Below are 57671 nucleotides of genomic sequence, written 5' to 3'. Positions count from 1 at the left end.
GGCACCCAGATTAAGCAATACAAAAATAAAGAAGTAAAATTGCTGGTTAAGCGCCATAATGATACGCTATCGTTAACCTCGGCAGTAAATAAAGAAGGTACCCTTGGCTTTGCTGATGGCAACTACGGCATAGCTCTTACACACGATGAGCCGACGATTAAAAACATTAAATTTGGCTTTATAGGAGCATTACCTATAGGTGCCTCAAAAGCATGGGGCACATTTGCTGATAATGCCCAGGGCTTAGGTAAAGTATTTAAAGGCGAAGTTAAGGCGGGCAAGGCATTTACAGGCCCTGTAGGCATTGCAACATTATTTGGCAGCCACATTGACTGGGGGCATTTTTGGAGCCTTGTAGGCTTGCTATCAATGGCACTGGCCTTAATGAACCTGTTGCCTATCCCTGCATTGGATGGTGGCCATGCCCTGTTCCTCATTATTGAAATGATTAAGGGTAAACCGCTGAGCGATAAATTTTTAGAGCGCGCTCAAATTGTAGGCTTCGTAATCTTAGTTACGTTAATGGTATTTGTTTTTGGTAACGATATCCTGAAACACGTAGGTAAAAAATAACTATCCCATAGAGACACAAAGCATTGTACCTCTACGATCTAAAACCTGTTTGATTTTCAAACAGGTTTTTTTGTTAAATTTACTTTCGGTAGGCAAACCTATGGCAAAATAAAACCACCGAAACAGCAGGCAGCGTTTCCGATTTCATTAATACGGTTACCGATGAAAGTAAACGTAAGGACAGCTCCAGATTGCCAAACTGACGCAACAGCAAACCTACCTTAAACCTAAAATGTAGGGGCCATTGTATAATTAGTTATTCTACCCTCCGGCTTGTGGCAGTTGCATTAGGAAATAACGCTTAGTGTCAATTGTGTGTCTTAGATCGTAATGTAATTGCAAGGTTTGCGAAAATGTATCTACACAAAAAAGCATCGACAGAATTAGAGCCATAAATTTCATACATTAGTTATTGATCGGCGTGATTTTTGAACCGATACAAATGTGCCCTGTGCATTTCGCGAATGCGGAACTTATACGGAGATCTGTAGCATTACACAGGAAACCTGAACACCGATAACAACAAACCAGCCATGAGGGATTTGAACGATGCAGCTTTCATCAGCTTATTTAAAGAGGCTTGCCAAAAGTGCTTCGGCCACCCGCTGGAGGCTCCCCTTTCTGAGACGGAGAGCAGGCATTTAGCCAGCCAGATTTTCGAGTTAACAGGCCTGGTTATTGATGCTGAAAGCCTTAAAAACTATTCCATCTATGTAGTAAATGATTTGGATGATAAGTCAGAGCATCCACCCATTGCTACATTGGATACTTTGGCCCGCTATATTTTAAACGCACCCTACAGCAACGATATTCAGCGAAAAGATAATGAAGGCCATTACCCCTGGTGGTTTCAGTATAAAAGCAGTTTGGCTGTCCCTGTAATACAACCACGTAAAGTTTCTGTTCCGGTGATAAAACTGCTGGCTTTTGTTGCTTTTATTGTTATCATTATTGTTGGTGCCATCCTGATGATCAGGGTTTATCAAAAATCATCTGATAATTATTTTAAGGAAGCTTTCCGGACGGTTAACGAAAACGTATTAACCCAAAACGGCTGGATTATTAAAGATAAGGACACAACCTGGTGGAACAAACGCTACCAGCGATCTGGCCAGCTTACGTTGTACATGCTCCCGGGCGATAACTGGGCAGATTCAACGCACAAGCCCGCTATTAGAAATTTGCTGATTAGAGAACTAACTTCAGATTGCTTTGTGGCAGAGTTACGTTTAGATGAGTTTTTTCCTTTACAAAACCGGCAGCAGGCAGGCATTTTGCTCTTAGAAGACAGCACTTTAACCAGTAAAAGTGTAAGACTATCAGTTGCTTATAACGATTATTTTAACGGGTATAAGAAGCCAAATGAGATTATCATCCAGGCCATTAGCTCCAACCCTGCCGATTTAAATAAGCCCGAAGAAATAGCACACTTCCCGGCATTAACATTTACTGACGAGCAGGCCAAACTAGTAAGCCGGAATATGCAGCGATCTGCCTTAAAAATCGAAAAGAACGGAAATCATTTTCGCTTTTTATATTCAATGGGCCAAAGAGAAAACTTCGCCTATAAAGAGGTGTTGAGTAAAGACCTGGATATTCAACCTAAATATATCGGCATATTTGCGGTGCAAGGCTTCATGGAAAAGCCACAACCAATCCCGGCACATATCAAGTATTTCAGTATTATGGATACGCGGTGTAAGGATTAAAATAATTTTATGTAGAGGCACAATTTTTTGTGTCTCCCTGCTGTAAACAAAAAAGAGACACAAAAAATTTTGTGCCTCCCAGTATTATATCCTCTTAATTAATAGCTATTTATACAGTCGGGTCTGCCTCTTGCTCCAGCGCTGCGATATCAAACAAGGGTGGATCTTTTTTAAAGATAGCCGCAAAAATAAGTGCCAGTACAAAAATAAAGATCAGCGAAACGGCAATACCTGTTAAAACTTTAACCGGCGAAGTATCTGTTTGCAATGCAAATTGCTTTTGCATTTTTTCAACCTGGTCATCAATTTTTCCCTGTTCAACACCTTGTTTTTCCATCATCTGGGTGGTGGCACCAATTATGGCTGTCTGGGTTTTTTCAATCATGTGCGGCTCTACTACTTTACCAAACAGAACGTTTGCGCCCAGATAGGTAATAGCGTACGAAACCAGCATCATCATAAATATAGCAGTGGTAGCTTGTTTAAAGGTCCAGTAACCACCCAACTTTTTACGCAGATCGCTGCAAAACACACCGGCAACTATTAACGGCAGTAATACCGAAAAAATGATGGGCCCGAAGGAGATCATCCAGAATGAGGTAGCAATAGTGGTGATAAAATAAAAGGAAAAAATATTAAGCATCATTAAAATTACACCAAGCAGTATACCACTTGTGGCGCCTTTTTTTCTGATCTCGTTGTCCGGAACTGTCATAATTTTTGCGGTTAGGTTATTGTTGTTTATTATTCAAACGTATCTAATATACTGTAAACTGCCGAATCAAAAGCAGGGTCAACAGCATTGGCAATAAAATCTGCAGACGAACTTTCGCCGTTTTGCACATCCTGAAAAAATACCATCATCGGGTAAAAAAGCTCTTTCAGTTCAGAATCTTCAGGCAGGCCAAGTGCTACCCTTTTAATCTCGCTTGCCGGGCTTTCTATCAGTATCTGGTTTGCAATTACCGGCTCGTAAATGCTGTATTCGTCCTGAAATTCATCTTCGTCTACCAATAAAAATTCTTTCAGGTAATCCTCTAATGATGGTTCTATTTCTTCGTCGCGGCACTCGTTAAGGTATAGCAGCAGGTTCAATAGCTCGGTACCACGGTCAAGGGTTTCTTCCTCAATGTCTTCCCATTCCTGTGTTTCGAGGTAATCTTCTTCCAGTTTCTTTACATCAGCGCTAAAGAAGTTAATCATCAGTAAATCGAAGAAAATTTCGCGCAGGGGCTCCAGTTGCGGCATATCGTCAAAAACGGCATCCACATCATCAACCTTGCTTAAAAAATCTTTGTCAGAAGCAAAAGCTTCATCAAACCGGGCTTCGGCAACAGCCTCAACCGGGTGATACTTGTTAAACGCCTGCAAAGCAGCACGAATAGCCGCGTGAATTTTTGGGTCTGTCATTTCTTTTATATTAGTAATTGATAATACTATTATGTTACAGTTTTGTTGTATTTATTATTTTCCCGGCAGGTTTTAATTTATAATAAGCCGGAAAAAACTACAATTTAAAGAGTTGATTATTGTTACCTGTTAATAATACCTGCCCCTTTAACGTTTCACCAATAAATGGCGAATTGTACGATTTTGAAAAATTATTCTGGCGTGTGTAGGTCCATTCTAAATCTGTATCAACCAGGGCAAAATTAGCATCGGCATCCACATCAATGCTGATGGTTGGCATACTCATTATTTTACGCGGATTTACCGATAGCTTTTCTACAATCACCTCTACCGGTAAGCCTGCTTTAAGAGCCAGTATAAAAGTGGTTTGTAAACCGATGATCCCAAATTCGGCCATCTCAAACTCTACATCTTTATATTCTATCTCGTGCGGGGTATGCTGCGACACAATAGCATCAATAGTACCGTCTTTTAAACCAGCTATCAGCGCATCAATATCTTGACGGATGCGTAGCGGTGGTTTTACTTTATATTGGCTGTCAAAGCCTGTAAGGGCATCATCAGTTAGTACCAGGTGGTGTGCAGCCACATCGCAGGTAACCTGCAAGCCGCGTAAGCGCGCCTGCCTGATAAGGTCGACCGAGCGCCAGGTAGATATGGTAGAGAAGTGGATCGGAGAATTGGTGTATTCGGCCAGATAAAGATCCCGGGCCACCATCAGTTCTTCTGCCAGCGAAGGGATGCCCTTCATACCTAACAGGGTACTTACTTCGCCTTCGTTAACCTTGGCTTTGCCTGCAATAGCGGTATCTTCGGGATACGAAAATATCAGCGCGTTAAACCCGTGGGCATAAAGCAGGGCGCGTTCCATCAGGCCGGCATCCTGTACGGGGTGGTTACCATCTGTAAATGCACGAGCGCCGCTTTGCAGCATGTCGTACATTTCGGCCATATCCTTGCCTTCGCGTTTGTAAGAGATGGCCCCCAGCGGAACCACATCAACCAGGCTGCCTTTCGATTTATTAACCAGGTATTCTACCTCTGCTTTAGAGTGTACTGGCTTTTGCGTGTTAGGCATCAGCGCTATCCCTGTAAAACCACCCGAGGCAGCCGCAGCTGTACCTGTATGCAGGTCTTCCTTGGTTTCATAACCGAGTTCGCCGATGTTACAGTTCAGATCAAAGAAACCGGGCAGCAGGTATTTGCCTGCGGCATCAAAAGTTTCTGCATCTGATGTAATATCATTACCAATTTGGGTAATTACACCGTTTTCAATTAAAATATCGGTAACCTGCTGATGAAAGGGAGAGTTTGGGTCAACAACGGTAGCAGATTTGATGAGCAAATTCATGAATGTTGATTTGTAGCCAATAATGTGATAATTTCTCCGGCTTTAAGAAACTACTGTTTTACCCGGTTTGTAAAACCTGATTAACACGATTTCGGCTGCCAGAAAAATCAATGCCAAAAGTATGCAAAGTTTCCATAATTGTAAGCCAAAATTTGATTCGGAAAGCATCGTTTTTATGGAAGCGTCTCCGGGAGCTAATACAATGCTCTTTTTAGGCAGCATATTTTGCAACCGGGCCCTGGTTAAGTAATGCAGATCAGACTCTGACCGGTTATTGTTAAACGCCAGCCACTGCACAGTGCTATCCTGCTTTATCAATTGGTAATGACCAGGTTTGTGCAACTGGTCTGACAGATAAAGCAGCGTGCTTCCCTCCTGCCTGCGAACATCAGGGATAATCTTCTGGTCGCCCTGCACTAGGGTTAAAATCTCATTAGGGCCTATTTGCACCGGCGCAGTTTCTATCGATTCGCTATTGCCAAGAGTATAATATAAGGGCTGATCGTGGCCGCTCAACAAGGCAATCCTTAACATGGTGGTTACAAAAAGCGCGTGTTTGGGCAGGTTACTAAAGGTTTCGTCTAGCGGCACAGTACTTACATAAACCTTGCCCTGCCTGTATTTAAACTGTTCCCAAAAGGGCTGATTACCCGATAGCATCAGTAATTTTTCGCCTCCTGCAGATAAATTATTATTGAGCTGATAATAACTCTTTACCTGCGGCAAATCGGGATTTTGAGGCATATTTTCAAATGTGTTTCGATACACTTGAGCTTTTAAATTAATAGCCGATACTTTGGTTGCCTCCTTAACCAGTTTCTCGGGATAGGCGGCGTTAAGCGGCTGCAACAATGATTGATAACTCCCCAGATCTGCATCCGCAGCCGGAAAAAAGGCTAACGTACCTCCTTTTTGCACATACACTTTAAGCTGTTGTGCCAAGCCACCCGAAACAGTTTTAACATTGCTAATGGCAATAAGCGGGTATTGCTGCAGGCTGCTATAATCTACATGCCCATCGGTGGTTTGTGTAACCTTGAAGAAAGTATCGCTGCCAAAAGCGGCGTTAAGGTATATATCGGGTTTATCGCCGCTTATCAACAGTATCGGCATTTGCGCCTGCACATAAAAGCTAAAATAAAATTGGTTGTCAAATGTTACGGGGTTATCCTGCAATTGCAACTCGGCGCGCTGCCAGCCGGCTTGGAGGCCAGAGAAAGACAGCGTATCAATTTGGGTTGAGTTGGGATTTATTGTATAACTGCCCAACGCTTTTTGCGCACCGTTAATCAATAATTTCAGTGGTACATTAACCGCTTTTTCATCTGCATAATTATGCAGGCGGATAACCAGCTTTTCGCTTTCGCCGGGGCGATGAACTGCACTAAGCAGCCAAACACTATCCGCAGCTATATTGGGGAGCGGGTTGGCTTTTAGCTGAATAAAATTAACATTGAGGGCGGTATCTAACGTTAGCTTGCCGCTCCCCATATTCTTTTGAAAATCAGACACCACGAATGCCGAGCTTTTTGCATTGCCCTGTGTTTGCAACAAACTTTGCTGCCTGTTAATTATGGCCTGCATACCGCGGCTTTGCGCACTTATCTTAATGGCATCTACAGCATCATTAAACTCGTCGCGGCTGAGCAAACGCTGATGCTTGCCATCAAAATCCTGCGTCAGGATCTGGAAACGGGTGTTGATATTATACGTTTGGGCAATTTCTTTGGCCCGGGCGCGGGCTTCATCAAGCAATGTACCCTCACGGCTAAGTGCCTGCATCGAGTAAGAATTATCTACAAAAATGCTTACTATTTGCTGCTGGCCGGGTTTGGTTGTAAGGGCACCGGGAATATATGGTCGGGCAAAAGCAAAAACTAAAAAAGTAAGTGCCAATAAACGGGAGGCCAGTATTAACCGCTCTTTTAAATTACGGCCCGATGCCTGCTGCTCCTGCACCTCTTTTAAAAACTGCACATTACTAAAATACACTTTATGGTACCGCCTGAAATTAAACAGGTGAATAATCACAGGTATAATTAAAGCAAAAAGAGCAAATAAAAAAGCCGGATAAACAAACTGCATCTTAAAAGTATAGCCTCATTTCAAATATGCAAAATTGTGGCAGCAATTAAGGCCGGCAAGTAATTAATATTGAATTTAACAAAAATGATTAAGTAATGAGTTGAGCATCCGGTTGGATATAAAAGGCTAAGCCGGCTGATCGTCAATATGGCTTAAGTGATAATAAGGGGCATTAACATGGGTAAGCGATACTGTAAATGTACTCCCCTCGCCAAGTTGGCTTTCTATGACCATTGCACCGTTTATTTTTTTAATCAGGTCGCGAATCAGCATCAGGCCCATCCCGCTGCCTTCTTCGCCTGCTGTACCGCGCGATGTATAGTGGCTCAGGCCTTGTACACGGCTCAAAGTATCAGGGTTCATACCTACACCGTTATCTCGTACCATAATTTTAATATCAGAGCCGTTTATTTCTGATAAAAACTGGATAGCGCCGTAATGGTTGGTAAATTTAATGGCATTGGTAAGCAGGTTACGGAAAATAATTTTCAGCAACTCCTTTTCGGCATAAATTTCGGGTTCGAGGCTTATGAGGTTAAATACTTCGATCTCTTTTTTCTGTAAAGACAGCTTTTGTTCCTCTACCAGTGCGTTAATCATCTGGTGCAGGTTTACTTCTACCTTTTCTACCCTACCATCGTGTACCTGGCTTTTAATCCAGTATAAAAGATTATCAAGTAAGGTAATAGCCCGGGTATACTGTGTTTCCAGATGCTGATAAAGGTGGGTTGCCTCCTGGTTGCTTACCAGGTTAAGGTTAATTAAATCGATAATGCTTTTTGTATTGGTAAGCGGGTGCCTTAAATCGTGCGAGATGATTGACAGCAGCCTGTTTTTAAGCCGGTTATCTTCTTCCAGTATCGTATTCTGACCCAGTATTTTTTTATTAAGCTGCGCAACCGAATTGGCATGCTGATTTATCTGCCTGTTTTTCTCATCCAGCTCTAAGGCGTATACCTTGGCTTTTTTATAATTATGGCTTATTGAGAATACAAGCAGTACCACAATAAGCATAATAATAAAGGTACAAAGCAGCACAATACTTTTAGTTTGCGACTCTTTCTGTATCTCAGAGATCTGTTTTTGAATAGCCAGTTGTTTTTCTTGCTGCTGCTTCAGCACTTCTATAAAAAGTACCGCATCATTTTTATTGGTTTCGCTGTTGGCACGTTCAACTCCTAACAGTTTTTGCTGCCATTGAGTAATGGCAAGCAGATCCTTTTTTTCGCCATAAGCTTTAAGCAACAACTCTATGGCCTGCACCAACAAGCGTTGGGCATGTATACTATCGGCATAGCCTTGTGCAACATCAGCATAGCCAATGGCTTTACTGTACTGCTTATTTTTTAAGTATAACCTACTTAGCCCAATGTAAGACAGCGTTTTGCCAAACTGGTCTTTAGTAAGGGTATCAATTCGCAGGGTTTTATTGTAATAATAAACGGCCGAATCTGCATTGTTTAGATCAGCATAAAGCTCGGCACGGTCAAAATAGCTTTTCTTTTCGCCATACAGGTAATTGATCTTCCGGGCAAGCCGCCAACTGCTATTATACAAGGCAAGTGCCTCATCATGCTTATTTTGTTTCTCCTTGAGCACCCCCATGCGCTGTTGCAGGTTAACCAGTTCAATGGGCTTATTTAATTTACTCAGGATGTTTAAGCTGCTGTTGAGCAGCCGTTCGGCTTCTTTCAAATTCCCCAGGTTTCGCTGCATCGAACTCAGGTGTTCTTCACCACGGGCAACATTGTAATCGTCTTTATCCTCACGGCTCAGATCAATGGCGTGATTGTATAAAACCAATGCTCTTTTGGCGTATCCGCGCTGATTAAATACCTCGGCCTGGTACAAATAATTTACAGCCAGCCCTTTTCTATAATTAGTTTTTATACACAGTTGCTCGGCATCTGTAAGTAACAGAAGTGTTTGAGCCAAATTGGTATGAATTTGCCTGTAAGCACGCTCGTTAAGTGAATCAATGTTGGCCGGGGTTACTGCAATATCTTTACTTACACATGCTACTGCGTTAAAATGCAGAAACAATGCAGCAACTATCCAGTAAACTAATATTCTTTTGACCATCGAAACAGACGCAGAGGTTAAAAACCTTTAAGTAGGCCTGTTTTACGAAGTAACTACAGCAATTGTTGCGAAAGGCTGCGCCAGCAAACAATTTATATGTTAAAACATTTATCAGCTTGATTCAATAGTATATCAGTTGGTTGGATTTTCCACAAAGAAAAGTTAAACAGTTAATTAATTGACGGGGTAATTTGTTATGATTTTATCAATAAAATTACCTAGTTAGAACTATGGTGCTTCTTATGTTTCTTTTTGGTTTCTGTTTTGTGCGATGACTTCTTTTCTGAACTATGTTTCTTTGTCGATGTTTTTTTACGCTCGCTATGTTTTTTCACTACAGGTGCCTGGGTTGTTGCAGGTGCTGGGGTTACAATTGTTTTTTTGCTATTGCTGCTTGTAGTATCCGAGCTAACTGTACGTACCGAAAAGCTGTTGCTATGCAGGCTATATTCCAGCAGGCGCTTTTCGCCGGTTGGTTTGGCTGCTGCGCCGCTGCCATCATATATAGGGAACTGGCGCATCAGTTTACTATCTTTAATGTACATATTATCTTCGCCACGATATCCTTTACGTTGCGAAGGGGTTAACCGCGGAAAATCCAGCTTTTGTGATTTACTACCGTTATATTCGTATACGAAAACATTAGCAAAACGCGTGGTATCGGCCGATTTAGCCTGGATTATAATTTCTGGGTTACCGTCAATATCCAGGTCGGCGTTAAATACATCTTGTATGGGCCCTTCCAGATCGCCTGTTGTAGTATCGTATTGCTGGTCTGTAGAGTCGGACCGTAAAATCATATAAGCACCGCCGCCATTGGCACCGCGACCCCAGCTTAGCACATCATAGTACCGGCCCGGCGATACTTCTATCATTTTATGATATTTAAAAGGCTCTTCAAGCACCGGCTTTTTGGCAACAGGGATTACTACGGCCGGCGCAGTTTTTTGATCCTGACTGCAGGCCGCTATCCCCGTAAAAGCCGCAACAAGCAGTAGTATAGTTTTAAAATTCATAATTTATATTAGTTAAATTAATTAGCTTAATTAAAAAGGTAATCTGGTGTAAGGTCCATCTTTATTTTGCCCGGCGCTGTCCAGTAAATCTGTAACGAGCCTGCTGCACCTACATCAAAATACTTTACCTTAAAACGGTGATAGCCTTTTTGCAATAACACTTCTCCCCCACGCTCAAAAATACTGTGCTTATTGTCGTTGCTCACAATCATCTGGTCATCAATCAGCAGCGCGGAGCCATCGTACGATTTTACCGAGAAAATGTACTTCCCATCATTATCTATACGAATATAACCGTCATATATTATACCGAAGCCGCCTTTGAAGGCCTTTTTAAAGTCGGCGGTGTAAAAGCCTTTGGCTATACCTGTATCAATCGCAGCCGCAGTGTTAATCTGGTCTGTATTGGCCAAAGATCCCGAAACCAACAGGTACTTTAAGCCCTGCTTAGTTGGCTGATAAGCAATAGCCGGGAATGCCGCACGGTTATAAATGGTACCCTTTGTTACCACACTGCGGCGGCCAGATGGCGCAATTACAATGGTTTGTAACTGGCGGTACTGGTCTTGCGGAACACCCAACGTAAACGGATGCTCATACACATTATCGGTTTCGCGCGGGGTGTAGCCATCAATAGTGTAATAGATCTTAGCACCTGCAACCGGGCTTTTTAATACCACATTTAAAGCCGAACCCACCATAATACTATCGGGCGCGCCGATGGCTGTTGGCACACGGTAATTGATATTGTTTTTATCCAGCATGGCCAACTGTTTAGGCAAACGGTTTTCCAAAAAATCGTTATAATCCTTGTTTGCCAGCGGCGACCAGGCCACTTCTGATAAGGCCATCAGCCGCGGCAAAAGCATGTATTGCAACTTAGCATCTGTAGGGATGTACTCCGTCCAAACGTTGGCTTGTACACCTATTATAAATTTTTGCTGTGCCGGCGTTAAAGCAGCCGGTGTTGGGTTATAACTGTAAGTTTTACTTAACGGGGCATAACCGCCAATGCCAAATGGTTCCAGATCAGATTTTCCCTGGGCGTTATCGAGGTATAAACCACCGCTGCCGGGTGTCATAATAACGTTATGGTTTTGCTTTGCTGCTTCAATGCCACCAGCTTCGCCACGCCAGCTCATTACAGTGGCATTGGGTGCCAGGCCGCCTTCCAGTATCTCGTCCCAACCGATAATACTGCGGCCTTTTGAGTTTACAAATTTCTCTATCCGCTGAATGAAATAACTTTGCAGGCCATGCTCATTTTTCAGCTTTAACCTTTTAATCATGCTCTGGCAAAAAGCCGAACGCTGCCAGGCATCTTTAGGAACCTCATCGCCACCGATATGGATGTATTTGGATGGGAAAAGTTCCATTACTTCGGTAAGCACATCTTCTAAAAAGGCGAAGGTTTTATCTGTAGGGCAATAAATATCATGGAAAACGCCCCAGGTTTGTGCTGCCTGGTACTGCTTATCGGGCTCGCAGCCAAACTCGGGATAGGCAGATAATGCAGCCTCTGAGTGGCCCGGCATTTCAATTTCGGGGATTACGTTGATGTATCTTTCTGAAGCATATTTAACTACATCACGAATCTGATCCTGCGTGTAAAAACCACCGTAAGGTATGTTATCGTACTGTTGCGGTGTACGGTCATGGTAGTTACCAATTACAGTTTGCGCGCGCTGACTGCCGATGGTGGTTAGTTTAGGATACTTCTTGATCTCGATGCGCCAGCCTTGGTCGTCTGTTAAATGCCAGTGAAAAGTGTTTAGCTTGTAAGCGGCCATCAGGTCAATGTATTGCTTCACCATTTCTACCGAGAAGAAATGACGCGATACATCCAGGTGGAGGCCCCGGTAACCAAAACGCGGATAATCTTCTATCGTTAAACAAGGTAATTCGGTACTGCCGGCACGATCCAGCGGCAAAAGCTGGATTAACGTTTGCACACCATAAAACAACCCGGCACCTTTACCTGCCAGTGTTATTTGCTGCGGCGTAATGGTTAAGCGGTAACCTTCGGCAGGCAAATTTTCTGTTCCTGCTGATGTAAGTACAATGGTATTGGCTGCCGAATTGCCCCCTGTATTAGCCACCAGTTGATTGCTCAGCATCCATTTATTTTTTAGATACCCGGCAAAAAACAGCACTGCTTTATTGGTTACAGAATCGGCCACCAGCTTGGTTTGCTGGCTTAATACAAAGCTGCCGGGGGATTTGGTCAAAGTTACCGGTGCCGGGATAATACCCGCATAGCGATCTGTACTTTGAGCAAATGTATTTTTAGTGGGGATTGATATAAATACTATGAACGAGAGGGCAAAAAATTTCAGCAAACTAGTTTTAATCATCAGAGAATTATGTGAGCGTTATTCTTGAGCCGTGAAATTAATAGATTTTTTGACTTACAGGTAAATAAGCATGTAAAAAATTGGTTGAGAAACACAGAATGTTTAAATTATTCTATGTCATTTTAAATGTAACGAAGAATTTTCTTCCCCGTATATTATGATCTTAATAGCGCAAAAGATTATTCCCTTCGTTCAGTATGACAAAATAAAAGGGTTATGATCAGCACAAAAAAACCCCATTCGTATTACGCGAATGGGGTTTTTAAGCTATTAATTTTTTGTTAAAAACTTTTAGCCGGGGCTTCTGCTTCAACGGCGTATTCTTTATCGGCCAAATATCTTTCGGCTTCCAAGGCTGCCATACAGCCTGTACCTGCTGCAGTTACAGCCTGGCGGTAAACGCTGTCTTGTGCATCGCCGCAGCAAAAAACGCCTTCTATGTTGGTTTGTGTAGTACCGGGTTTAGTTTTAATATAGCCGGTTTCGTCCATATCAATAATACCTTTAAATATATCAGTATTAGGGTGATGGCCAATGGCTACAAAGAAACCGGTTACATCAATTACCTTTTCTTCATTAGTTTTATTGTTTAATACGCGCACACCGGTAACAGACTGGCCATCGCCTACAATTTCTTTGGTTTCGGTATTGTATACTACTTCGATGTTTGGAGTGGCCAGTACACGGCTCACCATTGCTTTTGATGCACGGAACTCGTCGCGGCGAACCAGCATATATACCTTACGGCAAAGTTTAGCCAGGTAAGTAGCTTCTTCGGCAGCGGTATCACCGGCGCCTACCAGGGCAACATCATGCCCTTTAAAAAAGAACCCATCGCACACGGCGCAGGCAGAAACGCCAAAGCCATTATATTTTTGCTCAGACTCCAACCCTAACCATTTTGCTGATGCACCGGTAGATATAATTACGGTATCGGCCAGTATGGTAACGGTTTCGTCAACCACTACTTTGTGTGGTGTACTTGTAAAATCAACCGAGCTTACATAACCAAAACGAATTTCGGTTCCGAAACGTTCTGCTTGCTTACGGAAATCTTCCATCATCTCGGGGCCCATAATACCTTGCGGATAACCCGGAAAATTTTCCACATCAGTAGTTTGTGTAAGCTGGCCTCCGGCGATCATACCGGTGTATAAAACCGGTTTTAAATCTGCGCGTGCAGCATAAATAGCAGCCGTGTAGCCAGCAGGACCCGATCCAATGATCAGGCATTTTACGTGTTCAGTATCTTGAGACATTTTATTCCTTAAAATAGTATACAAATTTACACTTTATCGTGCAACAGGCCAAAATAAACCGGTCAGTATATTGTAGTAATTATGTTGTCGGTTATCTGTTGTCAGTTGTCAGCAAAAGTCCATTCATCCCGACAACAGATAACCGACTACAGACAACCTATTTCCCCACATTAGCCATTAATACCCGCACAAAATTCCCACCCAATATATTTTGAATATCTTTATTACTGTAGTGCAGCTTCATCAGCTCGGCAGTTATTTTGGGGTAGTCTGCCACGCTGTCCATACCCAAGGGATAAGATTCGGCTCCGTCAAAATCAGAGCCGATGCCTACGTACCCGGCACCAATTAGTTTAACTATGTAATCGATGTGTTTAATGAGCAAACTTAACGGTGGCCTAAACAAATCTGTCTCTGCTTTATGAATGGCGAATAATTTAAAAATGCCCAGGTCTTCATTCTGATATACCTTACTTAGCGAGTCGAGCTCAGTTTTGTGTGCTGTGAGGAAAAGGTCTTGTTTACTGTAGTAAGTACTGTCTAAAAACCCGCTGTAAAAGTTTACAAACACCACGCCGCCGTTTTTGGCAATAGCTTTCAGCTGATCGTCTTTGAGGTTGCGCTGGTGCGGGCAAAGTGCATACACACAACTGTGCGAAGCAATTACCGGCTTGGTTGTAGTAGCCAATACATCATAAAAAGTGCGTTCGCCTACATGCGACACATCAACCATTACGCCTAAACTATTTAAGCGGTGCACCACATCCTTACCAAAATCTGTTAAACCCAAATGCGGCAACGAATCGGCCTTAAAGCGTTCTTCTTTGGCCGATGTTGCCCATGGGGTGCTATTGTTCCAGGTGAGGGTTAAGTAACGCATGCCCCTTCTGGCCAGGCTATCAATATAATCTAACCTATCTTCTATCATGTGGCCGCCTTCAACTCCTATTAAAGCTGCCAGCTTTTTGCGGGATACGGCTTTTGCCAAATCATGCGCATTTTTAACCAGTTGTATCTGATCGGGGTTGCGGGCAATAAGGGCGTACAACGAATCAATTTCGCGGTTCGCAAAAGCGTAGGCAGTACCATGCCCATACTGCGGCCCGCACCAGATAGAAAACACCTGAACATCCAGCCCTCCCGCTTTGGCCCTTACCAGGTCAAAATTACCATTGGGTTGCTTTTGGGCAAGGTTGGCGCCGGTAATTACCTGGTTAGAAAATGCATCGTTGTGGGTATCGGCCAAAATCATGCGCTGATGTAATAATAAGGTATCCTGCGCCGATGCCGTAGTAATTGTGATTAGAAATAACAGGTAAAATATGTTTTTCATGCTTACAATATAAGCAATTTATAAGCATGGTATTATGAACGCCTTAAAGGAATAACATAATAATATTATAATAAACATTAAATATTTTTCGTTACTTACACATACCAATTATGCTAATACTAACCGTAATTTATTTGTGCAAAAAATATAACGCCATTGAGCGGGTTAAGGCGTTATTATGGTTCAGAAAAGTTAAAGTGGTGGTAGTACCTATACCGGTGTAGCTTGTTAAAGTTACTTTTTGCCCATTAGTTCAATAATCTTATTCTTATCGTTAATCTGGCTTTCCAGCAACTCTATCTGCTTTTTAAGGGCGTCACGCTCTGTCAGATACTCAGCCTGGTTTGGTAATTCATTCGGTTCTGATTTCCTGATATATCCATTAACGTTTTTAGTTAAGGTACATTCTTCAAAAAACAGTTGAATGGGAAGTTTTAAAACTTCAGCAATTTTACGAAGTGTTTTTACTTTTACACTTTCTGTAGAAAGCATTTTGTAAAAACCGGCCTCGGTCATATCAATACCCGACGAAAGTTCGGACAAGGTAATTTTTTGATGCTTTGCATGCTGACGGATATTCTGCTCTATCCGTGCAAAAAAAATATCATGTTGATTATCAGACATGTGCATCAAATAATATAAAAAAGTTCGGGTTTATTGGGCTATTACTTAACTTTACTTTTGCTTAGTTGTGCAAAACTTTGCCTAAACATAGAAAAATTTTACTTAAAAAACGATGACTAAAACAGTTTTTAAGTACCGTATTAATGACATGCTTAACAAATTAAATGTTAAGGATTACCGGAAAGCGATACTTATTGTGCCCCAGCTGCTAAATATCAGTCAGAAAACATTCAATAATTATCGAAAAATAAAATTTGACGATAAGCAGGATATCCCTCACGAAAAGGTTGTGATACTCGAAAAACTATTTGACATTAAGCCGGGCGAACTCCAGAATTTCACCTTTATAATAGACCCGATCTTTAATCTGAGCGATTACGAAGAACCTGAACTATTAAAAACTCAGCGTTGATACTAATTGTTATGAAACCTATTGAAACCACTATTGCAAAACTATTGACCGAGCAGCATTTAAAAAAAGCAGCACTCGATATGCATATTCAGTTTGATTTTCTGGGATTTGATAATACGCATTTAAAATCTACAGCCCGGTATGAGTGCATGAAGATTTTAGCTGCGCGAATTATTCAGATTGAAGGCATGCTGGATATCTGGGCAGCCCATGTTTATATACCTGATGTGATAGAGGTTTTATAGGGATAATTTTCACCCAACCGTTGTGCTAAACTTGTTTCGGGAAGACAGGTACTTTTTAAATTAAATTTCTGTCCTTAAACCACACCTCATCAGGTTCGGCTTTGAAATTATCCATCAGGTTTACCAATTCAATAGCATCTGTTGAGGTAATTACCAATTGGCGGTTAATGGGTTTCAGAAACTTTTGCGCTACCATTACATCCATCTGTTTTAACAGAAAATCGTAAAACCCGTTTACATTTAAAATGCCGATGGGCTTTTGGTGTAAACCAAGCTGCAGCCAGGTTAAAACTTCAAAAAATTCTTCGAGTGTACCAAAACCACCGGGAAGCATAATAATACCATCGCACAAATCATTCATCATTTGCTTGCGCTGATGCATATTCTCTACAATGTGCAGCTCGGTAAGGCCGGTATGCCCAACTTCTTTATTCATCAGAAACTCCGGGATCACACCAATGGCTTTCCCGCCACGGTCTATAACCGCATTGGCCAGCAACCCCATCACACCTACCCTGCCACCGCCAAAAATAAGGCAGGTGTTACGGCTCACCATTACTTCGGCAAGTTGGTCAATAGCAGCACTTAAAGCCGGGTCGCCGTTAAAATTGGCGCCACAGAATACGCAGATAGATTTCATATCAGTTGTGAGTTTTGTGTGATGAATGCGTTAGTGAAATTAGTTTCGGTTTGTAAAGTATAAGTTAGTAAATGAATAAACTAAACTCCAGGATGAAGCTTTAACTCACTCATTCACTAACTCAGTATTCAACAACCAATTATCTTGTATAATTCGGAGATTCTTTGGTAATGGTGATATCGTGCGGGTGCGATTCGCGCATACCGGCTGCGGTGATGCGTACAAATTTGGCATCCTGCAATTGAGCAATATTGGTAGAACCACAGTAATGCATACCTGCACGTAAACCACCTACATATTGGTAGATCACCTCGGCAAGGGTACCTTTATAAGGCACACGGCCTACAATACCTTCGGGCACTAATTTGGTTACCACATCGGTTTCATCCTGGAAGTAACGGTCTTTCGAACCTTCCTGCATGGCATCAACCGAGCCCATGCCGCGGTACGATTTAAATTTACGGCCTTCGTAAATAATGGTTTCGCCAGGTGATTCTTCTACACCGGCAAATAGCGAACCTGCCATAATAGAGCTTGCACCTGCTGCAATAGCTTTTACAATATCGCCGGTTTGTTTAATACCACCATCGGCAATAACAGGTATACCTGTACCTTTAAGGGCTTGTGCGCACTCATAAACTGCATATAATTGTGGTACACCTACACCAGCCACAATACGGGTAGTACAGATAGAACCTGGGCCAATACCTACTTTAACCGCATCGGCACCGGCATCAGCCAGGGCACGGGCAGCTTCGGCAGTGGCAATATTACCGGCAATAATCTGCAAATTGGGAAACAATTGCTTGGTTGCCTTTACCATATCGATCACACCTTTAGAGTGGCCATGGGCGGTATCAATAGTAATAACATCAACACCTGCTGCAACCAGGGCTTTTACACGGTCAATATTATCGCCCGATACACCAACAGCAGCGCCTACACGCAGGCGGCCATGTTCGTCTTTACAGGCTTTAGGGTAGTTTTTAAATTTCTGGATATCTTTAAAAGTGATGAGCCCTACCAGTTTGTAATCTTTATCTACAACCAGCAGTTTTTCTATTTTATGGTTTTGTAGAATTTCTTCGGCCTGTACCAGGTCTGTTCCCTGTGGGGCAACAATAAGGTTAGTTTTGGTCATCACGTCATTAACCGGGATGGTCATATCCTTTTGGAAACGAAGATCGCGGTTGGTAATGATACCTACCAATGTATTGTCTGCACTAACAATAGGGATACCACCTACCCTGTACTCGCGCATTATTTTAACAGCATCACCAATCAGTGCATCCTCCTGCAGGGTAACAGGGTCTTGGATCATTCCACTTTCAGAGCGTTTAACACGGCGCACTTCATCGGCCTGGGCCTGTATGCTCATGTTTTTGTGCAGTATACCTATACCACCAGCCTGCGCAATAGCAATAGCCAATTGCGAACCGGTAACAGTATCCATTGCTGCAGAAACAATAGGTACGTTAATTTTAATGGTACGGGTTAAATATGAGCTTGTATCAACATCGCGGGGTAAAACTTCTGAGTATGCAGGTATCAGCAATACATCATCATATGTTAAACCTTCGGCAATAAATTTAGAGGAATCGAGCATGGCAAATAATATTTTTGGGATTGATTACTTGCCGGGCAAAGGTAGCAATTATTTCGGATTTTGGATATCCGATTTATGAAATAGTAGCTAAGTACAATTATATAGCATTTAAATTACAATTTGGTAACGTACGTTTTAACCTAATTTGTCATGTTATAGCGAAGCGAAATATCTTCTTCGACATGCTTTCGTATCATGCAAATCGAAAAAGATTCTTCACTGCGTTTAGAATGAAAAAACAGCCCAAATGGGTTTAATATTTCCCAACAATCACCTTATACATCTTGTCAAAGTCGAGGTATTTATTGGCCAAATCCATCAAATCCTGGGCTGTTACAGCTTTAATGATGCTGGTATAGCGGTCATAGTAAGTGTAATCGAGTTCAGAAAAGTACACGTTCTTGAATTTATCTGCATGCGAAAAAACATTTTCAAGGCTGCCTAAAAGCGAGCCCAGCATGTAATTGCGCACCAGTTCCAATTCATCCTGCGGTACCAGTTCTGTTTTAAGGCGGTTAATTTCTTTTTCAATTTCGCTTACTGCATCCCGGCATACATCAGCCCCTACCTCGGTAGCGATAAATAGTGCTCCCCCATGTTTAAGTGAGCTAACACCCGAGCCAATACCATACGTATACCCTTTATCCTCGCGGATATTAGCCATGAGCCTCGAACCGAAGTAACCACCTAAAATAGTATTCAATACCTGCAAAGCCGGAAAATCGGGGTGCGAACGGTTAATAATGCGCGTGCCTATCCGGATAGCCGATTGTATAGCATCGGGTTTTTCAATGTAGTAAAAATGCTCGTCCGCCTGTTTTAATGCAGGTTGAGTGGTATCAGCAGTTTCGGGGCCATTCTGCCAGTTTTTACCAAAAGTATCTGTGATGAGTTTTAAAATTTCTTCATCAATTTTACCGGCTAAAAATATAGTACAGTTGGATGGCTGATACATTTGCTTAAAATGTGCCAGCATATCTGCCCGTTGCAATTGTTGAAAATCGGTAGCATCGGCCGCAAGTCCATACAGCGAATCGCCGTTCATGGCTTTATTAAATGCACGGCGCGCCAGTACATCGTTTTTTTGCAGGCTAACCTGCAACTTTTGCTGCTGGTTACGCACATAGGTTTGCAGCTCACTCTCCGGGAACACCGAATCTGTAATAATATCTTTAATAACAGGCAGGGTGTTTTCCAGGTGCTTGCTCAGGCTGTATAGGGTTACCACAGAATGGTCGAACCCGTACTCAGCCTGCAAAAAAGCACCATAAAAATCAACCTTATCGGCTATTTGCGATGCTGATAAACTGCCTGTACCTTCGGTAAGCATAGTTACCACTGCACTGTTAAGCAAAGGCTTATCGGGGTTAAAACGCAGGTTACCAAACACCCATTCTATCCGAACCAGGTCCTGCTCACCAGAGTTAAAGTAGTACAGGCTGCAGCCGTTTGGCAATTTAATATGCTCTGGCTCCACTAACTTAATATGTTCAATTGCGCCAAAATTTGGCGCTAAGGTTCTGTCTAACATTTAAATACTGATTTATTCAGTTTCTATTTCTTCTGCTGCGTTTTGCTCGGCCAGGTATATCAGTGTCGACGAATTATCCTTACGGAAAATGCGGTTGGCCTGCTCCCTGATTTGTGCTGCAGTGATTTTTAAATAATTATCTGCTTCGCTGTTTAGCAATTCGGCATCGCCCAATAGCTCATAATAAGCCAGGTTCATGGCCTTATCCAGTAGCGACATTTCTGAAAACATCAACGTCGACTCGGTTTTGTTTTTCACCTTGGTAAGCTCATCGGCAGGCACATCGGCTTGCTTCAGCAGTTCCAGTTGCTGCCATATGGCGGCCTCGGCCTGCTCAATGCTTACAGTTTCCAATGGCTTGCCTTCTACCACAAACATACCGGTGTCAAAACTACCGGTCATGTAGGCATGTATCTCGCTAAACAACTGCTGGTCTTTAACCAAACTACGGTACAAACGCGAAGAGTTACCGCGCGAAAGCACATCACCCATCAAATCAACAGCATAGTAACCGTCTTCCATCCTGCCCGGTGCCTGAAAGGCAATATAAACATCGTTCAAGGGCACTTTGGCGGTTACAGATTCATGGCGCTCTTCGTGTTGCTCCGGTTCCTGCGGCAGGTTACGTACATACTTTTCGCCTGCGGGTATCGGTCCAAACCATTTTTCGGCCAATACTTTTATGTCTTCGGCCTTAACATCCCCACCTACAACCATAATGGCATTTTGTGGGTTATAATGCTTTTTAAAAAATGCTTTTACATCATCAATGTGCGCATTTTCGATATGCGAAAGTTCTTTACCTATGGTTGCCCAGCGGTATGGATGCTGCTTGTAAACCATTGGGCGTAAACGCAGCCAAACATCGCCATAAGGCTGGTTAAGGTAGCGTTGCTTAAACTCTTCCATTACCACGTTGCGCTGTACCTCCAGGCTTTTTTCGCTAAAGGCCAGGCTCAGCATGCGGTCGCTCTCGAGCCAAAAGGCAGTTTCGAGGTTTACGGCAGGCAGGGTAACGTAGTAATTGGTAATATCGTTACTGGTAAAGGCATTGTTTTCGCCGCCTACACGCTGCAGGGGCTCATCGTAGGTTGGTATATTTACCGAACCGCCAAACATCAGGTGCTCAAATAAATGCGCAAAACCGGTTTGCGATTCATCTTCATCGCGGGCACCTACATCGTACAATATATTAACCACCGCCATGGGTGTTGTATTATCTTCGTGCACAAGCACGCGAAGGCCGTTATTTAGTGTAAAACGGTTAAATTTAACCATGTATTAAAGTATTATATATGGAGCAAATGTATAATTTTTACCTTAAAACAAGCCTATCGATTAAGGATAGCGGGCGGCTAAAGTCTATTTTTGTAACCTTAATTTAACAGGTACGTACAAATAACAACCTTTAAAACCCACTTCCTGTTTATCGCAATGCTTACTAAAAATCAACTCTTAGAGCAGATTAATGCAACTATGGATAAAACCAAAGTGCTTGAATTAACAGGTATGGTGCAACATAAGAATTTTAAATTGCGAGACCTGATAGAACTTACATTTTATGACAATAAAAAGATAGCTTTTAGAGCAGCATGGCTGCTTGAAAATGTTTTCTTAAAACACCCCGGCTTTTACCTTGCCGACCTCGAATACCTGGTTACATGTTTCCCTCAAATACACCATGGCAGCTGCAAACGCCATTATGCCAAAATAGCCATGCATATTACTGCACCAAATGCCTTACCTATTATAAAACAGCATTTGCTTGAAATTGACATGGAACCGGTAATAAACCAATGTTTTGAATGGGTGATTGACCCAAAAGTGTTGGTGGCCGTAAAATCATTTGCTACAGAAGCCCTGTTTAATATGCGCCATCGTTACCCTTGGGTTGCCGAAGAGTTGTCGGCCCAATTGGCATACCTAATGCGTAATGGCAGTGCAGCCATACAAAGCAAGGGACAAAAATTGCTGGGCTATTTACATCCCCTCGCCTAAACAAGGGGATGTAGTTGGATATCAATTTGATGCCGTAGGGCGATCTTCGCCATGCAGGTTACTACTTACCTGGTTATGGTGCAGCTTAGCCTCTATGGCCGATGAACTGGTATTGGCATAAGTACCATAGGCATCTACCAATACGCCTTTAAGATTGTATTTTGTTGATGATATGGCGTAAACGATAGACATATCTGACGGGTTACTTGCACCTTCGAAACGGTAGAACTCATCTACCTCAAAATCTTCGGCAGTAAGCTGTACATTTTGCGATTTGTCCTGGATGCTGTCTGTGCCATCCTCGAAACTTAAGTTTGCAGTATATCCTCTCTGTAACAGGTCATTAGTGGCATCCACTAAGGTTTCATAATTTTTCATGGTGGTGATGTTAAGTGGGCATACAGTTTAGTTGCATGCGCTTAATATATAAACCACTAAAAGGCTAATTTGTTGATTTGATTCTTTAACAAATTAAATTATTAAATTTGATTGTCACATTAATAAGCCATGAAGAGATCACTTATTACAGCAGCATTCCTAATTGCCCTGGGTAGTTTTGCCAAAGCGCAAAGTTTCAACAGCTACGGGTTAGCTTCTTTAGATACATCGATAAATTTATCGAACAAGTTGAAGCAGTTTAAGGCTGATACTTCGTTCAACTTCATGCAACCTAAAATTAATCCATATACACAGCTAACCCCGCTACAATTATTGCCAAACAACCAGTTGCAGTTTTTAACTACAGATACTTTTAAAAGCAATATGCCGGTGGTTAAATTCCAGAATACCGACCATATGCCTGTATTAAAACTTGGCGATACTGATAAAATGCATTACACCATGCGCATAAAACGTATAGGCAATGCTATGGCAACCAATGAAAAGCCAACGCCGTAATTGAAGTATGTTCATCTTATCCAAAGTACTCTTATTCCTGCTTTTTCCGATCACCTGGTTATTTGTCATTTTTATTTTTGCAATATTTTCTAAAAACCAACACAGAAAGCAGCGGCTACTGATATTTGGTTTGGTAGTATTCTACATTTTCTCGATGCCATTTTTGTTGGATAAATACGCCCAACTGTGGGATTACCCACCTGCCAAATTAAACAAGGAGGCAACCTATAGTTGTGTTATTGTTTTGGGCGGATTCTCATCAGAAAAAGCAGATAGTACAGGGATGTTTAACGGCGCATCAGACCGATTTATACAGGGTTTGAAGTTACATGCCACCGGGCAGGCATCGCACATATTAATAACCAGCGGTAATGGCGCATTAGACCCCGACGGCTTTTCTGAAGGCGATTGGGTGCAAACCCAACTAAAACAATTTAACCTGCCTGACAGCAGCGTACTGATAGAAAACAAATCGCGCAATACGATTGAGAATGCCGTATTTACTAAAAAGCTTTTACTGGCCCGGCATTTAGCACCTCCATATCTGCTGGTCACATCGGCTTTCCATATGCGGCGTTCGCAACTTATTTTCAAGAAAGCAGGCTTGGAAACTGTACCCTACACTTGTAACTATATAGCAGGTTTCGGCAAATTTACTGTTTACTCATTTTGGCCAAGTACCGAAACTTTTAATAACTGGGGCGCCTATAATAAGGAGTTGATTGGATATGTGGTGGCCTGGCTGAGGAAGTTTTAGTTATTATCCCTGAACGCCATGCTGAACTTGTTTCAGCACCCCACAGGACAGGTATATACTTTGCATAGTTCGCTTAGCAAGTGAGTTGTCGAAACAAGTTCGGCATGACGGATGATATAAATCTCAGCATTTACTGCAAAACAAAAAGCACCCACTTTTCAGCAGATGCTTTTTATTCATTAATTCACTTATTCCGTTAGCTATTAACCGGCTCCTTCATCACTAATCAATCAAATCACAAATCAACCACACATTACTGCCAGCCAATAAGCTAACGGAGAGTGAACTAATGAACCTATATTATTCGTTCAGGAACACAAACTGATTGTCGAACATATCCAGTTTTATTTTGCTATCCCTGTTTATCGTACCTGCCAGTATCTGTTTAGACAACTCATTCAGGATCTTTTTCTGAATCACACGTTTTAACGGGCGGGCACCATATTGCGGGTCGTAACCCAACTGGGCAAGCCAGTCCAGGGCTTCGTCGCTGGCTTCCATGGTAATGCCCATTTCTTGTAACGTATCCTGTAGTTGTTTAAACTGCAGTTTTACAATGGCACCAATCTCACCGCGGCCAAGCGGGGTAAACATAATGATCTCATCTATCCGGTTTAAAAACTCGGGGCGGATGGTACGTTTCAACAGATCAAATAACTGGGTTTTAGTGCGTGCTATGATCTCGTCCTTATCGTTCTCATTATAGGTTTCAAAGTTCTCCTGGATAATGTTCGACCCGATGTTAGACGTCATGATCACGATGGTATTTTTAAAGTTTACCACGCGGCCTTTATTATCGGTTAAACGGCCATCATCCAATACCTGCAACAGAATGTTAAATACGTCCGGGTGTGCTTTTTCTATCTCATCTAGCAAAATCACACTGTATGGTTTACGACGAACGGCTTCGGTTAATTGTCCGCCTTCATCATATCCAACATAGCCCGGAGGCGCTCCGATTAGTCGCGCCACGGCATGTCGTTCCTGGTATTCAGACATATCAATCCGAATCATCGACTGCTCGTCGTTAAACAGGTACTCGGCCAAAGCCTTAGCCAGCTCGGTTTTACCAACACCGGTAGTACCTAAGAAAATGAACGACCCGATTGGCTTGCGTTTGTCCTGCAAACCTGCACGGCTGCGGCGTATAGCATCGCTGATGGCTTCAATAGCTTCCTCCTGCCCTGCTACGCGTTTGTGCAGTTCGTCTTCCAGGCTCAATAACTTTTCGCGTTCGCTCTGCACCATTTTACTTACGGGGATGCCTGTCCAGCGGGCAACCACACCGGCAATATCATCGGCGGTAACTTCTTCTTTCAGCATCCGGCTGGTAGACTGGTTTTCCAGCAGTGCAGCTTTCAGCTTATCAACTTCCTCCTGCGCTTCACGGATACGGCCGTAGCGAATTTCTGCCACCTTGCCATAATCACCGGCACGTTCGGCTTGTTCTGCTTCGAGCTTATAGTTTTCTATTTGCTCTATTTTGGAGTTAATACCATCAACCAAATCTTTTTCACTTTGCCATTTGGCGCGTAATTGGTCGCGGTCGGCAGATAGATTGGCAATCTCTTCGCTCAACTCTTTAACCTTACGGTCACCGTTTTCGCGTTTTATGGCTTCGCGCTCAATTTCCAGCTGCATAATGCGACGCTCTAACTCATCAACAGCTTCTGGTACCGAGTCCATCTCTAAACGTAATTTAGAAGCAGCCTCGTCCATTAAATCGATGGCCTTATCCGGTAAAAACCGATCGGCAATATAACGCTGCGACATTTCTACCGAAGCAATAATAGCCTCGTCCAGAATCCTCACCTTGTGGTGGGTTTCGTAACGTTCCTTCAATCCACGAAGGATCGAAATGGCATCGGCTGCATCCGGCTCGTCAACCTGTACGCGTTGAAAACGACGTTCAAGCGCTTTATCTTTTTCTATATATTTTTGGTACTCGTTAAGCGTGGTTGCACCAATGGCCCTTAATTCGCCACGGGCCAGGGCTGGTTTCAGGATGTTTGCGGCATCCATGGCACCTTCGCCACCACCTGCACCTACCAGCGTATGGATCTCATCAATAAACAAAATGATCTCGCTATCGCTTTGGGTAACTTCTTTAATAACCGCTTTAAGGCGTTCTTCAAATTCACCTTTGTATTTGGCACCTGCAACCAGCGCCCCCATATCCAGCGAATAAACTGTTTTGGTTTTCAGGTTCTCGGGCACATCGCCTTTAATGATCCTGAAAGCGATACCTTCTGCAATGGCTGTTTTACCAACGCCTGGTTCGCCAACCAGCACCGGGTTATTTTTGGTACGGCGCGATAAGATCTGGATCACACGACGAATCTCTTCGTCACGGCCAATAACCGGGTCTAACTTACCCGATTCGGCATAGTCATTCAGATTACGGGCATATTTGTTCAAAGCGTTATAAGTGGCTTCGGCATTTTGATCGGTCACTTTATTATCGCCGCGCAGTGCTATAATTGCTTTTTTAAGGTCTTTTTCATTAACGCCAGCATCTTTAAGTGCATTACCGGCCGGGTCATTTACAGACAGGATACCAAGCAATAAGTGCTCTACAGATATAAACTCGTCCTTAAATTCTTTAAGGTAGCTCTGCGCTTTTTGCAGTGCGGAATTGGTATTTGACGACAAGTATATTTCGCTGCCACTCACCTTTGGATAGGATGCAATTTGCTTATCCAAAATATCGTTAAGGCGGGTAACGTTTACATTTAATTTCTTTAACAGGTATGATACAACGTTTTCATCAGCCAGTAACAAACCCTTAAGCAGGTGCGCATTTTCAATGGCCTGCTGCTGATTGGCAGTTGCAATTTCTGAAGCCTTTTGGATGGCTTCCTGTGCTTTTATAGTATAGTTGTTAAAATTCATATTACAAGTGGTTCAATTTACCTGCCAGTTATTCAAAAGTGATAAAATGGCAGCCAGAAATAGTTTAAAGCGACATTTTGTCTACCCCTATGCTTTTGTTACAAACAATAAAAGCAATTGAGGCGTATATTATATGTAATACATCAGCTATGAAAAAAATCGCATTGTCAATAATCGCTTTCCTCGTATTAATTGTTTGCATTATTGCATATTTCTTTGGGATTGGTGGAGAGAAATCAAAGACACTGATTGATTAATCCGCACGTTATCCTGAACTTGTTTCAGGAACCCACAGGACAGGTATAAACCAAGCTATTAAACTTAGCATGTGGGTTGCCGAAAAAAATTCGGCATGACGGGTGGAAAGATTACAACCATTCTCCCAATCAACTACTCACTACCCTGATTACCGAAATATTTTGATAATTTTGAGTAATCAGATCAATACCTTGGAAACTTATTTTTTCAGAAGCATACCCGCAAAATACCGTACCGGGTATCGTAAGTATTACATGATGCAAAATTTGAAAGCTGTGCATATTGCAGCAATTATATTTTTTGCGCTTAATGTAATTTTAAGGTTGTTTTACACTTTTTTGTCTGAAGGATTAACCCACGCACAAAATTTCCCGGAGTTTAATATTACCAACTGGATATTTATTGGCATTACTCCTTTCTTTATTCTCATTGCCAATCACCAGATTAATTTATTTAAGCGAACAAAAAAGCCAAGTAAAGGCGTTTCTTTATTAGTGCTTTTGTTTACGATATACTTAATTACCGGCGGCCTGGCATCGAGCATTATTTCCACACACGACCCACGAAACAGCCTTATACTTTACCTGGTAGCCATTTTTATGGTTAGCATGGTGTTTTTATTTGAGTATGAAGACACGCTGATGCTTACCATTATTACCGAAATTATTTTTACAGCCGCTTTATTTTACTGCAATATTGACGGTACTGAAATACTGTACAATCAACTGATCTCGGCATTTTTACTGGCCGGTTTTTTCTTTATGTCGAGGTATGCCTACTCATTCAGGGCCATGCATTATTTGCAGCTGAATGAGATCAAGGAAAAAAATGCAGAGATAGAAAAAGCCAGCGCGTTTAAAAACGAAGTACTGGGTATGGTAGCTCATGATTTACGTAACCCTATTGGCGCTATTGAATCCATCACACTAATTATGGAACTGGATGAGATGGATGAGGATACTGCCGACAATGTGTATATGATCAAAGCATCGTGTGTTAAGGCAATGTCTATCATTAATGACCTGCTGGAGGTTGCCCGCAATGATAACAGCAACATCATTGAAACCCAGCGACTGGAGTTGAACCAATTGCTGAAAAATGTGATTGAGATGTGGAAATTTAGGGAGAATGTAAAGAACGAAATCATTTTAACCAGCAACCAGCCTGAGATATTTGCCGCTATTAACGTAGAAAAGTTTCAGCGGGTTATTGATAACCTCATTAGCAATGCCATCAAGTTTTCGAAAGAAACAGACAAGGTTGAGGTTAATGTAACCCAAAATAAAGACGGTATTCATATAGAAGTAAAAGATTATGGCCTGGGTATCCCTAAAGAAATGCTGCCACATATTTTCGAGCGTTTCTCAAAAGCCGGCCGCCAGGGTATTCGCGGTGAACAATCAACCGGCCTGGGCCTAAGTATTGTACGCCAGATTGTAGAAAAGCATCATGGGCAGATTGAAGTGCAGAGTGAGGAGAAGCAGGGGTCGTCGTTTAAGATCAGGCTGCCGCAGGCGGTGTAGACCCGCGTCATCCAGAACTTGTTTCGGGATCCCACATGCTAAGTCTGAGATGTAGAAAGTTTAAGACCTGCCCTGTGGGGTGCTGAAACAAGTTCAGCATGACGGGTGGAGAGTTTTCAACTCAATCAACCACTCACTCAATCAACTACTCACTCTTTTCAGCATAAAACTTCTCACTAAAGTTCACCAAAAACAACTCCTGCCGGGCACGGGTACAAGCGGTGTACAGCCAGCGGAGAAAATCAGTGTTCACCATTTCATCGGTTAAATATCCCTGATCTACAAAAACGGCATCCCATTGGCCACCCTGCGCTTTGTGGCAGGTTACCGCGTACGAGAATTTAATTTGAAGAGCGTTATAATATGGATTCAGCTTCAATTCGTTTTGCTTGGCGCGGCGGTTCAGGATGTGTTCGTAGTCCTTCATCACCTCGGTATAAAACTGCTTCTGATCTGTTGACGAGAGCGCGGGCGACTCGGCAGTCAACGTATCCAACAAAACTTTGCATTCCATGGTGCGCTCTTCGGTATAATCTAAAAATTGCAGCTGTACATCGGCAAACCTGAAGCCATACATTTCTTCGGTGCGGCGCACGCGTTTAATTACGGCCATATCGCCATTGGCAATAAAACCGGTACTATCGTCTTCCTTATCCTGCAGCCAGAAATAATTATTGCGCACTACCATAATCTGATCGCCCCCGGTAAGTTCTTCTTCCCGATACAGTATCCGGTTACGGATTTGCTGATTATACAGGTTTGCATTTTTATTCGACCGGCAGATGATCAGCGTATTCTCTTTTCCATATTTGCGATAGGCGTACTCCAGGCCCTCTTCCAGGCGTTCACCCGTCATACGGTAAACGTCTTTAAAGCCCTTAGTAGTGATCTGCGGAAACATCTCCTGCCCCTGGCGAATAATATCGCGGATGCCAGTTACATTGTACAAGATCCCCGACTTTTTCTGCTGCCTCAGTACATCGGTTAACTCAAAGCTGGAAATCTCCAGTCCGTAGTTATCCTTCATCAGTTTAGCATCCAACGCGGGGCTATACTCAGAACCTACGGGGGGCAACTGGGCGGTATCACCCACCAACAGCAGTTTGCAGTTTTGGTTATTATAAACAAATTCAACCAGGTCATGTAATAGGGTACTATGGCTTACGCCCCCCATTTCGTCCGAGATCATCGAGGCCTCATCCACAATAAACAGGGTATCTTCGACCATATTGGGCGCGGGCGCAAAGCCCTCGTCAATATTCATGGCCGATTTTTTACGATAGATCTTTTTGTGAATAGTAAAAGCCTTCCGGTCGGAGTAACTGGTAATTACCTTGGCCGCCCTGCCCGTAGGTGCCATTAAAACCGATTTAAGGTTATAATATTTCAATGCCTTTACCAACGCGCTTACAATGGTGGTTTTACCCGTACCTGCATACCCTTTTAAAATAAAGCAATCGTAACCGGTATTACTTTGTAAAAAGCTGTCGAGCTTTAAAAATAGTTCGGCCTGCTGCTCTGTAGGCTGGTGTGGAAATGCTTTAACAATATAATCAACAGCAGACATTTACTTAATTTGATGATTGGTTGATTTGACGATTTGTTAATTGGATTAGCACAAAGATAATGAATAGTTAATAGGTGATAGTTCATGGATTATAGTAAAACATTTACAGTATAAATAATCTGGTACCACACTTTGAAAGAGCGGCTATGACCTATCATCTATGAACCATAAACTACTAACTACTTACTAAAGTAAATTTATACTACATTTGCCCACAGCATGACCAGCCATTCTAAACTGTATTTTAGTGATGATTTTAGCGCCGAAAAGGCTAAAGATTATACCCTGTTAATCCAGATCAGGGATACCGATTTCTCGTTTGCCGTGGTTTACCAAAACACATTGCTTGCCTGGGGAAACGGCTATCCGCACAGCGAACTTGTTGCTCCGGCCGATTTTGTAAATTTCCTTAGTCCTACAGATTACCAAAATGTGGTTATCGGTATTACGCCTACGGTTTTCAACATTGTACCTAAGCAACTATACAAAGAAGACCAGTTGCCTAACTTCGCACGTTTTTTAGATGCCGGGGTTGAGGATAAGATTTACAGCCAGGTACTTGATGCAGATAACCAGATTGTGTTTAAAGACGGTGATACTATTTTGCCCGTTTTAATAGCCAGATACCCTTATCATCAAATTTTATTTGCTTACAAAGGCTGGCTACAGGCTATTACAACTACAAAACCGACAGCTACTGATCTATATATTGATATACAGGCATATGAGGTTCATTTTGCTTACTATAAAGACAGTAAATTAAGGTTTTATAACAGCTTTAAATATACCACCCCTACCGAACTGGCTTACTTTACTGCACTAACCACTAACGAGCTGGAATTAAACCCGGCAAATATTCGCCTGGTAATAAGTGGCGATGCTGATATAGACCTGAGCAGCCTCAGCGAGTTTTTCACTAATATTGACATTAACCCTATTGAGCAATTACAGCAACTACCGGATGGTATTGCTCCGCAACAGTTGCTTTCGCTTACAGCCTTAACTTTATGCGCATAATTGGTGGTAAATTAAAAGGTTTACGACTTAATCCGCCGAATAACCTGCCGGTACGCCCCACTACCGACATGGCCAAAGAAGCGCTCTTTAACATCCTGCAAAACCAGGTAGAGCTGGAAGGCATTAAAGTGCTTGATCTGTTTACCGGTACCGGGAATGTGGGCTTCGAATTTGCATCGCGTTATGCCGAATTTGTTTTATGTGTAGACCGTAGCTTTCACTGCGTAAAATATGTTACCGATACAGCCAAACAACATAAGCTGGATAACATTAAAACCCTTAAGGCAGATGTTTTTAAATACCTGGAGCAGGAAACCGACCAGTACGATATTATTTTTGCCGATCCTCCTTACGATATCAGCCGCATCCCTGAGATAGCCACCATGGTGTTCGACCGTAACCTTTTAGTACCGGATGGCTTATTGATTGTAGAACATCAATCGATGCAAAACCTGAGCAATCATCCTGCTTTCACAGAGCAAAGAAGATATGGACATTCCTCGTTCTCATTCTTCACAAAAACATAACCGATAAAAATCAGCCGTCAACCTTACCCATTCATGAAAAAATTATTATCAACCCTTTTAAGTGTAGCTGCTCTCACGCTTGCATTACAAAGCTGCCACGTAGGTGCTTCAGGCAGTTGGAAAAATGACAATATTCCGCCTGACGTAAAAAAGGAAATCGCAGTTATAGACCAAAAGCTTTTTAAAGCCATCATGACTCAGGATATTGCTGGAGTAAGGCAATTAATGTCTCCGGTTTTAATAGAAAAAGCAGGTAAAACTGTTGATACTATTGTTCATAATATCGGCGGTGCTTTTAAGGCAACAGATTATGAATTGTTAGACGAGTACTACACTAAAAATTCCACAACAAAGATTACAAATACAATTCCTGCTGTTAAAGGGACCGATAATGATTATGTTATTAACTATTTGGCTCTTAATGAGGAAATGTATGTTTCATTAATTATATCAAAGAACATCCCTGTTAACTTTTTAGTAATGGCTATTTATGGCAAATACAGTGATGGTTGGAAGCTAAATATTTTGCAAATTGGCGAATATAATATATTGGGTAAAACCGCCCCCGATTATTATACCGAAGCTCTAAATGCCTATAAAAAAGGAAATCTGATTGACGCTACTAACCTTATATCCACCACCGCTGAGATCGCTATGCCTGGCGGAGCATATTTCAAGTATAGTAAAGATGCAGAGATGAAAGTTTTTTACACAAAGGTTCTTAAGGAAGCAAATACATTGTATCATTTGCCATTGGTATTAACTCAAGTAAAAACTATTCCGCAAATTTTTTCCATTAGCCCGCAAATGCTCGCTGATCCAAAATATAGAGGCATTTTTCCAATTGTTAAATATAAATCGGGTGTTAACCTTACCGATACCATTGCATTAAAAGCTGAGAATGATGCTATGCAAAAGGTAATTGGTAAAGTATTTAAAGGCATTGATGAAAACAAAGCTTTTATTTTATATCAGGCCTTTAATCAAGTACCGAATGGCAAGTCGTTAGTTAAGCATTATGGCTTTATACAAAAATTAAAGTAGGCCTGCAGAAGCATTTAAAATCTAAGAATATCTGTACTTTCGGTTATAATTTAATACCTGCTTAAAACATACTTTTATGAAAATCGCCCTGTTCCCCGGTTCGTTTGATCCCGTTACCAAAGCACATGTTGATATTGTTGAGCGCTCGCTACCCTTATTCGATAAAGTATATATTGGCATTGGGGCCAACAGCTCTAAACAAGGTTTTTTAAGTTTGGCTAAACGCGAAGAAATGCTGAGAGCCATATTCGATAACGAGCCAAAGATCCACATAGTGGCTTACGAAGGTTTAACCATTGAGTTTTGCCGCAGTATTAATGCCCAGTATATGATCCGCGGCATCCGCACCGTGTCGGATTTTGAATATGAAAAAGCCATCGCACAAATGAATCATGCGCTGGCCCCCGAAATTGAAAGTATTTTTATTGTAAGCAAACCGGGTTACTCCTCTATCAGTTCAACCATTGTACGCGAAATTTTGAAATACAACGGCGACGTCAGCAAGTTTATCCCAAAAGCGGCTCTTGACTGTTTGTAATCAGCTTAGTTACTATCATCACTTCCACAATTGAAGGGAAGGTATTTTTCAGTATCTCGGCAGTATCTTTTTTATCGAACCAGCGGGCTTCGGTAATTCCCTCTTCTAACTGGGGTACCAACTTGCCTTTACCCTTGTATCTCATTTTATACCAGTGCGATTTTTTAATCACCACCTGGCCTTTAATTACATAAGCATGGTAAGTTTTACAAATCTTTGCACCAGATTTATCAACAGCAATACCACACTCCTCCTCTACCTCGCGTACGGCACCCATCCTTACGGTTTCGCCTTTTTCGAGTTTACCTTTGGGTAAATCCCATTTGTCGTTACGATAAATAAAAAGGAATTCGCCTTTTTTATTCTTAACCAAGCCACCGGCAGCCTCAATTAAAGGCACACTTTTAATTACCTTTTTCAGAAAAGCCTTTGCATCATCTGTAACTATAAAGAATGTATGTTTGGCCGAATTAAGCACTTCGTAATAAGTTTTGGCAAAGTCAAATTGCTGTGTAACAATCTGATCGCTGTCTGCAGTATTTTCAGGTGCAGATTCTGTGATAATTATCGCCTTATCGTTGATATAAATTCTGTAGTTTTGAGCCATGTTTAATAAAACTGAGATTGAACAGCAGGTAGCTGAATTTCTGCTGCAAATTAAAGCAATAAAATTACAACCTAATAATCCTTTTACATGGGCATCTGGTTGGAAGTCTCCCATCTATTGCGATAACCGCATTACATTATCACACCCATCTATCCGTACCTACATTCGCCAGCAATTAACGGCGCTTGTACAGGAGGAGTTTGGCTCTGTTGATTGTATTGCAGGTGTAGCAACGGCAGGCATCCCACAGGGCGCCTTGGTAGCACAGGAGTTAGGCTTGCCATTTATTTATGTGCGCGCCAAACCAAAAGAGCACGGCACCGGCAAAATGATTGAAGGCGAAATAATACCCGGCCAGCGTGTTGCGGTAATTGAAGACCTGATATCGACCGGAAAAAGCAGCCTACAGGCTGTAGATGCCTTGCGTGAAGCCGGTTACAACGTGGCCGGGCTTGCAGCTATTTTCACCTATGGTTTTGATGCCGCTGTTGAGAACTTTAAAAATGCCAAATGCCGCTTCTCTACCCTATCAAACTACAGCGCGCTTTTAAAATATGCCGAGCAACATGGCGACATTAAAACCGCCGACCTGGAAATTTTAAAGAAATGGCGCGAGGCACCTGCCGAGTGGGGCAAATAAAGGTTCATACAATACGTTTCTCATACAAACAAAAAAAGTCCGTACGTTAACCGTACGGACTTATATATATTTTTCGCTAAATTGATAGTGACCCCATCAGATCAATTTAGCAGTATACTGGTTTAGTATACTTTTCTCTTGTCGATCTTGTAAGCGGCAACAACAACATTTACCACAACAAGTCCAATAATTAATGCTATCATGTTATATTTTTTAAATCGTTTTCAGAATAAGTTATGCAAACGTTATTCCAATATTTTATAACTGGTTAAGTATATAATACCTGTTACGGAGAGATTGTTTTTCATGTTTCCTTTAAAGCAACAATTTTCACAACCTGTAAGTGTATCCCCAAATAGCTAAGACCGCCTTTTTATTAATAAACTATTATAAAACGGCCCTATTAGCGGGTATTTTTATAAAATATTGTTAATTAACGTACCTTTGTACTAATTAAGTTTAAGGCGAAAAATGATCACGGTATCCAATTTATCTTTACGTTACGGTAAAAGAACTTTATTTGAAGAAGTTAATTTAAAATTTACTCAAGGCAACTGTTATGGCATAATTGGTGCAAATGGGGCAGGAAAATCCACATTCCTCAAAATACTATCGGGGGAAATTGACCCCACTTCGGGGTCTGTGAGTTTCTCACCCGGTGAGCGTATGGCTGTGTTAACACAAAATCACTATGCGTTTGATGAGTTCCCGGTTATTGAAACCGTACTTATTGGCCATAAGGAGCTGTACAGCATCATGAAAGAAAAGGATGCTATTTACCTGAAAGAAGATTTTACCGATGCCGACGGCGAACGTGCTGGCGAACTGGAAAACCTTTTTGCCGAAATGGATGGCTGGAACGCTGAAAGCAATGCCGCTACCCTGTTAAGTAACTTAGGCATCACCGAAGACCTGCACTATAAATTACTGAAAGAGCTTGACGGTAACCAGAAGGTACGTGTGCTATTAGCGCAGGCCTTATTTGGCAAACCGGATATCCTGTTACTGGATGAGCCTACCAACGATTTGGATATTAATACCATCAGTTGGTTAGAAGACTTTCTGGCGGGTTACGAAGCCATTGTACTGGTTGTATCGCACGACAGGCACTTCCTGGATACGGTTTGTACCCACGTTGTGGATATCGACTTTAGTAAAATGACCACATATACCGGTAACTACTCGTTCTGGTACCAATCTAGCCAGTTGGCTTTGAAACAACGATCAGATCAGAATAAGAAAACAGAAGATAAGGTTAAGGAGTTACAGGATTTCATCCGCCGCTTTAGCGCCAACGCTTCTAAATCTAAACAGGCAACCAGCCGTAAGAAAGCACTGGATAAGATTAACCTGGATGAGATCCAGCCATCCAACCGTAAATACCCGGCTATTATGTTTAACCAGATGACCCGCGAAGCAGGTGACCAGATTTTACAAATTGAAGGTTTAGGTAAAACTGCTAATGGCGAGGTATTGTTTGAGAATGTTAATTTAACCGTAAACAAGGGCGATAAAATTGCGGTACTGTCGCAAAACAGTTTAGCTACCACTGCCCTTTACAAAATATTATCAGGCGAGGATACCGATTTCCGCGGCAGCTTTAAATGGGGTGTTACTATTAATTTTGCAGAAATCCCAATCGATAACGCCGAGTTTTTTAAAGATAAAGATGTAAACCTGATCGACTGGCTGCGCGAATATTCACCAGGCGAAAAAGACGACCAGTTTATCCGCAGCTTTTTAGGCCGTATGCTATTTACCGGCGAAGAAGTGCTGAAGAAAAGCACCGTACTATCTGGTGGCGAAAAAATGCGTTGCATGTTTAGCCGCATGATGCTGCAACAAGGCAATATGCTGCTGTTTGACGAGCCAACCAACCACCTCGACCTGGAATCTATCACAGCCCTAAACAACGGCATGAAAGACTTTAAAGGCACCATGCTGTTTACCTCACGAGATCACGAGATCACCGAAACGGTAGCAACCCGCGTAATAGAACTAACCCCCGCCGGCAGCATCGACAAACTGATGACCTACGACGAATACATTAACAGCGACGTTGTTAGAAAACAACGCGAAGAGCTGTACGCGATGGCATAATAGCTATTTAGATATAAATGAGGAAGCCGCTCGGATGAGCGGCTTTTTTTGTGAATAACACACCTCCAAATATTACCACGTCATTGCGAGGAACGAAGCAATCTCAGACCGATTTGCAGAAACGTCAATACCGCAAAACCACTTACGCAGGCTTTTCATCAGAGGCACTCGAAGCACATGATGTAAGTCACTCCTGCATTTCATTAGGTAGCGAAGAATCCTCTGCAATTACAAACATCACCACCCGTCGTGCCGAACTTGTTTCGGCATCCCACAGGACGGTTATAATCATAGTTTATTGAGGAATATTTGCCTTTGTATTTATTAAATTATGGCTTCACCGTAATCGTCACAGTTTGCGTAGTATGCGCGCTAAAATAGCCCAACACTGTCGGTGTAATATTATTGGGTGGGTTAGATGGCGTAACACTGCCGCCGGGCCCGTTGAAGCCTTGCTGCATCAGAGTGAACCAGTAGGTGTAAACGGGTTTATCGATGCACTGCATTTCTACGGTAACCTTATCTCCGGGATAGATATCAATATCGTCCTGATTTAAGTCGTAGGATACATGGTTGCCGTCGGTAAATTCGTCGTCGTTGGCAAATACGCTTTTAACCTGTACGCCGTTCACATACATTACAAAGCGGTATTGATTGGCTATGCCTGCCTGGTCCTGGTAGTATACAGTGATTTTCTTTTTATTATTTTTGCTGTCAAAATCGTTCTTAGCCGATACTACAGAATCCAGGGCCACGAAGTTGGGCATTACAGAACTTGCTTTATAAGTTTTACTATTCGATACCACAGTCATGGTATAAGTATTCCCTGCCACACTTGTAAGCTGACTTGCGGTATAGGTACCTGCCGGTGCTTCTTTAAAGGTATAATTATTGCCATTTTGGTCGCTTACAGATACCTGCACACCTGTTACGGGCGGGTAGGTATTGGTACTACTAAAGGATACATTACTGCTCAGCTTAATTACCTGCGGGCCGGGCACATTGGTAATATTTCCCTCAATAACTAACTTGCCGTCTTCGTTGTCCAGCTTTAAATCTATTACCTTGTTGCAAGCTGTGATGCTTAGCAATACGATAAAAAATGCGATGTATGATATGATCGTTTTCATGTCGGCTTAAAATTTAAAGTTCCAGGTAACAGACGGAATTTGTACGGCAAAAATGCTGGTCTCCACAGCTTCGGTCGTATTCGGTACCGTTTTACTATCGCGGAAGGTAATGCTGTAAGGGTCGCGGTGGCCGTACACATTATAGATTCCGAATGTCCAGCTCGAATGATACCGTTTATGCTCCTTGCCTTCCAAGGTTGCGCCGATATCCAACCGGTTTGATGATGGCTGCCTGTAGCCATTACGTTCAGAATAAGAATACGTAGTTAAGCCGCCAATACTGTATTTCCCGGTAGGGTAGGTAACGGCATTCCCGGTGGCATAAATAAACGTACTCGAGAAAGTCCACCTTTTGTTAAACTTGTAGATTCCAACCACAGACACATCGTGCGTACGGTCTTGCCGGGCCGGGTAATAATTGCCGCTGTTAATGGCATCAAACTTACGTTCTGTCCGGGATAGCGTGTAGCCTACCCATCCGTTAAAGCGGCCGTATTTTTTCTTCAGAAACAACTCTATACCATAGGCTCTGCCACTGCCATAGGTAAGCTGCGACTCCACATCCTGGTTAACCAATAACTGTGCACCATCTTTGTAATCAATCTGGTTCTGCATCCATTTGTAGTACACCTCTGCCGAAAACTCATAAGTATTATCCTTAAAGTTTTTAAAAAAGCCAGTAGATACCTGATCGGCTATCTCGGGCCTGATGTTGTTGCTACTCATCACATACAGATCGGTAGGTGTGCTGCTGGTAGAGTTGCTGAGTAGGTGGATATTTTGTGTATTGCGGTTGTAAGAGGCTTTGATAGAATTTTCATCATTAATGGCATAACTGGCTGATAAACGGGGTTCGAGGTTAAAATACTTTTTAACAACCGAGCCCGACCCATAAGTGGTAGATGCGATGGTATTACCCGCTGCATCATAAGTACTAAATGTACCAGGGCCCAATAAAAACATGCCGCTTAACCTTACACCATACAGGATGGTTAATTTGTTATTGGCCCGCCATTCGTCGCTTATATAGGCGGCAGTTTCGTAGCCGTAACGCCGCTCCACATGTTTATCATTAAAGCTGGACACCCCGGTGGTTGATACATCGCCCGGGGCAATATTATGGTGTAATATGTTTATCCCAAATTTCAGCGTGTTATTACCCAGCGAATATTGCAGGTCTTCCTTGAGGTTCACATCTGTAATTTTAGAAGTGGCCTTAAAGCTGTCGTTGCTTTGAAAACTCTGGATCACATAGTTGTAGTTACTATACACCACAGAGGTATTGGAGAACAGCCTGTTGCTGAATAAATGGTTAAACCTTACCGTACCGGTGGAGTTACCCCAGTTGGTACCAAAAACATCTTTCAACCCCAAAACATCTTTACCAAAATAGCCGGATATATAAACGGCATTGTTATCATTAAAATGGTAATTGGCCTTGGCATTAATATCATAAAAATATAGCGAACTGCCTTTAATGCTCGAATCTGAAGAGGCATTCAGAAACAGATCCACATATGTCCGGCGTGCACTTATCATAAAAGAGCCTTTATCTTTTACAATCGGCCCTTCCACCTTAATGCGTGATGAGATGAGGCCAATACCACCCTGTACCGTATAGTCCTTGTTGTTTCCCTCGTTCATTTTAATATCCAGCACAGATGATAAGCGTCCGCCGTATTCGGCAGGCATGCCCCCTTTGTAAATGCTTACATCTTTAATGGCATCAGAGTTAAACGTAGAAAAGAAGCCCAGCAAGTGGGATGCGTTGTAAACGGTAGCCTCATCAAGCAGGATGAGGTTTTGATCCGAAGATCCGCCACGTACATAAAAACCGGTATTGCCCTCCCCTGCTGTTTTAACACCCGGCATTAAGGTGATGGTTTTCAGAATATCCCTTTCGCCCAATACCACCGGGATCTGGTTAATCTGCGACATGTTCAGTTTCTCCAACCCCATTTGCGGCGATGCCACATTATCATTATTGGGTTTATTAGCCCTGATAACCACTTCCTGCAAATCGCTTTTAGTAGCCAAACCTATATTAATAACCTGGCTTTTATGAAAAGATATTTTTTGAGATACTGTTTCATACCCAATATAGGTAAACAGCAAGGTGTACTCGCCCTCGGGGATGGTAAGTGAATAGTAACCGTAATTATTGGTAGCGGTACCTACAGCTGGTAGTTCTTTAATTTTAACCGTGGCACCGATCAGCGTTTCGCCGGTTGCAGCGTCTTTAAGCGTGCCATTAATGGTGAATTTCTTTTGTGCACTGCTGTTGAAGGCCGTAAATATTAGCAGGAATATGATAACAGGTAGGGATCTTATCATTCGCAAATTTTTAGCTAAAGTATTTCTATTATTTGTATGATAAGGTTATGATTATATTAAACCTGCCTCATAATCTACCAACGCTGTTTTGCAAAAACATAACTAGTTGTATATCAAAGCCATTGCCATTTAACTAATAGATGAAGTTCCTTAAAGCGGGGAAATAAGGTTAATCTTCATCAAACCTTTAGGCTATCTGCCTATCTTTGAAGCCATAATGGAAATTTTATTAATTGAAGACGAGCCCAAAGTATCTTCATTTATAGCAAAAGGGCTTCAGGAATATAACTATCAGGTTACTGTAGCAGGCGATAATGCTGCGGCCAAAACCCTGTTTAATGCGCAACGTTTTGATTTGATTATTATGGATGTAATGCTGCCCGATGGCAGCGGTATTGAACTGTGCAGGTATGTGAGGAAAACAAACCCGGATATCCCCATCCTGATGCTAACAGCCCTGGATAATATAGATAGCAAAGTAACCGGGCTGCAGGCCGGTGCCGATGATTACCTGGTAAAACCGTTCCATTTTAATGAGTTGCTTGCCCGCATCGAGGCGCTGTTAAGGCGTATTGTTAAAAAAGCTAACGAGCAAGTTTTAACCTTTGCCGATCTTAAATTAAACACCTGGGATAATACAGCCGAGCGAAGCAACATACAAATTATACTAACGGCCAAAGAGTATGCGTTGTTAAAACTGTTTATGCAAAACCCCAACAAAACCCTCTCCAGAGATTTTATAGCCGAACAGGTTTGGGGGATAGATTTTGACACCCACACCAATTTTATTGATGTATATGTTAACTACCTGCGCAATAAAATTGAAAAGGGTTTTAACAGCAAGCTCATCCATACCATTATTGGTATGGGCTATATTTTAAAAGAGAAATAAGCGGGTAATGAAAATAAAGAACAGGCTGGCGTTTAACTTCTCCCTTATAACAGCAGGCGTGCTGTCGTTCATCCTCATTATTATTTACCTGGCTTTTTATTCTTTATTTAAAAACGATTTCTATGGCCATTTAAACGACCGGGCTAAGGTTGCGGCACAACTTTACCTGGAAGCCGATGAGATCTCTACCGATTCGCTAAGCCATGTACGCGAGCACTACCTGGATAAATTACCTAATGAGTCTATTGGCATTTATGATGCCCGGAATCAATCATACATCGCACATAATCATCAAACCTGGCCTGCTAAAATTATTAATACGGTAAGGGCAAAAAAGCACCTCCAATTTACAGCGGGAAACAGGCAGGCAGTAGGGATTTATTATAACGACAACCAGGGTAACTTTGTGATCCTGGTTTCGGCATTTGATATTGAGAGCCATAACCGGCTGCGCGATATGGGCAAAATTATGCTGCTGGTGTTTTTCGTAATCAATGGCGGTATCTTTTTTATAGGCCGGTGGTTTGCCCAGCGGTCACTGGCCCCTATTGATAGTTTAATTTTACAAATGCAGCGCATTACCGTTAACAACCTGCACCTGCGTGTAATGGAAGGTAAGGGCAAGGACGAGATAACTGAGCTTGCCCGCAACTTTAACCGTTTACTGGAGCATCTGCAAAATGCGTTTGAGCTGCAACAGGCATTTGTAACCAATGCATCGCACGAATTACGCACCCCGGTAACCAGTATTGTAGGTGAGGTTGAAGTTGCCCTGAACCGCTTGCGTACACCCGATGAATACCAGCAAATACTTAACCTGGTGCTCAATGATTCTGAACGGCTGAACGATACGATCAGCAGTTTGATGGAACTGGCACAAACAGACATGGAATATACCAGGGCCAAACTTAGCCTGATAATGATTGATGAACTGATATGGGAACTCAGCGATTATTGGAACAAACAAAAAGGCAAGGGCAAACTAATAGTTGAGATACAGCAAATGCCCGACAATGCCGATGCACTGGCTGTAATGGCCAACAAATCATTACTTATTATTGCCTTCAACAACATTATTGGCAACGCCTTTAAGTTTTCTAATGACCTGCCGATAACCTGTAGTTTACATGCCGACGGGCAGGTAATAGCCGTAGCCGTAAAAGATAGTGGTATAGGCATCCCTGCCGATGAAATTGAAAAAGTATTTACCTCCTTTTACCGCAGCCCCAATGGCAGGCATATTCAAGGCAGTGGCATAGGCCTGTATGTAACCCAAAAAATCATCCAGCTTTTTAAAGGCACAATTCATATTGCCTCTGGCCCCGGCCCGGGTACTGTTTTTACGGTAAAATTCCACGTTTAATAATTCTAATGCCGTTCTAATCTCAATCTAATTCGGCTCCAATGCAGGCTGCATAGTTTTGTACAAACAAATAAACTATGCACTTAAAATTTGTTATCGTTCTTTTCCTAATTCAACTACGGTGTATAGCTGTCGGGTCTTGTGCATACGCACAAGACCTTCGCAGTGATACCCTAAAATTAGGAATAAAGGACGCTGAGAAAGCTTTTTTACAGAACAACCTTACCCTGCTGGCCCAGCATTATAATATAGATAATGCCAGCGCACAGGTAATAACAGCCAAATTATTTGCCAACCCCGATTTTAGTTTTTCTAATGGCGTATATGCCTCGCAGGTACCCCATGCCTATAACGAGCAAACCTATAGTATATCGCAGGTAATTTCAACCGCCGGCAAACGTAATAAGAATATCCAGCTGGCCCAACTGGGTGTAGAACAGGCTAAGTACCAGTTCTTCGACCTGTTACGTACGCTGAAATTTACACTCCGCAACGATTTTTACACCATCTACTTCCAGGAGCAGTCAGCCAAAGTTTATACCGAAGAAATCGCTTCATTATCCAAAACCCTGGTGGCTTTTAAAGAGCAGTATGCCAAAGGCAACATTGCCCAAAAGGAAGTGCTCCGCATCCAGTCACAATTATATGCACTGCAAAGCGAGTATAACGACCTGCTGCTGAACATAGATACAACACAAAGCGAATTTAAGCTACTGATCAAAACCATACCATCAACCTATATTACCCCGGTTATGCAGGTTGACAGCAGCCAGATGCAGACTGTTGAAAGTGTCCCCTACCAAAAGCTGCTTGATTCGGCTTATGTAAACCGCTACGATCTGCGGTATGCCAAATCGGCCATCACTTACAGCGATCTCAATTTAAAGCTCCAAAAAGCTACCGCCGTACCAGATTTTTCGCTTGCACTCAATTACGACAAGTTAGGCGCTTACGGCCAGAACTTTTTAGGCGCAGGCATTGAGTTTAATCTGCCCTTTTTTAATCGTAACCAGGGCGGCATTAAACAAGCCCGCATTGCTATAGACCAAAGTAAAACACAGTTTCAAAACCAGCAAAACCAGGTAGAAAGCGATGTGGCCACCAACTACACCGGCGCGCTGCGCTTGCAGCATTTATACAGCAGTTTCGACCCTGCCTTTAAGCAGGATTTTACGCACCTTATACAAGAAGTATTTAAAAATTACCAGAAAAGAAATATCAATCTTTTGGAGTTCCTTGATTTTTATGACTCCTACAAAACCAATATCCTGCAGTTTAACAACATTATGCTGCACAAATACACCTCGCTGGAGCAGCTTAATTACGTAACCGGCACCCCCTTTTTTAATCAGCAATAACATTCATTGTACCCAACTCCATGAATAAAATATTTTTTCAAAGCAGTTTTATCCTTATATCAGCCGGCTTGCTGCTTAACCTGGCCTCATGCGCATCGCACGATAACACAGAAGATACGAGAGTGCCTTATGTTGTGCCCGACTCGTTGATGAAAGTACTGGCGGTGGATACCGTAAAGAAATCAAACCTAACCTTTGCGGTAAATTTTAATGGCGTGGTTGATTTTAATACCGATAAGGTAGTGAGTGTATATCCACTGGTAAGCGGTAACGTGCAAAATGTTAACGTGATGCCCGGCGATTATGTAAAACAAGGGCAGGCACTTGGCCTTGTAAAAAGCGCCGAGGTGGCCAATTACAATTCATCATTAATTAATGCCGAAACCAATGTGCGCTTAACAGCCCGGCAATTAGAGCAGCAGAAAGATCTGTTTAAAAGCGGCCTGGCCTCACAGGTTGATATTACCAATGCACAGGTTGCTTACGAGCAGGCCATAGCTTCAAAAACTGCCGCAGAGAAAATCCTGAATATTAATGGCGATAATAAGAATGGCGAATACCTGATTAAAGCCCCAATAGAAGGTTTTGTGGTACAAAAAAATGTGACCAATGGCATGGCCATCCGTACAGACAATAATGCGCCGCTGTTTACCATATCCAACCTCAGCAATGTTTGGGTTGAGGCCAATGTTTACCAGGAAAATATAGGCAAAGTACACGAGGGCGACGAGGCAGATGTAACCACAATATCATACCCCGACAAGGTATTTAAAGGCAAGGTAAACAAGCTCATGAACGTGCTTGACCCTAATAGCAAGGTGATGAAAATGCGCGTTATTTTAGATAACCCTGGCTATTTATTAAAACCGCAGATGTTTGCCACCGTAACCGTTAATAACACACAAAACGAGCAAGCTATTGCTATTGCCAGCAGCGCCCTGGTGTTTGATAATAGCCAGTACTATGTAATTGTGGTAACGGGCAAAAAGAATGTGCAGATAAGGCAGGTAGATGTTATTAGCATCAACGGTAAAACCGCTTACATTAAAACCGGCGTAGCACCGGGCGAAAGGCTTATTGCTTCGCAAACGCTGCTTATCTACGGTTCATTAAACAGCTAATTATCCACACTTACATTTTTTTCAGACAATGAATAAGTTGCTTAAAGGGATTATTGGCTTTTCCTTAAAAAATAAAATCCTCATCATATTACTGGCCTGCGCCCTGGTTATCGGCGGTATATTTACGTTTATCGAAATGCCCATAGAGGCTTTTCCGGATGTAACCAATACCGAGATTGATATTATTACCCAATGGCCCGGCCAAAGTGCAGAAGAGGTAGAGAAACTGGTAACCATCCCGGTAGAAATTGCATTAAACTCGGTTCAAAAAAAGGCCAGCTTGCGTTCTACCACAATCTTCGGCCTTAGTTATGTAAAGGTACTTTTTGATGATGGCGTAAAAGACCCCGAAGCCCGCCAGCAGGTAATGAACCTGCTTAACAATGCAACGCTGCCCAACGGCATTACACCCTCCGTACAGCCGCCTACCGGCCCAACCGGTGAGATTTTCAGGTATACGCTTAAAAGCTCTGTTCGTGATGTACGGGAGCTTAAAACGATACAGGATTGGGTGATAGACCGCCGCTTGCGTGCCATCCCCGGTATTGGCGATATCAACAGTTTTGGCGGTAAAACCAAGACCTACGAAATTACAGTAGACCCTGAAAAACTGGCCAACCTTAATATTACACCGCTAGATGTTTTTACCGCCGTACAAAAAACCAACATTAACGTTGGCGGCGATATGATTATCCAAAACAACCAGGCCTTTGCTGTACGCGGATTGGGTTTACTGAACGATATTAACGAGATCCGCAACATTATTGTAAGCAACAATAATGGCGTACCTGTTTTGGTAAAGGATGTAGCCAATGTAGAAATATCAAACCTACCACGCCTGGGCTGGGTGGGCCGCAGCGATGCCATTATTGATAAAAACGGTAAACGCACAGTTACCGATGACCCCGACGCTGTAGAGGCTATTGTGGTAATGCGTAAAGGCGAAAACCCGACCGAAGTTGTAAGTGCCTTAAAAAAGGAAATAAACAAACTGAACAACGATGTATTACCTGCAGACACCAAGATAATCCCATACTATGATCGTACCAACCTGGTAGATTACGCCACACATACGGTACTGCACAACCTCATAGAGGGCATTTTGCTGGTTACCATATTGGTATCCATATTTATGTTTAACTGGCGTACAACGCTTATTGTATCCATTATTATCCCAATGGCATTGCTGTTTGCCTTTATCTGCTTACATATGATGGGCATGTCGGCCAACCTGCTTTCGCTAGGCGCGGTTGATTTTGGGATCATTATAGATGGCGCGGTGGTAATGGTAGAGGGCATGTTTGTAATTCTGGATCATAAGGCTATTGAACTGGGGATGGACCGGTTTAATAAAATAGCCAAAATGAAGATGATCAAAAATAACGGTGCCACGCTGGGTAAGGCCATCTTCTTCGCCAAGCTGATTATTATTACCGGCCTGCTGCCCATTTTTGCCTTTCAAAAGGTAGAAGGCAAACTATTTTCGCCTTTGGCATATACCCTGGGCTTTGCTTTGCTGGGCGCGCTGATTACTACCCTTACACTGGTGCCGGTACTAATTAACTTGCTGCTGAGTAAAAATGTACACGAAAAACACAATCCATTTGTGCACCACCTTACCGCCTTTATGCTTAACGGCTTTACCCGTGCGTTTAAACATAAAGAACTGGTGGTTACCCTCTCATTGGTGGCTATGTGCCTGGGTTTGTTCTCCTTTAAGTTTTTAGGAAGTGAGTTTTTGCCCGAACTAAATGAAGGTTCTATTTGGCTGCGGGTGCAGTTGCCGTATAGCGTATCGCTTGATCAATCTGTACAAACCTCCAAACAGGTGCGTAAAATCCTGATGACTTTTCCGCAGGTAAAATATGCGGTATCGCAAACCGGGCGGCCGGATAATGGCACCGATGTGGCCGGGTTTTACAATAACGAGTTTGATATTTTAATGTATCCCGAAGACGACTGGAAACCCAAAGTATCTAAAGAAGAATTGATTGTCCAGATGCATAAAGCGCTGGCCAAACTGCCCGGCACCGATCTTAACTTTTCGCAGCCTATTAGTGATAACGTAGAAGAGGCCGTTTCGGGCGTAAAAGGTTCCATTGTGGTTAAGGTTTATGGCGATTCACTCAATTATATGGAAAGCAAGGTAAACGATGTTTACCATGTGCTTAAAGATATTAAAGGGATTGATGACCTCGGCGTACTCAAAAGCATCGGTTTGCCCGAACTGGATATCCAGCTCGATCAGCAAAAAATGGCGCAATACGGCGTTGCCACTGCCGATGCCAACTCGGTAATATCGATGGCTATTGGTGGCACGGCTGCCTCTACGTTATATGAAGGTGTAAAAACATTCGATATCCGCATCCGTTTCCCCGAAGCATTCAGGCGTACCCCTGCAGATATTGGCAACCTGCTGGTACCCACAGAAACCGGCACTAAGGTGGCTATTAAAGAAATTGCTTCCATCACTCAAAAAACTGGTCCGTGCTTAATTTTCAGAGATGAGAATGAGCGGTATGCCACCCTCAAGTTTTCGGTACGCGGCCGCGATATGGGCAGTACAATTGCCGAAGCACAACAGAAAGTAAACGCAGTTGTAAAATTAAAAAGAGGCTACCATATGGCCTGGCAAGGCGATTTTGAGAACCAGAAACGTGCTGAGAAAAGGCTAACCCAGGTAGTGCCTATCAGTTTGGCATTAATTTTCGGGCTATTGTTTATCATGTTCGGTAATGTAAAAGATGCCGCGCTTATATTCCTCAATGTACCTTTTGCTATTGTAGGCGGTATTTTGGCCCTGCATGTAACAGGCACCAATTTCAGCATCTCGGCAGGGATAGGCTTTATTGCATTGTTTGGCATCTGTATACAGGATGGCGTATTGCTGATAACTGTATTTAAACAAAACCTCGATAACTTAAAGGGCGATGGCGCAAATCTGTATTCGGCTATCAAACTGGGTGTTAACTCCCGCATTCGCCCGGTTATGATGACGGCCTTAATGGCTGCTATCGGTTTATTCCCGGCGGCATTATCGCATGGTATTGGGTCAGAAAGTTCGAGGCCATTGGCCAGGGTAGTAATTGGCGGCATCCTTTGCGCCATGATGTTTAGCCTATGGGTATTCCCACTTATTTTTGGATGGGCTTACCGTAAATCAGATATCGCTCAAAAATAATATTAAATATATTCAAAATAATACTGCTCAGTAAAAGAGGGTAATAGAAAATCCGTTCAGCACTATGCTGAACGGATTTTTTTGTTTTCTGCATTACACACAGCAGTGCTGTAAAAGTCCCGATAAGGTCACCAGCCTATATATTTTCCACACCAAAGCTGTACCTGTCAAATTATTCTCCCAAATCTCTACAGAATCATAGCCGATATAGCACTTAAACATCGCCCGCTTATTTAAAAAGCGGCAGTACTATTTAATATTATCGTTTAATGAAGACTCTTATTTTTTTATTCTTAAGCCTGCTTGTACTAAATGTGCATGCACAAACAGCAGATACAACCAAAAAAAGAAACATTGCAGATACACTTAAGAAAGATCTATTTACTGCCCCGGATACCGTGCGGCACCTGCACACTAAAACACTGGCGCTGATACCACCGGCTGTTATGGTTGGATATGGCATCACTTCGTTTTATGCAAAGCCATTAAGGCAGTTAGACCATTCCATTTATAATCAAGCCAGTAAACATGATTTCATACCCAGCAGCCATACAGAAAACTTTTTTCAATATGCGCCGGTAGTACTGGTTTACGGTTTAAACCTGGTTGGTGTACACGGTAAAAATACCTTTGTTGACCGTACCTTGATTTATGTATTGTCGCAGGGCATGCTTGAATTAACCGTGTTCTCTTTAAAGCATGCTACGCATCGTTTACGCCCTAATGGAAGCGACCGGTATTCATTCCCTTCCGGGCATACCGCCAATGCATTTGCAGGGGCCGAATTTATGTCGCAGGAGTTGAGCGGAAATTCTGTTGCTTATGGTATTGTTGGATACGCATTTGCTACCACAACGGGGGTTTTCCGTATCTATCACCAGGATCATTGGTTTAGCGATGTAATAGCCGGAGCAGGTTTTGGCATCCTGTCTACAAAGGGAGCCTATCTGCTGTATCCTTATATCAGAAACGCATTTTCGAAAGAGCACAAGGACAAAGAAAAAAACAAAGACATACCTGTTGAATTAAGGCAGAATAAGCAGTCGAAAAGTAAAATTCTTTTGCCTTCTTACCAGAACGGGGCACTTGGACTGCAGTTTGCCATGGAATTATAGCTTACTCCTGTTAGCTATATGATAATTGTGTGTTAAATATAATAGTATGACAGGCTTAAAAATGACACTGTAAACGCAACTATTCTTTATATTATTTTTATGTAACCAAACTAATACACTCATAGCTTGCTATCAGCTTCTTATTCTTTTAAATTTAGGAACCTAAAATGTTAAACTATGATGAAAGTTTTACAATTTACCGTCCCTATTATTTACAAAGATTCTGTGGTGGTTGAAGAAGATATTCTTCCAAACTTTTACAATCAGCTACACCGCCACAAGGAAACCCAGCTTACCCTTATTATTAAGGGCGAAGGCACGTTAATGCTTGGCAATTATTCCCAGCCGTTTAAGGCCGGGGATGTTTTTATTTTGGGGGCCAACCACCCGCACATTTTCAAGTCAGACTCGTCGCACTTTGTGAATGCAATTAATGGCAACGCACATTCCATCCATATTTTTTTTGACCAGGAACGAATCTTCAAAAACAGCATTGAGCATTTGCCAGAATTTGAGGGCATTAAAAACCTGCTGGGCAACATTGACCAAGGTTTACAGCTTCCATCCATTAATGCAGATTATGTTGGCGAAGCCATTATAGGCCTCAATAAAAAATCTGGACTGGAGCGTTTGCTGTCCTTTATAGAACTACTGCATTACTTCTCTAACCAGGTTAAAGACTGGAAGTCACTCTCCACCGGTTTCTCTAGCGTTGAACTTACCGACCATGAAGGCTTGCGCATGAACGATATTTATAAGTATACCATGGAGCACTATGCCGAAGCCATTTCGCTGGATAAAATTGCTGCCGTGGCCCATATTACCCCGCATGCATTTTGCAAATACTTTAAAAAATACAGCCGCAAAACCTACAATACCTTTTTAAACGAGATCAGGATTAACGAAGCCTGTAAAAAGATCATTAAAGGCGAGTACGATGGCATATCAAATATTGCCTATTCTACCGGCTTTAACAGTGCCATCAATTTTAACCGGGTATTTAAAAAGAATGTAGGCATGTCGCCAAGCGATTACATCCGTAATAATAAATTTAAAGCAGTGTATACCAGGCTTGCTTTATTGCTGGTGCCACTGCTTAATATTTTAGCTTTTGTTGATTTTGACTAACGGCCGCTTTTAGGCATCCCAGGCTGTGTTAACACAAAGCCAGTTCTAGCTTTTTCGGCATCTACCATTTTCTTTACATCGGCCAATAGCTTTTTGGCATCGTATACTATCCCGTCTTTAACGGTATAAACAACACCGCCTGCACGGTAAACTTCGTTATTATCTCCGAGCCTGATAGCACCTGTGCCGTAAAGCACCTGGAGGTTTTTTAATGGATTCTCTTTCACAATTACAAAATCGGCCAGTTTACCAACCTCCACACTACCCAAATCTTTATCCATACCCAAAGCCTCTGCCCCATTTAAGGTTGCCGCACGGATCACTTCCAGCGGAGAGAACCCGGCTTCGCGCAGCAATTCCAATTCGCGGATGTAGGCGAAGCCATACAGCTCATAAATAAACCCGGCATCGGTACCAACTGTTACCCGGCCTCCACGGTTTTTGTATTCGTTAATAAATGTCATCCATAAACGGTAGTTTTCTTTCCACTCCAATTCCTCCTCGGTACCCCAGCTATGCCAGTACGAGCCGTGCGAATTCCAGCTTGGCGCATAGAAATTCCATAGAGCGGGCATGGTATATTCTGCATGCCACTCGGCAGTGCGGGCCCGCATCAGGTCGCGGTTGGCATCATAGATCTCGAAGGTTGGGTCGAGGGTAAAGTTTAATGATATTAGCTCGTTCATCACCTTGTTCCATTTTTCAGAGAACGGTGGCGCAGCCTGTTTCCACAGCAAACCGGCCTCACCAAAGCGGTCCTGCTCGTTCTGGTAATTATAATCCGGCGAATAATTCTGGATGGTGCGGTCGGTAAACATCGCTTCGGGCAAACCATACCAATGTTCTAAAGAAGTCATCCCGGCACGGGCGCTGTTCAAAGCATTCCACCGGCCCACATCGGTTTGCGAGTGATGGGCGCATGAGCGCAGCCCGAGTTTCTTGTTCTCAGCTAATGCCGCCGCCATAATTTCGGGCGCAGCGCCAAAAAACTTAATACCATCGGCACCTCGTTTGGCATTATCATCCACCCATTTTACAGCCTCGGCGGGGGTCGAGATTGGCGTTTTACTACCTTGCCCAAATACACAGTAAGCCTTAATGCGCGGTGCGGTAATTAAATTCTGACTACTTTTTTGCTTCTCTTCCAGCACCCAGTCAAGGCCGTTTAAGCACCCTGGTTCGCGTACGGTGGTTACGCCGTGGGCCATCCATAGTTTAAAAACATATTCGGCATTAGACCCTTTGCCTTCGCCACCGATGTGGCCATGCATATCTATAAAACCCGGCATCAGGTACATACCGTTGGCATCTACTTCTTTACCGCCCGGTTTTAGCTCCGGCCTGCGCTCGGGCTTAATAGGCTGACCCGGCGAGCCTACATTGCGGATAGCTGTTATTCGGTTACCATCTACCACAATATCAACCGGCCCCATAGGCGGCGAGCCGGTACTGTTGATTAACGTAACGCCGCGGATAATTAATTGCGGATACGGGCCATCACCTTCTTTAACCTCAGGGGCTTTTTTGGGTTGGGCTATGAGTACCATGGGCATTAAAGCGATAAGTACTATTACCTTGATTGCCTTTATAGTCTTCGTTTTTATCATCAAACTAAATGTTTAACTATTCCATATTTAAACTGGTACCCGGCTGTATTTTCAAAACTTTTAAATTGCTTTTCAATGCTTCGCTTTTAGCCGTTTGTCCGTTTTTGTTGTAATAACTAATAAGCCATGGGTAAACCTTAAAAAAGTAGGGATCGTACTTAATAGCTGTTTCATAACTTACCGCAGCCAGCTCCGGCTGTGTAGCTTCTTGAATTTTGCCCTGTGTGTAATTGAACTCGCTTAGGTAGGCATTATCATCGCCAACAGGGAAGGTTTTCAACAAAGCGGCAGCCTCAGTAGCTTTACCGGTAGCTGCAAGCAAACGCACGTAACGTAAGCCATCCTCATTGCTGGCCGTGTTTCTGTCCCTGCCGCCCTGCCCTTGTTGCGCTGATACCGGGCTTGATGACGGCTGATATTTAACCACCGAATCTTTTTTACCCAGGTAATTATAAAACTCGGCAATCTGTAAATCAAACCCCGGGCGACCGTTGCCACTGGCTTTTAAAATGCGTTGTGCCTGCTGTAGGGTAGCAATAGCTTTATCATACTGCTTGTTGGCTGCTAAAGCATTGGCATACATGGTTCGGTATTCAAAATTCTGCGGTTTCTGCTCTACCAAATGCTGCAGCACGGCAACAGGTTCGGGGTAACCCAGTTCTGATTTCAGGGAAGCTACATAAGCAGCCGCATCATCCCGGCGATCGCGCAGGTAGGTTGATACCGTTGCACCATTTTTAGAGTAATCTTCGGCGGTGGCAATAGCATCTGCAATTTGCCCGTTTTTACGGTAAGTTTCGCGCAGCTGAATGTTGTTGGCGGCCAGTTCCTGGTAATCATCTTCCAGCTTGTTTGCTTTGTTCAGATAATCTGCCTGCTGTTTAACTGCCGTTGGCTGGTCTATCAGTTTTGCAGTATACTGCGCCTTTACCAGGTCGGCATGCGCTACGTAGATTGGCGCATATTTTGCGTTTACTGCTTCGGCCTTTTGCAGCCATTCTACCGCAGCGGCAAAATCCTTTTGTTCTGATTTAAGCTGCGAATAAGCCAGGTAAACCGGCAGATATTTACTGTCGTAAGTTAAAGCCGTATCCAAATAAGCAGCCATTTTAGCCGGGCCACTTCTTCGGGCGCGGTTACTTAGGGTAAGATACACTTCTGCCCAGTTGCTGGCCATGGCACTTTTATCGCCGGCTAAATAAGCGCGCTGCCGTTTAACCAGCTTATCAATAAACTCATACATGCTGGGGTCTTTCGCTATCAGATCGGCCCGGGTATTCATCGATTTAAAATCGAGCGGGTGAACTTTTACAGGCTCAAAATAGGCCGGGTAAGTTTGCGCCAGGTACTCCGATTCGTTGTTCTGTGAATAATAATCGAGCGTACGATGCTCGGCCATCGCTTTGTAGTAATGCGCCCTCACCTGGCGGCTTTCGTCGTCGGTAAACACGCTGCCATGGTACAGGTGGGTGTATTCGTGCAGTATTACGTTACGCTCTTCATAAGCGCCTCGCTCTACATATTCAATATCAGCCGCACCGCTGCCTACCCCACGAATATCCATCCACTGGCGGTTATCAAACGTGGTCATGTAACGAAAACTTGGCTGGCGCATGGTAATAGCCAGATCGATGTGCAAGGGCGACACCCGGAATACGTTGCCCATTTTAGACAAAAACGGAAAATAAACGGTAGCTGCATACAATTGGTTATATGCCATTGCCTTGCCCATGCCACCCGGATAATAAGCCACGTCCGGGAATACCTTTTCGAAATTCTTTTGATCTGTGATCTTTAAGGTTTTCAGCACATGGGTAATCGAGTCATAAATAGACAGGTATGGAATCCGTTCAGATTTGATCACTGCTGCCAGGCCATTGTGCGCCGGCCCGTAATGTTTTTTGCGAAGCAGGATCTGACGGAAAATATGCTCTGCCGAATCCAGTCGTAACTTTCTGTCCATGTCAAAGGCGCTATAATAAAGCGACCCGCGATGCATTAACGGCAATACCGAATTTGGATACTTCTTCTGGATTACCCGTGTAAAGGCAATGGCCTCGTTAATTTTATTAGCGCTGAATAATGAGTCGGCAGGCGCTAAGGCCTTTCTTACTTCTTCATCATTCCTCTCCGCATAATCTGCATAGGTTAAATTGGTATGCCCATTGCCCCAGTGCCAGTTGGTAGAAAAATGCAGCGGGTTAACTGCCAGTGCAATTTCCCACTGGGCAGCCATGGCATTTAACTGTGTGGCATCAACCCGGCGCCAAATGGCGTAACCATAGCTAAAGCGGGCATCGGCATTATAAGGGTCAATAGCTAATGATTTTTTTAACGGTGCCTCTGCCTGGTCGGGATGCTGGTCCCAGAAATAAACATCGGCCTCCAGTAAATACGCGCCGGCATTGTTAGGGTTTTTAGCCTCCGCTTTTTTGGCGATGGCCAAAGCCTGTGGGTATTTTTTTTGCAGCAATAAAGCGCGTCCCATTACCAGTTCGGTTTCTTCCTGGTTGGGGTTTTTAGCTAACGATTTCTTAGCCGTTGCAATGGCCTGCGGTAATAGCCAGGCCTGTATTTGCAAGTAGGCTTTTAAACGTATTGCTTTTTCATTGGCGGGTTGTTTTAATAAAACGCCGTTTACCAATAGTTCTGCCGCTTTAAACTCATTGTGCAGGATAAGATAATCGGCTTTCAGCAATTTATAATCGGCTGATGTTGGGCTGCCTGCATTAATGAGTTGGATGGCTTTATCCCATAAACCCAGCTTTAACATTTTATCAATTAAAGCTACTTGTGCTGAGCCTGTTAATGTTGATTTTTGCAGCAATTCGGCTTGTGTAATTTTCAGCGTTTTTAAAGCCAGCGAAGCGCTGTCAGGGTCAATAGTTTGAGCCCTGACAGCACTTGCAGCTATTGTTAAAGTAAGGGTAGAATAGATAATCAATCGTTTCATGATGTGATTTTATTTGTATAGATAGTTGATGCGTTTAAGATACCAACTATTTCGAAATACCGTGGTTAACTTCATTCATTACCATATCGTACATGGCATCAGCATCTGTTTTCATTTTAATCAGTGATGGCTTATGCCCGTATACCATGTGGCCCGATTCGTAATAGGTAAAGTTTACATGCTTGCGCTGCTCGGGGCGCATGCCCATGTGTGAGAATGTATACTCGGCAGCGAAGTATGGCGTTGCCAGATCATAATAACCGCAGGCTACCCAAACATGTAAATAAGGGTTAATAGCCATCGCCTGGCGTAATGATTCGGCTACATTAAGGTATTTATTTTGCACGTTGTTATAGTTCCACGGGTTTACGCGGCCACCTAAAATCTCGTAAGGTAAATCGTTTTTAAATTTTAGTTCGGCGCGGGCATAATGATTAATAGCTGCACTGTACGGGCCTGATATGGTACCATCATTAGCCGGATCAAACTCTGGGCCGGTACCGGCATCGTTATAATCGCGGCCGGTGTAACGGCTATCCAAACGGCCAACAGTTAAGCCCTCGCTCCTTCTCAGTTCTTTATCAAACTTCTGGATCTCTACACGCAGGTTGGTTTGGCGGATGTATTCTTTGGATAAACCTGTAAAATGGCTCAGCTTATCAACCAGACTGCTGTAATCGGCCGGGCTTAACTCCGAACCTTTCATCAGTGCCGTATTATATTCGCCCAGGGCAAAGACTTCTACCTGTGCTAATACCTTTTTCAAAGGCAATTGCTGCAGATCTGGCGATAGCTTTTTGTGGTACCAAGCCGTAGCGGTGTACGTCGGGAGAAACAACGGATAAGGATAATCATTTCCCACATCAAAGCGGGCGGTCTGCATATTCAGGATGGAGCTAATGAGAATAACGCCATTCAGGTAAAACTTATAGGTGCTTTGCAAATATTCAGACAGCCCTGCTGCGCGGGTAGTACCATAGCTTTCGCCGCATAAAAACTTAGGCGATTGCCACCTGTCGTACTTAGTGGCATATAAGCGGATGGCATCACCAACGCTCTTCAAATCCTCTTCGTAACCATGAAACTGTTTATCACTTTCGTTGGTAACGGCACGACTGTAACCAGTAGTAACCGGGTCGATGAAAACGATATCTGTTTTATCCAGCCAGGAATAATCGTTGTTGATGTATTTATAGGGTGGCGGTTGCACCATGCCTTCGTCTGACATTAGAACCCGTTTTGGCCCCAGCAACCCCATATGCAGCCATACCGATGACGAACCCGGCCCACCGTTGAAGGTATAGGTCATGGGGCGTTTAGTAAGGTCGGTTACACCATCTTTGGTGTAAGCCACAAAAAACACATTTGCCTTTGGTTTACCATCTTCTGTTACCAGTTGCAGGTAGCCTGCCGTGGCGGTATAGTTGATTACCTTGCCCATAATTACGGCGGTATGTTTGGTTACCACCGGTTTAGGGATATTGGGCGAATTAGAAATAATATACCCGGTTGGGTCTAAGGGTAATGGTTTAATTTCTGCCTTGGGCGCTGCACCCGGTGCTCCGGCTGCCGCAGGCGGTTCGGCAGGTGCGCCGCCCCGGTTGCCGCGTTGTGCAAAACTGGTTGCAGTACAGCCGGCAATTAAAAACAGGATACTAAGTTGTTTAGCGTATTTCATAATGTTGTCGGCTATTAGTTATTAGGTAAAGCACTTGGGTAAAACTCGTCGGCATCTTTTTTCATCTGCATCAGCGATGGCATGTTGATGTAGATCATGTGGCCCGATTCGTAATATGTGAACTTGATATTGGCCTGTTGTTCGGGGCGTAAACCCATGTGCCGCAATACATATAGCGAAGCAAAATACGGGCAGGCAAAATCATAATAACCGCCCAGCACCCATATTTTGAGATACGGGTTTTGTGCCATAGCCTGGCGCATGTATTCGGCAACGTTAAGGTATTTATTTTGCACGTTGCTGTAGTTCCAGCGGCCAACACCGCCACCCAAGGTATAGTAAACGAGGTTATTATTATAGTTTAGTTCTTTACCAAAATAGCTCATTACCCCGGCAGTGTACGGGCCCGATATGGTACCGGTATTGCTCGGGTCAAAATCTGTAGATGAACCGGTATCATCATAATCACGCCCTGTAAAGCGCGAATCCAGGCGGCCAACTGTTAAGCCTTCGCTGCGCAAAAGTTCTTTATTAAAATAAGGCAGGTCGATACGCAGGTTGGCCTGGCGTACAAATTTCTCGGATAGGCCTGTATAACGGCTCAACTTAGTGACCATGGCATTAAATTCGGCAGGCGCTAGCTTATCGCCTTTCATCAATGCCGGGGTATATTCATTCAGGGCGAAGCTTTCGGCCTCGGCAATTAGGGTCTTAATGTCTTTAGCCTGAAGATCGGGCGCCAGCTTTTTGTAATACCATGCGGTTGCAGCATAGCTGGGTACATATAACGAGTACGGCAGATCATTACCGATACCGAATAAAATGGTCTGGAAATTCAATACGGCTGAGATTAGGATTACGCCGTTGGTGTACATTTTAAAGGCGCTTTGCAGATAGTTTGATAAACCAGCCGCACGGGTAGTACCATAACTTTCGCCCGCTAAGAACTTGGGCGAACCCCAGCGTTTGTTTTCTACCGTCCATAAACGGATGAACTCTCCTACCGATTGGATATCTTCATTATACCCCTGGAACTCACTTTTATCAACACCATTAATGGCGCGGCTAAAGCCGGTACCCACGGGATCAATAAATACCAAGTCGGAATTATCTAACCAGGAGTATTCGTTGTTGGTATAAGAATACGGCGGCTGCAGCACACCGCCTTTATCAGACATTACAATCCGTTTAGGGCCTATTACCCCCATATGCAGCC

The 57671-nt window shown here is 43.0% G+C and carries 45 protein-coding genes (1 of these 45 cut by a window edge); 21 read left to right on the top strand and 24 right to left on the bottom strand.

The window, feature by feature from the left end; genetic code table 11:
• Together rseP and RG47T_RS06060 are read left to right on the top strand one after the other, a co-directional pair.
• Positions 1 to 573: the end of an RIP metalloprotease RseP gene (gene rseP / locus RG47T_RS06065; RefSeq protein WP_074488594.1), read on the top strand. Its footprint begins 774 nt before the window's first position; the window shows 573 of its 1347 coding nt (coding positions 775-1347); its start codon lies off the left edge, out of view; its stop codon occupies positions 571 to 573.
• 533 nt (positions 574 to 1106) lie between these two features.
• A complete protein-coding gene (locus RG47T_RS06060) occupies positions 1107 to 2282 on the top strand; it encodes a hypothetical protein (protein ID WP_074488593.1) in 1176 nt (391 codons plus the stop codon).
• Positions 2283 to 2391: 109 nt separating this feature from the next.
• On the opposite strand, the gene RG47T_RS06055 is transcribed toward RG47T_RS06060, so the two are convergent.
• The 10 genes from RG47T_RS06055 to RG47T_RS06010 all read right to left on the bottom strand — a co-directional run bounded on the left by RG47T_RS06055 (position 2392) and on the right by RG47T_RS06010 (position 15796).
• Positions 2392 to 2997 (bottom strand): DUF4199 domain-containing protein, encoded by a 606-nt coding sequence (locus tag RG47T_RS06055; protein WP_074488592.1) that lies wholly within the window; start codon positions 2995 to 2997, stop codon positions 2392 to 2394.
• A 29-nt stretch (positions 2998 to 3026) separates the two neighbouring features.
• Positions 3027 to 3692 (bottom strand): hypothetical protein, encoded by a 666-nt coding sequence (locus RG47T_RS06050; protein ID WP_074488591.1) that lies wholly within the window; start codon positions 3690 to 3692, stop codon positions 3027 to 3029.
• A gap of 97 nt (positions 3693 to 3789) precedes the next feature.
• Positions 3790 to 5043, bottom strand: coding sequence for a dihydroorotase (locus tag RG47T_RS06045; protein ID WP_074488590.1), 1254 nt, complete (start codon positions 5041 to 5043; stop codon positions 3790 to 3792).
• 42 nt (positions 5044 to 5085) lie between these two features.
• Positions 5086 to 7128: a BatA domain-containing protein gene (locus tag RG47T_RS06040; RefSeq protein ID WP_074488589.1), complete on the bottom strand. Its 2043-nt coding sequence runs from the start codon at positions 7126 to 7128 to the stop codon at positions 5086 to 5088.
• Positions 7129 to 7254: 126 nt separating this feature from the next.
• Complete coding sequence (locus tag RG47T_RS06035) at positions 7255 to 9210, bottom strand: ATP-binding protein (RefSeq protein WP_074488588.1); 1956 nt, start codon at positions 9208 to 9210, stop codon at positions 7255 to 7257.
• A 218-nt stretch (positions 9211 to 9428) separates the two neighbouring features.
• On the bottom strand, positions 9429 to 10226 hold the full coding sequence (locus tag RG47T_RS06030; RefSeq protein ID WP_074488587.1) for a hypothetical protein: 798 nt from the start codon (positions 10224 to 10226) through the stop codon (positions 9429 to 9431).
• 26 nt (positions 10227 to 10252) lie between these two features.
• Entirely contained in the window at positions 10253 to 12580 is a 2328-nt protein-coding gene (locus RG47T_RS06025) for a family 20 glycosylhydrolase (RefSeq protein ID WP_083627312.1), read from the bottom strand.
• Between the two features lie 281 nt (positions 12581 to 12861).
• On the bottom strand, positions 12862 to 13839 hold the full coding sequence (trxB, locus tag RG47T_RS06020) for a thioredoxin-disulfide reductase (RefSeq protein WP_074488586.1): 978 nt from the start codon (positions 13837 to 13839) through the stop codon (positions 12862 to 12864).
• Between the two features lie 157 nt (positions 13840 to 13996).
• Positions 13997 to 15172 carry a dipeptidase gene (locus tag RG47T_RS06015; protein WP_074488585.1) on the bottom strand — a complete coding sequence of 392 codons (1176 nt, stop codon included), beginning with the start codon at positions 15170 to 15172 and terminating at the stop codon, positions 13997 to 13999.
• Positions 15173 to 15406: 234 nt separating this feature from the next.
• The gene (locus tag RG47T_RS06010) at positions 15407 to 15796 is read right to left on the bottom strand and encodes a helix-turn-helix domain-containing protein (protein ID WP_074488584.1); all 390 of its coding nucleotides are present in this window, start codon (positions 15794 to 15796) and stop codon (positions 15407 to 15409) included.
• Positions 15797 to 15908: 112 nt separating this feature from the next.
• On the opposite strand from RG47T_RS06010, the gene RG47T_RS06005 reads away from it, so the two are divergent.
• Positions 15909 to 16208, top strand: coding sequence for a hypothetical protein (locus RG47T_RS06005; protein ID WP_074488583.1), 300 nt, complete (start codon positions 15909 to 15911; stop codon positions 16206 to 16208).
• Positions 16209 to 16219: 11 nt separating this feature from the next.
• The gene (locus RG47T_RS06000) at positions 16220 to 16453 is read left to right on the top strand and encodes a hypothetical protein (protein ID WP_074488582.1); all 234 of its coding nucleotides are present in this window, start codon (positions 16220 to 16222) and stop codon (positions 16451 to 16453) included.
• Positions 16454 to 16508: 55 nt separating this feature from the next.
• On the opposite strand, the gene RG47T_RS05995 is transcribed toward RG47T_RS06000, so the two are convergent.
• The 4 genes from RG47T_RS05995 to RG47T_RS05980 all read right to left on the bottom strand — a co-directional run bounded on the left by RG47T_RS05995 (position 16509) and on the right by RG47T_RS05980 (position 21508).
• A complete protein-coding gene (locus RG47T_RS05995; protein ID WP_074488581.1) occupies positions 16509 to 17093 on the bottom strand; it encodes an LOG family protein in 585 nt (194 codons plus the stop codon).
• Positions 17094 to 17232: 139 nt separating this feature from the next.
• Positions 17233 to 18699: an IMP dehydrogenase gene (gene guaB, locus RG47T_RS05990; RefSeq protein WP_074488580.1), complete on the bottom strand. Its 1467-nt coding sequence runs from the start codon at positions 18697 to 18699 to the stop codon at positions 17233 to 17235.
• A gap of 253 nt (positions 18700 to 18952) precedes the next feature.
• Positions 18953 to 20230: a M16 family metallopeptidase gene (locus RG47T_RS05985; RefSeq protein WP_074488579.1), complete on the bottom strand. Its 1278-nt coding sequence runs from the start codon at positions 20228 to 20230 to the stop codon at positions 18953 to 18955.
• Between the two features lie 12 nt (positions 20231 to 20242).
• A complete protein-coding gene (locus RG47T_RS05980) occupies positions 20243 to 21508 on the bottom strand; it encodes a M16 family metallopeptidase (protein ID WP_074488578.1) in 1266 nt (421 codons plus the stop codon).
• 156 nt (positions 21509 to 21664) lie between these two features.
• Between RG47T_RS05980 and RG47T_RS26635 the strand changes: the two genes are divergently transcribed.
• Complete coding sequence (locus RG47T_RS26635) at positions 21665 to 22228, top strand: HEAT-like fold family protein (protein ID WP_074488577.1); 564 nt, start codon at positions 21665 to 21667, stop codon at positions 22226 to 22228.
• Between the two features lie 21 nt (positions 22229 to 22249).
• Here the strand turns inward: RG47T_RS26635 and RG47T_RS05970 are convergent, their stop codons facing one another.
• Positions 22250 to 22606, bottom strand: a complete 357-nt coding sequence (locus tag RG47T_RS05970) for a phosphoribosylpyrophosphate synthetase (protein WP_074488576.1) — start codon at positions 22604 to 22606, stop codon at positions 22250 to 22252.
• Between the two features lie 129 nt (positions 22607 to 22735).
• Between RG47T_RS05970 and RG47T_RS05965 the strand changes: the two genes are divergently transcribed.
• Both RG47T_RS05965 and RG47T_RS05960 read left to right on the top strand, forming a co-directional pair.
• Entirely contained in the window at positions 22736 to 23125 is a 390-nt protein-coding gene (locus RG47T_RS05965) for a hypothetical protein (RefSeq protein WP_074488575.1), read from the top strand.
• Between the two features lie 7 nt (positions 23126 to 23132).
• Positions 23133 to 23882 carry a YdcF family protein gene (locus RG47T_RS05960; RefSeq protein ID WP_074488574.1) on the top strand — a complete coding sequence of 250 codons (750 nt, stop codon included), beginning with the start codon at positions 23133 to 23135 and terminating at the stop codon, positions 23880 to 23882.
• A gap of 300 nt (positions 23883 to 24182) precedes the next feature.
• On the opposite strand, the gene clpB is transcribed toward RG47T_RS05960, so the two are convergent.
• Positions 24183 to 26774, bottom strand: a complete 2592-nt coding sequence (gene clpB, locus RG47T_RS05955; protein WP_074488573.1) for an ATP-dependent chaperone ClpB — start codon at positions 26772 to 26774, stop codon at positions 24183 to 24185.
• A gap of 449 nt (positions 26775 to 27223) precedes the next feature.
• On the opposite strand from clpB, the gene RG47T_RS05950 reads away from it, so the two are divergent.
• On the top strand, positions 27224 to 28555 hold the full coding sequence (locus RG47T_RS05950; protein WP_171972485.1) for an ATP-binding protein: 1332 nt from the start codon (positions 27224 to 27226) through the stop codon (positions 28553 to 28555).
• A 145-nt stretch (positions 28556 to 28700) separates the two neighbouring features.
• On the opposite strand, the gene RG47T_RS05945 is transcribed toward RG47T_RS05950, so the two are convergent.
• Positions 28701 to 30122, bottom strand: coding sequence for an ATP-dependent DNA helicase (locus tag RG47T_RS05945; RefSeq protein ID WP_074488571.1), 1422 nt, complete (start codon positions 30120 to 30122; stop codon positions 28701 to 28703).
• Positions 30123 to 30341: 219 nt separating this feature from the next.
• On the opposite strand from RG47T_RS05945, the gene RG47T_RS05940 reads away from it, so the two are divergent.
• The 4 genes from RG47T_RS05940 (at position 30342) to coaD (ending at position 33248) form a co-directional block, all read left to right on the top strand.
• On the top strand, positions 30342 to 31139 hold the full coding sequence (locus RG47T_RS05940; protein WP_074488570.1) for a DUF3822 family protein: 798 nt from the start codon (positions 30342 to 30344) through the stop codon (positions 31137 to 31139).
• Positions 31130 to 31666, top strand: coding sequence for a 16S rRNA (guanine(966)-N(2))-methyltransferase RsmD (gene rsmD, locus RG47T_RS05935; protein WP_074488569.1), 537 nt, complete (start codon positions 31130 to 31132; stop codon positions 31664 to 31666). Before RG47T_RS05940 ends, rsmD begins: the two co-directional genes overlap by 10 nt.
• A 33-nt stretch (positions 31667 to 31699) precedes the next feature.
• Positions 31700 to 32710 carry a hypothetical protein gene (locus tag RG47T_RS05930; protein WP_074488568.1) on the top strand — a complete coding sequence of 337 codons (1011 nt, stop codon included), beginning with the start codon at positions 31700 to 31702 and terminating at the stop codon, positions 32708 to 32710.
• Between the two features lie 76 nt (positions 32711 to 32786).
• Positions 32787 to 33248, top strand: coding sequence for a pantetheine-phosphate adenylyltransferase (gene coaD, locus RG47T_RS05925; protein ID WP_074488567.1), 462 nt, complete (start codon positions 32787 to 32789; stop codon positions 33246 to 33248).
• Here the strand turns inward: coaD and RG47T_RS05920 are convergent.
• A complete protein-coding gene (locus tag RG47T_RS05920) occupies positions 33217 to 33855 on the bottom strand; it encodes an NUDIX hydrolase (RefSeq protein WP_074488566.1) in 639 nt (212 codons plus the stop codon). The two genes, coaD and RG47T_RS05920, sit on opposite strands and share 32 nt — an antisense overlap.
• On the opposite strand from RG47T_RS05920, the gene pyrE reads away from it, so the two are divergent.
• Together pyrE and RG47T_RS05910 are read left to right on the top strand one after the other, a co-directional pair.
• A complete protein-coding gene (gene pyrE, locus RG47T_RS05915; protein WP_074488565.1) occupies positions 33854 to 34495 on the top strand; it encodes an orotate phosphoribosyltransferase in 642 nt (213 codons plus the stop codon). The two genes, RG47T_RS05920 and pyrE, sit on opposite strands and share 2 nt — an antisense overlap.
• Positions 34496 to 34966: 471 nt before the next feature.
• Positions 34967 to 36595 (top strand): ABC-F family ATP-binding cassette domain-containing protein, encoded by a 1629-nt coding sequence (locus tag RG47T_RS05910; protein ID WP_074488564.1) that lies wholly within the window; start codon positions 34967 to 34969, stop codon positions 36593 to 36595.
• A gap of 329 nt (positions 36596 to 36924) precedes the next feature.
• On the opposite strand, the gene RG47T_RS05905 is transcribed toward RG47T_RS05910, so the two are convergent.
• Positions 36925 to 37725: a DUF4249 domain-containing protein gene (locus RG47T_RS05905; RefSeq protein WP_074488563.1), complete on the bottom strand. Its 801-nt coding sequence runs from the start codon at positions 37723 to 37725 to the stop codon at positions 36925 to 36927.
• Between the two features lie 6 nt (positions 37726 to 37731).
• Positions 37732 to 40059 carry a TonB-dependent receptor gene (locus RG47T_RS05900; RefSeq protein ID WP_074488562.1) on the bottom strand — a complete coding sequence of 776 codons (2328 nt, stop codon included), beginning with the start codon at positions 40057 to 40059 and terminating at the stop codon, positions 37732 to 37734.
• A 217-nt stretch (positions 40060 to 40276) separates the two neighbouring features.
• Here RG47T_RS05900 and RG47T_RS05895 point away from each other — a divergent pair, with 217 nt between their 5' ends.
• From RG47T_RS05895 to RG47T_RS05865, 7 genes are all read left to right on the top strand, one after another.
• A complete protein-coding gene (locus RG47T_RS05895; protein ID WP_074488561.1) occupies positions 40277 to 40951 on the top strand; it encodes a response regulator transcription factor in 675 nt (224 codons plus the stop codon).
• A gap of 7 nt (positions 40952 to 40958) precedes the next feature.
• Positions 40959 to 42314, top strand: coding sequence for a sensor histidine kinase (locus RG47T_RS05890; RefSeq protein ID WP_074488560.1), 1356 nt, complete (start codon positions 40959 to 40961; stop codon positions 42312 to 42314).
• A 77-nt stretch (positions 42315 to 42391) separates the two neighbouring features.
• Positions 42392 to 43672: a TolC family protein gene (locus RG47T_RS05885; RefSeq protein ID WP_074488559.1), complete on the top strand. Its 1281-nt coding sequence runs from the start codon at positions 42392 to 42394 to the stop codon at positions 43670 to 43672.
• Between the two features lie 20 nt (positions 43673 to 43692).
• Positions 43693 to 44793: an efflux RND transporter periplasmic adaptor subunit gene (locus tag RG47T_RS05880; RefSeq protein ID WP_074488558.1), complete on the top strand. Its 1101-nt coding sequence runs from the start codon at positions 43693 to 43695 to the stop codon at positions 44791 to 44793.
• A gap of 28 nt (positions 44794 to 44821) precedes the next feature.
• Entirely contained in the window at positions 44822 to 47974 is a 3153-nt protein-coding gene (locus tag RG47T_RS05875; protein WP_074488557.1) for an efflux RND transporter permease subunit, read from the top strand.
• Positions 47975 to 48243: 269 nt separating this feature from the next.
• Positions 48244 to 49089, top strand: coding sequence for a phosphatase PAP2 family protein (locus tag RG47T_RS05870; protein ID WP_074488556.1), 846 nt, complete (start codon positions 48244 to 48246; stop codon positions 49087 to 49089).
• Positions 49090 to 49266: 177 nt separating this feature from the next.
• Positions 49267 to 50217 carry an AraC family transcriptional regulator gene (locus RG47T_RS05865; RefSeq protein ID WP_083627310.1) on the top strand — a complete coding sequence of 317 codons (951 nt, stop codon included), beginning with the start codon at positions 49267 to 49269 and terminating at the stop codon, positions 50215 to 50217.
• On the opposite strand, the gene RG47T_RS05860 is transcribed toward RG47T_RS05865, so the two are convergent.
• The 4 genes from RG47T_RS05860 to RG47T_RS05845 form a co-directional block, all read right to left on the bottom strand.
• Positions 50214 to 51824: an amidohydrolase family protein gene (locus RG47T_RS05860; RefSeq protein WP_074488554.1), complete on the bottom strand. Its 1611-nt coding sequence runs from the start codon at positions 51822 to 51824 to the stop codon at positions 50214 to 50216. The genes RG47T_RS05865 and RG47T_RS05860 overlap by 4 nt on opposite strands.
• A gap of 16 nt (positions 51825 to 51840) precedes the next feature.
• A complete protein-coding gene (locus RG47T_RS05855) occupies positions 51841 to 54777 on the bottom strand; it encodes a tetratricopeptide repeat protein (RefSeq protein WP_074488553.1) in 2937 nt (978 codons plus the stop codon).
• A 46-nt stretch (positions 54778 to 54823) separates the two neighbouring features.
• A complete protein-coding gene (locus tag RG47T_RS05850; RefSeq protein ID WP_083627309.1) occupies positions 54824 to 56455 on the bottom strand; it encodes a S10 family peptidase in 1632 nt (543 codons plus the stop codon).
• A 14-nt stretch (positions 56456 to 56469) separates the two neighbouring features.
• A partial coding sequence (locus RG47T_RS05845) for a S10 family peptidase (RefSeq protein ID WP_216351011.1) occupies positions 56470 to 57671 on the bottom strand: 1202 nt, incomplete at its 5' end.

Source organism: Mucilaginibacter polytrichastri, from assembly GCF_001911425.1.
GTDB classification, from domain to species: Bacteria; Bacteroidota; Bacteroidia; order Sphingobacteriales; family Sphingobacteriaceae; genus Mucilaginibacter; species Mucilaginibacter polytrichastri.
This window is presented reverse-complemented; position numbering and strand designations above follow the sequence as displayed.

Coding starts and splice junctions, on each gene's coding strand:
- RG47T_RS06060 (WP_074488593.1), top strand. CDS start 1,107: ATGAGGGATTTGAACGATGCAGCTTTCATCAGCTTATTTAAAGAGGCT.
- RG47T_RS06055 (WP_074488592.1), bottom strand. CDS start 2,997: ATGACAGTTCCGGACAACGAGATCAGAAAAAAAGGCGCCACAAGTGGT.
- RG47T_RS06050 (WP_074488591.1), bottom strand. CDS start 3,692: ATGACAGACCCAAAAATTCACGCGGCTATTCGTGCTGCTTTGCAGGCG.
- RG47T_RS06045 (WP_074488590.1), bottom strand. CDS start 5,043: ATGAATTTGCTCATCAAATCTGCTACCGTTGTTGACCCAAACTCTCCC.
- RG47T_RS06040 (WP_074488589.1), bottom strand. CDS start 7,128: ATGCAGTTTGTTTATCCGGCTTTTTTATTTGCTCTTTTTGCTTTAATT.
- RG47T_RS06035 (WP_074488588.1), bottom strand. CDS start 9,210: ATGGTCAAAAGAATATTAGTTTACTGGATAGTTGCTGCATTGTTTCTG.
- RG47T_RS06030 (WP_074488587.1), bottom strand. CDS start 10,226: ATGAATTTTAAAACTATACTACTGCTTGTTGCGGCTTTTACGGGGATA.
- RG47T_RS06025 (WP_083627312.1), bottom strand. CDS start 12,580: ATGATTAAAACTAGTTTGCTGAAATTTTTTGCCCTCTCGTTCATAGTA.
- trxB (WP_074488586.1), bottom strand. CDS start 13,839: ATGTCTCAAGATACTGAACACGTAAAATGCCTGATCATTGGATCGGGT.
- RG47T_RS06015 (WP_074488585.1), bottom strand. CDS start 15,172: ATGAAAAACATATTTTACCTGTTATTTCTAATCACAATTACTACGGCA.
- RG47T_RS06010 (WP_074488584.1), bottom strand. CDS start 15,796: ATGTCTGATAATCAACATGATATTTTTTTTGCACGGATAGAGCAGAAT.
- RG47T_RS06005 (WP_074488583.1), top strand. CDS start 15,909: ATGACTAAAACAGTTTTTAAGTACCGTATTAATGACATGCTTAACAAA.
- RG47T_RS06000 (WP_074488582.1), top strand. CDS start 16,220: ATGAAACCTATTGAAACCACTATTGCAAAACTATTGACCGAGCAGCAT.
- RG47T_RS05995 (WP_074488581.1), bottom strand. CDS start 17,093: ATGAAATCTATCTGCGTATTCTGTGGCGCCAATTTTAACGGCGACCCG.
- guaB (WP_074488580.1), bottom strand. CDS start 18,699: ATGCTCGATTCCTCTAAATTTATTGCCGAAGGTTTAACATATGATGAT.
- RG47T_RS05985 (WP_074488579.1), bottom strand. CDS start 20,230: ATGTTAGACAGAACCTTAGCGCCAAATTTTGGCGCAATTGAACATATT.
- RG47T_RS05980 (WP_074488578.1), bottom strand. CDS start 21,508: ATGGTTAAATTTAACCGTTTTACACTAAATAACGGCCTTCGCGTGCTT.
- RG47T_RS26635 (WP_074488577.1), top strand. CDS start 21,665: ATGCTTACTAAAAATCAACTCTTAGAGCAGATTAATGCAACTATGGAT.
- RG47T_RS05970 (WP_074488576.1), bottom strand. CDS start 22,606: ATGAAAAATTATGAAACCTTAGTGGATGCCACTAATGACCTGTTACAG.
- RG47T_RS05965 (WP_074488575.1), top strand. CDS start 22,736: ATGAAGAGATCACTTATTACAGCAGCATTCCTAATTGCCCTGGGTAGT.
- RG47T_RS05960 (WP_074488574.1), top strand. CDS start 23,133: ATGTTCATCTTATCCAAAGTACTCTTATTCCTGCTTTTTCCGATCACC.
- clpB (WP_074488573.1), bottom strand. CDS start 26,774: ATGAATTTTAACAACTATACTATAAAAGCACAGGAAGCCATCCAAAAG.
- RG47T_RS05945 (WP_074488571.1), bottom strand. CDS start 30,122: ATGTCTGCTGTTGATTATATTGTTAAAGCATTTCCACACCAGCCTACA.
- RG47T_RS05940 (WP_074488570.1), top strand. CDS start 30,342: ATGACCAGCCATTCTAAACTGTATTTTAGTGATGATTTTAGCGCCGAA.
- rsmD (WP_074488569.1), top strand. CDS start 31,130: ATGCGCATAATTGGTGGTAAATTAAAAGGTTTACGACTTAATCCGCCG.
- RG47T_RS05930 (WP_074488568.1), top strand. CDS start 31,700: ATGAAAAAATTATTATCAACCCTTTTAAGTGTAGCTGCTCTCACGCTT.
- coaD (WP_074488567.1), top strand. CDS start 32,787: ATGAAAATCGCCCTGTTCCCCGGTTCGTTTGATCCCGTTACCAAAGCA.
- pyrE (WP_074488565.1), top strand. CDS start 33,854: ATGTTTAATAAAACTGAGATTGAACAGCAGGTAGCTGAATTTCTGCTG.
- RG47T_RS05920 (WP_074488566.1), bottom strand. CDS start 33,855: ATGGCTCAAAACTACAGAATTTATATCAACGATAAGGCGATAATTATC.
- RG47T_RS05910 (WP_074488564.1), top strand. CDS start 34,967: ATGATCACGGTATCCAATTTATCTTTACGTTACGGTAAAAGAACTTTA.
- RG47T_RS05905 (WP_074488563.1), bottom strand. CDS start 37,725: ATGAAAACGATCATATCATACATCGCATTTTTTATCGTATTGCTAAGC.
- RG47T_RS05900 (WP_074488562.1), bottom strand. CDS start 40,059: ATGATAAGATCCCTACCTGTTATCATATTCCTGCTAATATTTACGGCC.
- RG47T_RS05895 (WP_074488561.1), top strand. CDS start 40,277: ATGGAAATTTTATTAATTGAAGACGAGCCCAAAGTATCTTCATTTATA.
- RG47T_RS05890 (WP_074488560.1), top strand. CDS start 40,959: ATGAAAATAAAGAACAGGCTGGCGTTTAACTTCTCCCTTATAACAGCA.
- RG47T_RS05885 (WP_074488559.1), top strand. CDS start 42,392: ATGCACTTAAAATTTGTTATCGTTCTTTTCCTAATTCAACTACGGTGT.
- RG47T_RS05880 (WP_074488558.1), top strand. CDS start 43,693: ATGAATAAAATATTTTTTCAAAGCAGTTTTATCCTTATATCAGCCGGC.
- RG47T_RS05875 (WP_074488557.1), top strand. CDS start 44,822: ATGAATAAGTTGCTTAAAGGGATTATTGGCTTTTCCTTAAAAAATAAA.
- RG47T_RS05870 (WP_074488556.1), top strand. CDS start 48,244: ATGAAGACTCTTATTTTTTTATTCTTAAGCCTGCTTGTACTAAATGTG.
- RG47T_RS05865 (WP_083627310.1), top strand. CDS start 49,267: ATGATGAAAGTTTTACAATTTACCGTCCCTATTATTTACAAAGATTCT.
- RG47T_RS05860 (WP_074488554.1), bottom strand. CDS start 51,824: ATGATAAAAACGAAGACTATAAAGGCAATCAAGGTAATAGTACTTATC.
- RG47T_RS05855 (WP_074488553.1), bottom strand. CDS start 54,777: ATGAAACGATTGATTATCTATTCTACCCTTACTTTAACAATAGCTGCA.
- RG47T_RS05850 (WP_083627309.1), bottom strand. CDS start 56,455: ATGAAATACGCTAAACAACTTAGTATCCTGTTTTTAATTGCCGGCTGT.